Raw genomic sequence first — 56,651 nt, 5'->3', positions numbered from 1 at the left:
GGCACAGACGCAGCACGTCGCGTTTTTGTGCATCGCTCATTTGCATCCAGCCAAAGCGTTCCTCGCGGCTGCGCAGGCAACCACGGCAAAAGCCGCGATCGTCGGCCTGACAAATGCCGCGACACGGGCTGGGGATATCAAAAAACTCGAGCTGCTGCGCCACACGTCCTCCTGCGTTCTCTTGCTAATTGAAGACGCCATCGGCGCCGCTGGCAAGTGACTTTTCGGCATGTCGGTGAAAATAGTCGCGTAAATAACGCAGCGCCTGACGATTTTTCTCCGGCATTGCCCGTTCTAGCGTCAGCGCGTGCAGCCTCAGTGGGGCCGGTCGCCATTCAGGCATCAGTTGGATCAGTTCACCGCGCTGCAATTCATCCTCTATTTCATACAGCGGTTGAATCGAGATCCCCAGACCGCTGCGGGTGAAGCCGCGCATCACGGTCATGCTGTCGCTGACGATCTGCCCTTCCCCCAGACGTAATTTTAGCTGCTGACCGCCCTGATGATGCAAATCCAGATGCGCCCCGCTGAAAGCGCCCGAGATCCAGCGATGCTGCACCAGGTCCTGCGGCGCTTCCGGCACCCCGTACTGGCTAAGGTAGCGCGGAGCGGCACACAGCACCATTGGCCATTCGGCCAGCGGATGAGCAATCATATTGGCATCGGCCAGTTGACGATTGACCCGCAGTGCAATGTCGATCCGTTGTTCGATCATGTCGACGATTCGATCGTCCGCCAACACCCGCAGAGTCAGTTTGGGATGCGCCTGCAGCAGCGGTGCCAGCGCCTCTGCGAGCGGACGGCCACCGATGCCAATGGTCGTAGCGATACGCAGCTCCCCCACCAGAGTGTCACGCAACTCGGCCAGCCGCTGTTCAGCCTGCTGCGCCTGAAACAGCATTGCCTCGCAGCCGGGGTGAAATGCCGCCCCTGCCTCGGTCAGCGCCAGCCGTCGCGTAGAACGATGTAACAACGGCACACCGAGCGCTTTTTCCAACGAACGCATATGCTGGCTGACCGCCGATGGCGTCATGCCCAGCCGCCGGGCCGCGCCGGCAAAGGATCCTTCCGCCACCACGGTAGCGAAAACCGCCATTCGATTCAGTTTATCCACGATTATGAAGTTTTACTTACTCAAGAAAGCATGAATATGGCACTAATCAACCCTATTGTTAAGTACTACATTGTAGATACGCGCTCAGGTGAATCTGAGCTGATACACGACAGGAGCAAACAGATGAAAGTAGCCATTATTGGAGCAACAGGTTTTGTTGGCCGCCGCGTGGTGGATGAAGCGCTGAACCGCGGTTTGCAGGTCACGGCGATTGCACGTCAGCAAAAAGATTTGCCTGACAACGCAAACCTGACCATCGCTTTAGGCGACGTCGCCGACACCGAATGGCTGGCAAAACAGCTAACCGGTCAGGACGCGGTAATCAGCGCCTTTAATCCGGGTTGGGCGGAAGAAAACCTGTACGAGAAAACCACCAGGGGCTCCCAACAGATCCTGGACGCGGTGAAAAAATCCGGCGTCAAACGCCTGTTGGTGGTTGGCGGTGCCGGCAGCCTGGAAGTGGCTCCGGGCGTTGAACTGGTCGATACCCCGCAGTTCCCGGAAAATATCCGTCCGGGCGCTCAGGCCGTGCGTGATTTACGCAATAAATTGCGCAATGACTCTCAACTGGACTGGACCTATTTGTCTCCGGCGGCACTGCTGGAGCCCGGCAAGCGTACCGGTCAGTTCCGTCTGGGCACCACCAAACTGCTGATGAACGGCCAGGCCCCGGCGGGTATCTCCGTGGAAGACCTGTCGGTAGCAATTATCGATGAGATCGAAAAACCGCAGTTTATTAAAGCGCAATTTACCGCCGCCTATTAATCATTCTCGCCTTAATCCCCCGCGCCAGACCGCCCGGTCTGGCGTCTCTCAAGCTAAACCGAAATTAAACAACTCTGCCACCAAACTGAATCTCTAAGGTTTTCTTAAGTTTCATCCTGTAAGTTTCAGCGCATTACACAATATCAGGATTCAGATTTGGCAATGTCGTTACGTCAACGCTTACAGTGCAACAGCCTGGGTTTTATCCTCGCCAGTGCCTTATTCTTCACTCTGTTCCAGAATGCGTTATTCTTTCATAAGGCCTGGTCGTATATCACCTTCGATAACCTCCACAGCGTGATTTTCGCCGCCACCATGCCGGTGGTGATTTTCTGTGCGCTGAATATTATCTTCAGCGTGCTGACCGTGCCGTTCTTACGCAAGCCACTGATGATTTTCTTCCTGCTCGGCAGCGCGGCCGCCAACTACTTTATGTTCAGTTACGGCGTGGTGATCGACGGCAATATGATGCAGAACGCCTTCGAAACCAATCCCCAGGAAGCAACGGCGCTGTTGACGCCACGCATGGGTCTGTGGCTGTTCCTGCTGGGTATTCTGCCTGCGGTATTGGTTTGCTTTATCGAAATCCGTAAAACTCGCCCATGGTGGTACATGGTCGGGTTGCGTGCCGCTAACGTGATGCTCTCGGTAGTGGTGATCCTGATTATCGCCGCCCTGTTTTATAAGGATTACGCCTCGCTGATCCGCAATAACAAAAGCGTGGTGAAAATGCTGACGCCGTCGAACTTCGTTTCCGGCACCATCAAATTTACCCAGCAACGTTACTTCACCCGCAATTTGCCGCTGGTGAAAATCGGTGAAGATGCACGTAAAGGGCCAGTAATCACCGCACAGCAAAAGAAAACCCTGGTGATCCTGGTGGTCGGGGAAACGGCGCGTGCCGAGAACTTCTCATTGGGCGGCTATGAGCGTGAAACCAATCCGCGTCTGAAGCAGGACAACGTGGTGTATTTTAAAAACGCCAGTTCCTGCGGCACCGAAACGGCGATCTCCGTGCCTTGCATGTTCTCCAATATGCCACGCAAGGATTATGACGCCACCCAGGCTACCCATCAGGAGGGCATGCTTGACGTACTGGCGCATGCCGGTGTCAATGTGTTGTGGCGTGAAAACGACGGCGGATGCAAAGGTGCCTGCGATCGCGTGCCCCACGTTGACATGACCAAGCTAAAACTGCCGCAGGATTGCGACGGTGAAGTCTGCATGGATAACGTGCTGCTGTATAAACTTAACGACTACATCAACAGCCTGAAAGACGACGGCGTGATAGTGCTGCACCAGATGGGCAGCCACGGGCCGGCCTATTTCCGTCGCAGTACGCCAGAGTTCCAGAAGTTCTCACCCACCTGCAACAGTAATCAGATCCAGGATTGCAGCCACGAGCAGTTGGTGAATACCTATGACAACTCACTGCTGTATACCGACGCCATGCTGGACGACACCATCAAGCTATTGCAACAGCACAGCGACAAATTCAACACCGCGCTGGTGTATCTCTCTGACCACGGTGAATCGCTGGGTGAAAACGGCATGTATCTGCACGGTACCCCTTACGTGTTTGCGCCAAGCCAGCAGACCCATGTCCCCTTCCTGATGTGGATGTCTGCAGACTATGAGCGCAACTTCAAGGTTGATCGCCAGTGCCTGAGTAACATGGCAGAAAAGGATGATATCTCGCAGGACAACCTGTTCCACACCATGCTCGGCATGCTGAACGTGCAAACCCGTGAATATCAACCGCAGCTCGATATTCTGCAACGCTGCCGGGGAGCCGCCTAAGGGCTTAACTTCCGCATTTTATTCAGGCAAAGTATCACTCATCGTAACCGGCATTTTTATGCCGGTTTTTTTATTGTTATTGACCTAGACCAATCGGTCTATTATGCTGACACCCATTATGACTAAACATGCGCACTGCCCTACAGATACCCGTGAACATTTGCTCGCTACCGGCGAGACCCTCAGCCTGCGCCTCGGTTTTACCGGCATGGGACTGAGCGAACTGCTGAGCACGGCGGGCGTGCCAAAAGGCTCGTTCTACCACTACTTCCGGTCGAAGGAAGTGTTTGGCGAAGCGATGCTGCAGCGCTATTTCGAACACTATGATGCGGCAATGCAGCAGCTGTTTGCCGACGATAAAGGCGATGCGCGCCACCAATTGTTAAGCTATTACGCTCAGGCGATCAGCTACCACTGCCGCAGCGAATGCCATAACGCCTGCCTGGCGGTGAAATTGTCTGCCGAGGTGAGCGACCTGTCGGAACCCATGCGTCATGCGCTGGAAACCGGCAGTGCCCGGGTGATTGGTCACCTGCAGGATACGATCGAACGCGGGATCCGCGAAGGTTCATTGTCGCTGGCCATGAGCCCGGCGGCCACGGCGGAAACGCTGTACTCCCTGTGGCTTGGCGCCTCTTTACGCGCCAAAATCCGCCACTCGGTCGCCCCGCTGACCAGCGCGTTGGAAAGTATTGAACTGTTGTTGCGTCCGGCGCAGCGCTAAAAAAAACCTGATTTATCATGAACTACCGCATTGGGCGGTTTTACATTCGTTACTAGTCGACCAGTCTATTAATATAGGATGCACTATGAAGATTGAAAAATTGTTCTCCCCGCTGAAGGTTGGCGCTGTAACCCTGCCGAACCGCGTGTTTATGGCCCCGCTGACGCGCCTGCGCAGCATTGAGCCTGGTGATATCCCGACGCCGCTGATGGGAGAATATTATGCCCAACGCACCAGCGCGGGTCTGATTGTCACCGAAGCCACCCAGATTTCTTTCCAGGGGAAAGGCTATGCCGGCGCACCGGGGCTGCATACCCCAGAGCAGATCGCCGCGTGGAAAAAGATCACTCAGGCGGTGCATGACAAAAACGGCCATATCGCCGTTCAGCTGTGGCACGTAGGCCGTATTTCCCATAACAGCCTGCAGCCAGGCCAACAGGCTCCGGTTGCCCCTTCTGCGATCAATGCCGACACCCGTACTACCGTACGTGACGAAACCGGGGCCTGGGTACGAGTACCAACCTCTACCCCACGCGCCCTGGAAACTGAAGAGATCCCAGGCATCATTAACGATTTCCGCCAGGCGACTGCCAACGCCCGTGAGGCCGGTTTCGACTTTATCGAACTGCATGCGGCGCACGGCTATCTGCTGCACCAGTTTATGGCTCCGGCATCTAACCAACGTACCGATCAGTACGGCGGCAGCATCGAAAACCGCACTCGCCTGACACTGGAAGTGGTTGACGCCAGCATCGCTGAATGGGGTTCAGAACACGTCGGTATCCGTATTTCACCGCTGGGCCCGTTCAACGGCCTGGATAATGGTGAAGATCAGGAAGACGCGGCGCTGTATCTGATTGAAGAGCTGAACAAGCGTAACATCGCTTTCCTGCACATTTCCGAACCCGACTGGGCCGGTGGCAAGCCTTACTCCGATGCCTTCCGTGACTCGGTACGCGCCCACTTTAAAGGGGTGATTGTCGGTGCCGGTGCCTATACCGCCGAGAAAGCAGAAGAGCTGATCAATAAAGGCTTTATCGACGCCGTGGCCTTTGGCCGTAGTTATATCGCCAACCCGGACCTGGTTGAGCGCTTCAAGCAGAGCGCGGAGCTGAACGAACCTAAACCGGAAACTTTCTACGGTGGTGGTGCTGAAGGCTACACCGACTACCCAACGCTGTAAGTAAAACAGCAAAGCCCGCCGGTATGCCAATGCCGGCGGGCTTTTTGCCATTTAGCGGGAAACCTGTCAGTTAACTCGCAGCCAACCTTGCCCAACGTTCCATTTCATTGGCGCCAAGATCCTTCATTATTGTCAGAAACCAAACGGTAAACTTTTCAGGATTGCGCGTTGTTTCATCCGTTAATTGCTGAATATCAGTCCACGACCAACTATGGGCCTCTTCAGGCGCCCCCTGCGGCTTGCCGTCAAATAACCCGACGTAGATATGATCGAATTCGTGCTCAATTAAATCGCCGGGTACCGCAGCCTGATAGGTAAAGCTGGAAACTTGTTGTAACTCAGTGCTGAACCCCATCTCTTCCTGCAGGCGGCGCTGAGCCGCGGCCAGCGTTGACTCACCCCAGCGCGGGTGGCCACAGCAACTGTTGGTCCATAGCCCGGCCGAGTGATACTTACTGAATGCCCGCTGTTGCAACAGCAGGCGGCCCTGGCTATCAAAGATAAAAATTGAAAATGCCCGGTGCAGTAACCCCTGTTGGTGTACCTGCGTTTTGCTTTGGGAGCCAATGGCATTATCATCAGCATCCACCAGAATTAGCATTTCATCCATTGATCGGCTCCTTCGGCAAACGCGATGTTCTCGTACTGAAAAAAGTCATATTAACCAGATCCAAATTTATAAATTAATCCCGCCCAATCCGGACGCAACAACGTTATCGTGACGCGCCATCCCTTGCAGTGGTTATAGTACCTATTTCCACCCGCCACACGGCGACAAAGTGTGCGGTTGTGTTACCCTGCCGAACCAATGAGTGACAACGTCACTGATGTAGTAATGCTCCCTGCCGTGGCATACATTGAAATCCCTTATGCGGCAACGCTATACTGGATTTGCTTCAATCCATCCGCCATTGGCAACGGCACATCCAATCAGAGGAATTATGCGCTTACTCCATACCATGATCCGCGTCGGTGACCTGCAACGCTCCATCGACTTCTATACCAAGGTATTAGGCATGCGCTTGCTGCGTACCAGCGAGAACCCGGAATACAAGTACTCACTGGCGTTTGTAGGCTATACCGATGAAAGCGAAGGTGCGGTGATTGAACTGACCTATAACTGGGGCACCGACAGCTACGAAATGGGCACCGCATTCGGCCACCTGGCACTGGGTGTGGATGATGTCGCCGCAACCTGTGACAGCATTCGTAATGCCGGCGGCAAGGTCACTCGCGAAGCCGGCCCGGTCAAGGGCGGCACCACGGTTATCGCCTTTGTTGAAGATCCGGACGGTTATAAAATCGAACTGATCGAAAACAAACACGCCGGCCACGGCCTCGGCCACTAAGGTCAACCAGGGGCGCTTACTGCGCCCTTGTTTTTTCCCGCGTGATTACCGCCTGCAACCGGGCGCAAAATTTGCCATAATGCGCGCTGCATTCGATGAAGATAAGAAACTGATGGCCGAAAAAAGTGATCTTAACGCCCTGAGTGGCCGTTTTCGTGGGTTTTACCCCGTAGTGATAGATATAGAAACTGCCGGATTTAATGCCAAAACTGACGCGCTGCTGGAGATTGCCGCCGTTACGTTAAAAATGGATGAAGACGGCTGGTTGCAGCAGGACGAAACCCTGCATTTTCACGTGGAGCCTTTTGAAGGTGCCAACCTGCAACCCGAAGCGCTGGCTTTTAACGGCATAGATCCGAGTAATCCCCTGCGCGGTGCGGTCAGTGAATACGATGCACTGCACGCTATTTTTAAAGCGGTGCGCAAGGGCATTAAGGATCGCGGCTGTAACCGGGCGATAATTGTGGCGCATAACGCCAATTTTGATCACAGTTTCCTGATGGCTGCCGCCGAGCGTGCCAGCCTGAAACGCAATCCTTTCCATCCTTTCGCCACCTTTGACACCGCGGCGTTAAGCGGACTGGTGTTGGGACAAACGGTACTGGCCAAAGCCTGCATTGCCGCCGATATTCCCTTCGATAGTGCCCAGGCCCATTCAGCGCTGTATGACACCGAGCAAACCGCTCAGCTGTTCTGCGAGCTGGTTAACCGCTGGAAACGCCTTGGCGGTTGGCCGCTGGCGGTCACGAATACCGACTAAGAAAAAAATCGGGCGGCCCAGTATTAGCTGGCACCGCCCGATGACTTCCAACAATAAAACCGAGCCGATTATGGCTGCTGGTCTTCCTGCTGTTTGTACTTCTCTGCCGTTTCTTTGATCAGCTGCTGCAATTCGCCGCGCTGATACATTTCCATGATGATATCACAGCCGCCGACCAGCTCACCGTCTACCCACAGCTGCGGGAAGGTCGGCCAGTTGGCGTATTTCGGCAACTCGGAACGGATGTCCGGGTTCTGCAGAATATCAACGTAAGCAAAGCGTTCGCCACAGGCAGACAGTGCCTGCACGGCTTGCGCCGAGAAACCGCAGTTTGGCAATTTCGGTGAACCTTTCATGTACAGCAGAATTGGGTTCTCAGTGATCTGGTGCTGAATTTTTTCAATCGTCGTCGTCATTATATTGCTTCCTCAAGCCAAATCTCATGGCTACAACATGCATCACACTGGCTATTGTAGCGGCTGGAACAGTTGCAAGAAAACGCCATCTTTTGCAAGGGCATTCCCCCGTTGTCAGTCGCGTCTCACCGGCAGGGCCTTTCCGGTCAAAACATATGCTCAGAATAACATTTTTAATCCGGCCATTTCACTAATATATTTCCTGTCAAAAAGTGCACCTTAATAAATTCCCTGGCGGTCATTGTTGGTTTTTTATACATCAACAGTTTGATTTTTCGGCAAAAAAAATGCTATTAACGTTTTCTCACAATATGGATTATCATTTATGAGTTCTTCGCTGTTTTATATGGCGAAATTCGGGAATACTGTCACTCATTCGATATCTGTTCCGGGGCCAAGGTTGGTAACGTCGACATGCGTTTAATTCTTACGCTTTTTGTGCTGTTGTTTACACAGCTATTCTTTAATCTGGCGCATGCAGCGCCACAGGCACGTGTTGCCGCTGAGCAGCGCAAGAGCCACGTAAACGAAGCCCGGCCGGATGACCGCAAGAAAAAGAAAGCGGTTAAGGCCAGCAGCAAAAAAGTAAAAGTCACTACTCCGCAGAAAACCGCCAAGGTCTCCAAAGCCAAAACAGAAAAAACCGCTAAAAAGATCGTTAGCACAAAATCGAAAAACAAAACTCATAAAATAGCCAAAATTAAAGTGACCCCGCCGAAGAAGGGCTATAAAAAAGGCTATGGGCGCCATCGTGAAACCGGTATGGCAACCGCCAAATTGGTGGCTGACGAAAAACCACTGAAGCTCAGCCCTGCGCACAAAAAACGCTACCAGCATGCCAAGCAAACCGCGATGGCCAAGCTGATGGATCAAATGGGTAAACCTTATCGCTGGGGTGGCTCCTCGCCAAGAACCGGCTTTGACTGTAGCGGTCTGATTTATTACGCCTATAAAGACATCGTTAAAATTAAAATGCCGCGTACCGCCAACGAGATGTATCACCTGCGTGACGCAGCGCCGATCAAGAAGAGTGAGCTGGAAAGCGGCGATCTGGTGTTCTTCCGCATTAACAACCGCGGCGTGGCCGACCATGTTGGGGTTTATTTGGGTAACGGCAAATTCATTCAGTCCCCGCGTACCGGTGAAGAAATCCGCATCAGCCAGCTCGATAACGACTACTGGCAAAACCACTACATCGGCGCACGCCGGGTAGTCACGCCAAAAACCATTCGATAAACTCCCTTGCGGCTGGCACTGTCAGCCGCTCTCCCCTGATCGTTTCCCCAAACCTCGTAGTCATAGCCAATCCCTTGCCCGTTCCCCCTGTAATTCATCGCGAAAATTGCTAAGCTAAATACCCACAATAAAAACAGGTCAATCTAATACCCGTTGTTACGACGGTGGACTGGCACTGTACAAGGAGAAAGCAATGTCGTTCGAACTTCCTGCATTACCTTATGAAAAAAACGCCCTCGAACCGCACATTTCCGCAGAAACTCTGGAATACCATTATGGCAAGCATCACAACGCCTACGTGGTGAACCTGAACAATCTGCTGAAAGGCAGCAAGTTTGAAGGGTTGTCCCTCGAAGAGATCGTTAAGGCCTCTGACGGCGGCATCTTCAATAATGCCGCTCAGGTATGGAACCACACTTTCTATTGGCACTGTCTGTCGCCACAGGGCGGCGGTGAGCCTGAAGGTAAACTGGCCGTGGCGATTAATCAGGCATTTGGTTCTTTCGCCGAATTTAAACAGCAATTCAGCGACGCCGCAGTGAAAAACTTTGGCGCAGGCTGGACCTGGCTGGTGAAAAAACCGGAGGGTTCGCTGGCGATTGTTAACACCTCGAACGCAGCGACACCGCTAACCGGTGATGATAAACCGCTGCTGACCGTCGACGTTTGGGAACACGCCTATTACATCGATTACCGCAACGCACGACCTGCCTACCTGGAAAACTTCTGGGCACTGGTTAACTGGGCATTTGTGGAAAAGAACCTGGCGTAACGCGGGGAAAAACAATCAGGCGCAGCGGGCTGCGCCTGTTTTACTTGAGGGGATCAGTTCAAAGCAGCGGTGAAGCTGAAAGCAATAATCACGGCCAGCGCACAAACGGTGGTGAACAGTGACATTTTCAGATCGGTATCCATTACAACTCCTTTTCAGATTGGGTTTCCCAAGGGTAAAAGGCACACAATTAATGCGTCAAACCATTTTCACACAGTTGAACAATAAAATCTTGTTATCATTTCCCGGTTTATTATACCGATTACCTCTTCCACTTTGGCTCAATATGGGACAAAATTCGCAGTTCACAACTGTGTACCGGCAAAATGCCCCTCCTGACCAAGCGCTGACGACTTCAACACACTAAAAACTCAGTTTTCGCTTCTTTGGAGAAGGATCTACGCAGGCAAACGATTAACATCACACTTACATACTGCAACATGTGAGTTCAGGAGTCATTCTTTACATGGCAACGATTAAAGATGTGGCCAAACGCGCTGGCGTTTCCACCACCACCGTTTCGCACGTCATCAATAAGACTCGTTTCGTCGCCGAAGAGACAAAAGCGGCCGTTGGCGCTGCGATTAAAGAGCTGCATTACTCACCCAGCGCCGTAGCGCGCAGCCTGAAGGTCAATCACACCAAATCGATTGGCCTGCTGGCCACCTCCAGCGAAGCCCCCTACTTTGCCGAAGTGATCGAGGCGGTAGAAAACAGCTGCTACAGCAAAGGCTATACGCTGATTTTATGTAACTCGCACAACAATCTGGACAAACAGCGGGCCTATCTGGCGATGCTGGCGCAAAAGCGTGTTGATGGTCTGCTGGTGATGTGTTCGGAATATCCAGACCAATTGCTCGGCATGCTGGAAGACTACCGCAACATCCCAATGGTTGTGATGGACTGGGGCGCGGCCCGCGGTGATTTTACCGATAGCATCATTGATAACGCCTTCGCCGGCGGCTATCTGGCCGGGCGTTATCTGATTGAACGCGGTCACCGCGATATTGGAGCCATTCCAGGCCAACTGTCGCGCAATACCGGTGGCGGCCGCCATCAGGGCTTTTTAAAAGCCATGGAAGAAGCCAATATTGAAGTACGTGACGAGTGGATTGTTCAGGGTGACTTTGAGCCGGAATCCGGCTACAAGGCCATGCACCAGATCCTGTCGCAAAAACATCGCCCGACCGCGGTATTCTGCGGCGGCGACATCATGGCGATGGGCGCGATCTGCGCCGCCGACGAACTTGGGCTGCGGGTGCCACAAGACATTTCGGTGATTGGCTACGATAACGTGCGTAACGCCCGCTATTTCACCCCGGCACTGACCACCATTCATCAACCCAAAGAGCGTTTGGGTGAAATGGCGTTCACCATGTTGCTGGACCGTATTATCAGCAAGCGTGAAGAGTCGCAGGTGATTGAAGTGCATCCGAAACTGATTGAGCGTCGTTCGGTCGCTGACGGCCCATTCATCGATTACCGCCGCTAATTGCTAATGCCGGAAGCCGCTGTGGTTTCCGGCACCACTTCGCTTAGCCATTCCTGATTCAGCGTTTCACTGTCCCCCAGGTAATCCAACAGCCAGGCCATCGCCGGTGATGGCGTATTCTGCTGCCAGGTCAGACAACAGGGGCTGGCCGGAAACGGCTGCTGCAGCTGCAACGCTACCAGTTCCCCACGCTGCACCAATGGCAAGGCCTGATGCGCCGGCATCATGCCAACGCACAGGCCGGCACACAGACAATCCAGCGCCGAGGCCCAGTCCGGCACCACCAGCCGCCGTTGGTTGTCCAGTGTCCAGGTGACCCGCTTGGGCAGGTTGCGCGAGGTATCTTCCAGACACAGCGACGGGAAAGGCCGCAGTTGCTCATCATTCAACAGGCCATCCATCATCGCCAGCGGATGCTGCGGACTGACCACGCACAGCCAGCGCATGTCGCCCATATCGCGAAAGGCAAACCCGCCCCCGACCGGCACCGCACGCGTCGCCCCAATAGCCATATCAGCACGCCCGTCCACCAGCGCATCCCAGACGCCGTTAAACACCTCAGGTTGGACCATCAGTTCTACGTCGGGGAAATGGCGATAGAAGTCCAGAACCAGTTGGCGGCAGCGCTGGGGTTTAACAATGATGTCTACCGCAATTTTCAGTTGGCCACGCCAACCGTTAGCCACCTGTTGACACTGGCGGCGGGTGTCGAGCATTTTTTTGATGACACTGCGTGCCTCCTGCACAAACACCACGCCGGCCGGGGTCAGTTCCACGTCACGATGACGCCGTTCAAACAGCGGAACCGCCAGCCATTGTTCCAATTGCCGCACGGTATAACTGACCGCCGAGGGCACTCGGTGCAGCTCATGCGCCGCTGCGCTGAAGCTGCCGGTGCGGGCGACCGCATCTACCACATCGAGAGAATATTCAGACCACATAACCCTGCCTTCAATTTTTTTAACAGCACCTCGCAAATATTACCGTTTCACAAGCAGAGATCCAGCCGGATACACTTGCCGGCGCTAAAAACCTGCGACAATAAAATATTAATGAGAAATACCATGCGAAATTCCTTTGGTTTTATGTTCTATCTTGCCGGCCTGAGTATGCTGGGTTACCTGGCCACCGACATGTACCTGCCCGCCTTTGGCATAATGCAGCAAGACCTGCAAATTTCCGCCGGGGCGATCAGCGCCAGCCTGAGTATCTTCCTGGCCGGCTTCGCCTTTGCTCAATTGCTCTGGGGGCCACTTTCCGACCGCCTCGGCCGTAAACCGGTGTTGCTGATTGGCCTGGCGCTGTTTGCCCTGGGTTGCCTGGGCATGCTGTGGGTACAAAATGCCGTTCAACTGTGGTCACTGCGTTTCATCCAGGCCATTGGCGTCTGTTCCGCCGCCGTTACCTGGCAGGCACTGGTGATTGACCGCTACCGTGAAGGCAAGGCCAACCGGGTCTTCGCTACCATTATGCCGTTGGTGGCACTTTCACCAGCGCTGGCGCCGTTGGTCGGAGCCTGGCTGTTGAACCACATGGGTTGGCGTGCCATTTTTGCCGTGCTGCTGGGCATTACCATCATTCTCCTGCTGCCGACTCTGCTGTTGAAAGAAAACGCCAAACCCTTGCCTTCCGCAGAAAAGAAAAACAGCCTGACCTTCTGGCAACTGCTTAAATCCCCGGTGTTCAGCGGCAGCGTTACCATCTTTGCCGCCTGCTCAGCCGGCTTCTTCGCCTGGCTGACCGGTTCACCCTTTATTCTTGGCGATATGGGGTACAGCCCAAATGATATCGGCCTGAGCTATGTGCCGCAGACCCTGGCCTTCCTGTTAGGGGGTTATGGCTGCCGCACCGCGTTAAATCGCATTAATGGCAACACCTTACTGCCGTGGCTGCTGGTAGCTTATGGCATCAGCATGGTGGCGTTATATCTGGTTGCCACGCTGACCGAGCCAACGCTCACCACGCTGCTGATCCCGTTCTGCGTGATGGCGCTGGTCAACGGTGCCAGCTACCCAATCGTAGTGGCGAATGCGTTAACCCCGTTCCCGGAAGGCACAGGCAAAGCCGCAGCGCTGCAAAACACCCTGCAGTTGGGGCTGTGTTTTGTCGCCAGCATGCTGGTATCGGCCTTTATCGAACAGCCGCTGTTGGCAACGGTGACGGTGATGGTTTCTACGGTAGTATTAGCCGCATTGGGCTATATGCTGCAACGGGGAAAAGTGATGGATGAACAGCAGGCGACGCGACAGGAACATGCTAACTCTGCGTCATAATTATATGTATTAATAATCACTTAAAGAATATTTTTGCCGAGTGCGATTTACAGTTGAGTAAGCGCCTCGGCAAGCCTATACTCAAAACGACCTTTTAAAATAACACTTTTATAATTTCTTTATCACAAATTGCTGTTGTGTACGCGTATGGCGTCACACTTTTTTAAGGATTGTCTTTCCAGCGTTTCTTGCGCAGGAACCTTCTTAAAATTTTCCTCTGTTCATAGTCGGATATCAGACGCCACGGGACTTTTTACCGTAGGTAAACGTATGCACCCGCAGAATTTGTCTAAGCTATTTTTTGGCGGGTCATAAGTCAGAAGAAGGTGATGGAGAAGCTATGAGTTCATCGTGTATAGAAGATGTGAGCATCCAGGACAACCCATGGTACCGTATCGCTCATGAAATGCTCAGCATGGCCGGTATTGAAATAAACGGCTCGCGCCCATTCGATATTCAGGTTAAAAACCCCAATTTTTTTAAACGCGTGCTGCAAGAAGGCTCTCTGGGCCTGGGTGAAAGTTATATGGACGGCTGGTGGGAATGTGAACGGCTGGATATATTCTTTCAACACGTGGTCCGTGCCGGTCTGGAAAAGAAACTCCCCCACCATCTTAAAGATACTTTGCGTATTGCCGCCGCGCGACTCACCAATTTGCAATCGAAGAAACGCGCCTGGATAGTCGGGAAAGAACATTACGATCTGGGGAACGATCTGTTTACGCAGATGCTCGATCCGCATATGCAATATTCCTGCGCCTACTGGAAAGAAGCCACTACGCTGGAAGAAGCGCAAGAAGCCAAGCTGCGGATGATTTGCGAAAAGCTGCAGCTGCAGCCGGGTATGAATCTGCTGGATATTGGCTGCGGCTGGGGCGGACTTTCCGCCTATGCGGCGAAAAATTATGGTGTTTCGGTGGTGGGCGTGACCATTTCCGCCGAACAGCAAAAACTGGCGCAGGAGCACTGTGCCGGGCTGGATGTCGAAATCCGCTTGCAAGACTACCGCGATTTACACCTGCAGTTTGACCGTATTGTTTCAGTCGGCATGTTCGAGCACGTCGGTCCGAAAAATTACCACACCTACTTTAAAGTGGTGGAACGTAATTTAAAACCGGACGGTCTGTTCCTGCTGCACACCATTGGCTCGAATCGGACAGATATGAATGTTGACCCGTGGATCAACAAATATATCTTCCCGAATGGCTGCCTGCCGTCGGTCTCGCATATTGCCCAGGCCAGTGAGGGGCATTTCGTGATGGAAGATTGGCATAATATTGGCGCCGATTACGATCGCACCCTAATGGCCTGGTATGAACGCTTCAAACAGGCGTGGCCACAGCTTGCCCAGCGTTATTCCGATCGTTTCGAACGCATGTTCAGTTATTATCTGAACGCCTGTGCCGGCGCCTTTCGCGCACGTGATATTCAACTATGGCAAGTGGTATTCAGCCCGAAAGGGGTTGAAGGTGGTATTCGCGTAACGCGATAATCGCGACGCCACGCAATAAAAGAACCCCGGCTAGCTTGCACTGACCGGGGTTCTTTTTATGTATTGACCAACGCGGGTATATCAGCCGCAATACACGCGGATGATCTTATCATCGCTGTCACCGAGGAAGTTCAGGCGACGCAGGTTAAAGTCCATCGTGACCGCAGAGTTATACGGAATAGCGCGCACTTGCGACTCAATCTGCACGCCTTCCAGCGCTGACATCGGTTTACCGACATAGCTCTGATATTGCGCCGCGCCACAGGTATCATTCTCTGCATCCACTGCGGTATTGGCCGCGCCCTGCTCAGGCGAGCTGCTACAAGCACTCAGCGCCAGCAGCGCCGTTAACATCAACGTTTTCCCATAAAACTTCACGCGATTGCTCCTCTCTGGTTTGTCGTTCGTCAGATCTTCTGCGCCAGCGCACTCGCCGCCGCCATTGCCGCTTCACGGCTCGCCAACACCCGCTCGACAGTGTCAACCACCGCCTGCGTTTGTGGATCGATCTCAATATTCACCTTATCACCCAGACGTTTTTTACCCAGCGTGGTGCGCTCCAGGGTTTCCGGGATCAGATGTACGCAAAAACGGTTATTGACTACCTCACCGATAGTCAGACTAATACCATCGATGCCAATGAAACCTTTGTGCAGAACGTATTTCATCAGTTCCGCATCCGGCATGCGCAACCACACCTGACGATTATTCTCAGAGGTATAAATCTTGGCCACCTCTGCCGTGCAGATAATATGGCCGGACATCAGGTGACCGCCAATTTCATCATTAAATTTGGCCGCTCTTTCGATGTTGACCACGTCACCCAATGCCAGCTCACCGAGGTTGGTCAGGCGCAGCGTTTCTTTGATCAAATCAAAACTGACGCGGTTGCCCTCTACCGCCGTGACGGTCAGACAGCAACCGTTATGAGATACCGACGCGCCAAGCTCCAGCCCGGGCAGCAGTTCAGTGGGCATCTCGATGACATGAGTACGGAAGTTGGATTTTTCATCAATGGCGACCAGCGGCGCGGTGCCTTGTACGATACCGGTGAACATGTGGGCCTCTTCTTTCTAAAAATGTTTAAAGCGCTTGGGGCAGTTTGCCCCAGTTGACGAGGAAAACCAAACCCGAGGCGACAAAAAATCTGCGGCTGCGCATTTAATAACTATTTCATCACAGCATTTGCTTAACCACGCCGAGCGGGTACAATCTTTTTGAGAAAATTCCGCTATTTTTAATTGTTGTCCTTTCACGACGACCCTTCCCTCCATCATAAATAAATAGAAAAGGTGTATGCGTGCAGAAGTACTTAATTGAAGCGCGTAGCTTATTGGCCCTCGCAATCCCGGTGATCATCGCGCAAATATCACAAACCGCAATGGGTGTGGTTGATACCATTATGGCCGGTGCCTACAGTGCCACAGATATGGCGGCGGTTGCCGTTGGTACCTCAATCTGGCTACCGGCTATCCTGTTCGGCCACGGCCTGCTGCTGGCGTTAACGCCGGTGATTGCACAGCTGAACGGCGCCGGCCGACGCGATCGCATCGCTCATCAGGTGCGTCAGGGCTTTTGGCTGGCGGCCGCCGTCTCACTGCTGGTGATTATCGTGCTGTATAACAGCAAGTTTGTCATCGACATGATGCACAACATCGACCCGCAGTTGGCGGATAAAGCGGTAGGCTATCTGCATGCCATTATGTGGGGCGCGCCGGGTTATCTGTTCTTCCAGGTGCTGCGTGGCCAATGCGAAGGTCTGTCGAAAACCAAACCGGGCATGGTGATTGGTTTTCTCGGCCTGCTGGTAAATATCCCGATTAACTATATTTTCATCTACGGTAAATTCGGCATGCCGGAACTGGGCGGCGTCGGTTGCGGCGTGGCAACCGGCAGCGTCTACTGGTTTATGTTCCTGGCGATGCGCTGGTACGTGAAACATGCCCCATCACAGCGTGACATTCTGCCACAGGAAGGCAGCAGCATGCGGCCGGACTGGGCGGCGATGAAACGCCTGTTCGGCATTGGCCTGCCGGTGGCACTGGCGCTGTTCTTTGAAGTCACGCTGTTCGCCGTCGTCGCCCTGCTGGTTTCGCCACTGGGCATTGTTTCCGTGGCCGGGCACCAGATTGCACTTAACTTCAGCGCACTGATGTTTGTGTTGCCATTGTCACTGGGCGTCAGCGCCACTATCCGCGTCGGCTATAGGTTGGGCGAAGGCTCGGTCGAAGGCGCGCGGGTTGCCGCTTATTCGGCTATCGGCGTCGGTATTCTGATGGCCTGCTGCACCGCGTTGTTCACCGCCACCTTCCGCGAGCCAATCGCCCTGCTGTACAACGACAGCCCGGCGGTAGTTGCCATGGCCTCGCAGCTGATGCTGTTGGCGGCGATTTACCAGATCTCCGATTCCATTCAGGTGATTGGCAGCGGCGTTCTGCGTGGTTATAAAGATACCCGTTCAATCTTCTTCATCACCTTTATCGCCTATTGGATCCTCGGGCTGCCGAGCGGTTATGTGCTGGCGCTGACCGATATTCTGGTACCGGCAATGGGGCCAAGCGGATTCTGGATTGGCTTTATCATTGGCCTGACCTTTGCCGCCATCATGATGGCCATGCGCATGCGCTGGCTGCAAAAACAACCGGCGGCGCTGATCCTGCAGCGTTCCACCCGCTAAGCGTCGCTGTCGACCGGTAAGTTAAACCGGTCGACAGCTTACGCACCATTGTTTGCAGAAAAAACCACCGCACTGCACACAAGCGCAGCAATCGCGTGAAATACCGGATAAAATTACGTTTTTCTCCTTGCCAGCACGCAGGTTGCTCGTTAATATTCGTCCCCGCTGTCAGCCATGACAGACAGGAAAAGATGCGTCCGTAGCTCAGTTGGTTAGAGCACCACCTTGACATGGTGGGGGTCGGTGGTTCGAGTCCACTCGGACGCACCAAATTCCTAAAAGCAGTACAGTGCGTCCGTAGCTCAGTTGGTTAGAGCACCACCTTGACATGGTGGGGGTCGGTGGTTCGAGTCCACTCGGACGCACCAAATATCTAAAAGCAGTGCAGTGCGTCCGTAGCTCAGTTGGTTAGAGCACCACCTTGACATGGTGGGGGTCGGTGGTTCGAGTCCACTCGGACGCACCAAATCATTGTTTCCTCAGTTTCACCCTATCGACTCGCGCTCCCTCTACCGTTAACTCGCCAGTACGATCCCGTAGCTTTGCTCCTGTCACCGCAAGCCGTATCAGGTATCATCAAGGCGAATACCTTATCAGGACCGAATCCATGCTGACATTTACTGCCCAGACCCCGTTCGAGAAACTCGACAACGGCCTCATCCGCCGACAAGGCATCATGAGCAACGGCGCCCGTGCCACCGAAGTGAAATTCGACGCCGGTACCTTTGGCCAGTTGCAAAAGCGCGATTTCTCTTTGCAAACGCAGGTGGTTTCCGGTGAGTTTGAATTCACTCTGGGCAATGACATTCAGGTGGTGGTAGCCGGGGAAAGCATCGTTATTCCTGCCAACACCGCCAGCGGCTGTTTCTGTCTGACTGCAGGTACCCTGTGGGAAATCATTACCACAGGCTGATCGACAATAGTCTCACCAATGAAGTGGTTATTTGCGCAACAAACACCGGCTAAGGGTTTGCATTTGCGCCATATTTACTGCTGATTTGACGGAACCGAGGTTTTGCATCGGTTTTTTATTTTGTTTCCCGCCGCTTAGCCTTTATAATGCGCAACGTCTTTCAGTTGAATGGTTTCAGCCCTTGATCTGCGAAAACGCAATAACAACACATTTTCATCTCATCACGTTGCGCAGCATCCCCGCATCCCGGCGCGGGCTGAATTTTTCCGCCCCATTTCGACTCTGGTCACCTATCCTTAACTGTGTTTTGCACCATCAGGCACGACTCAAATCCCTTATCAGTGGCCTGACCGCTGGTTTTATTCGTTTTATTATCCATCACAACTTGTAGAAAACTCCGTCATGAAAAAGACCAAAATTGTTTGTACCATCGGTCCAAAAACCGAATCGGAAGAAATGCTGACCAACCTGCTGAATGCGGGCATGAACGTAATGCGCCTTAACTTCTCCCACGGCGATTATGAAGAGCACGGCAACCGCATCAAGAACATGCGCGCCGTGATGGCGAAAACCGGTCAGAACGCCGGCATCCTGTTGGATACCAAAGGCCCGGAAATTCGCACCATGAAACTGGAAGGCGGTAAAGACGCGGCGCTGGTTGCCGGTCAGACCTTCACTTTCACCACCGATCAGAGCGTTATCGGCAACAACGAACGCGTTGCGGTAACCTACGCCGGCTTTAGCGCTGACCTGAAAATCGGCAACACCGTATTGGTGGATGACGGCTTGATCGGCATGGAAGTCACCAACGTGACCGAAAGCGAAGTGATCTGTAAGGTGCTGAACAGCGGCGACCTGGGCGAAAACAAAGGCGTTAACCTGCCGGGCGTTTCCATCCAACTGCCTGCACTGGCCGAAAAAGACAAACGTGACCTGATTTTCGGCTGCGAACAGGGCGTGGACTTCGTTGCCGCTTCCTTCATCCGCAAGCGTTCTGACGTGCTGGAAATTCGTGAGCACCTGAAAGCGCACGGCGGCTCGCAGATCCAAATCATCTCCAAAATCGAAAACCAGGAAGGCCTGAACAACTTCGACGAAATCCTCGAAGCTTCTGACGGCATCATGGTTGCTCGTGGCGATCTGGGCGTTGAAATCCCGGTAGAAGAAGTTATCTTCGCTCAGAAGATGATGATCGAAAAATGTAACCGTGCACGCAAAGTGGTGATCACCGCCACCCAAATGCTCGATTCCATGATCAAGAACCCACGCCCTACCCGTGCAGAAGCCGGCGACGTAGCTAACGCCATTTTGGACGGTACCGACGCCGTGATGCTGTCTGGTGAGAGCGCCAAGGGCAAGTACCCACTGGAAGCCGTTACCATCATGGCGACCATCTGTGAGCGCACCGATCGCGTGATGCCAAGCCGTATCGACAGCCTGCATGACAACCGCAAGCTGCGCATCACCGAAGCCGTATGCCGTGGTGCCGTTGAAACCGCAGAGAAACTGGATGCACCACTGATCGTGGTTGCCACCAGCGGCGGCAAGTCAGCCAAATCCGTGCGTAAATACTTCCCTAACGCCGTGATCCTGGCGCTGACTACCAACGAAACCACCGCTCATCAGCTTATTCTGACCAAGGGCGTGATCCCACAGATGGTCAAGGAAATTGCCTCTACCGACGACTTCTATCGCATCGGAAAAGAAGCGGCATTGGCCAGCGGTTTGGCTCAAAAAGGCGACGTTGTAGTGATGGTTTCTGGTGCACTGGTACCAAGCGGCACTACCAATACTGCCTCGGTGCACGTGCTCTAATATAAAACGTGACATAATTATTTTGACAAAAACGCCGCTTTGCGGCGTTTTTTTTAACACTGGTAAACCGTTTTCTCAAAAACGCAACCGCGGATTGCTCATTATTTAGCTAATTATAAATCGGAGTTGTCCCATGGAATCCAGCTGTTTTCCCTACATTTTTTAACTTTTTTTCAAAAGAAGATGCAAGTTTGAGCGAACGATCAAAATAAAGCACTCCAATCCAAAAAAATTATTCTCTTTCGAAAAAAGTTTGTGTAATACTTGTAACGCTACATGGAGATTAACTCAATCTAGAGGGTGTTATAATGAATCGTACTAAACTGGTACTGGGCGCGGTAATCCTGGCTTCCACTATGCTGGCTGGCTGTTCAAGCAATGCTAAAATCGATCAACTGTCTTCTGACGTTCAGACTCTGAACGCTAAAGTTGACCAGCTGAGCAACGACGTGAACGCAATCCGTTCTGACGTTCAAGCAGCTAAAGACGACGCAGCACGTGCTAACCAGCGTCTGGACAACCAAGCACACGCTTACAAAAAGTAAGATAGCTTCGGTTATTGAAAACGGCGCACAATGTGCGCCGTTTTTTTTATCTGTAGCTCCCCCCTGCTTCCCCCTGCCGCCAGGCGAAAAAAAGGGCTCAGCACGCTGAACCCCTCAGGATTATCCATTAAGACCGCGTTTTAATTCACCGAACTGATGGGTGCGCTCTTAAATAGGCCTTTATTCGCTTCCTGTGAGGCTACAGGCGCTAAACTGACTTCAGATGGGTTCTGGCCCAGGTTAACCAGTACCGGCATGCCAGAGCGGCGTACAACCGCGCTGTCGAACACGGCCTTATCGGTCTGCGCATCCCCGACAAAAGCTTTCTCGGTTTTCGACAACGTGATCGGCATGGTCTGCGGATCGTCACTCTCAACTCTCGACAGTGGCTGATGCACTTCTACGTAGCGCTTACCGTCCGGTTCAACGGAGATTTTCACCGGATCGTTGATGACCTGCACGCGTGTGCCGCGCGGAACCATATTAAACAACGCTTCAATATCCGTTGGGCGCAGGCGGATACAGCCGGAGCTGACGCGCATGCCGATACCAAAGTTGGCGTTGGTGCCGTGGATCAGGTATTCACCGTGTCCCATGGCCAGACGCATAGCGAACAGGCCCATTGGGTTTTCAGGCCCGGCCGGTACCACCCCCGGCAGCTTCACGCCTTTTTCCAGGTAGCGTTTACGGATATTGGCCGTCGGCGTCCAGGTCGGGTTCGGGATTTTTTGGCTGACAGAGGTCACCTGCAGCGGCGTGTGCATCCCCGTTTGGCCGATACCGATCGGATAAACAATCACTTTGTTTTCGCCTTTCGGGTAGTAATACAGACGCAGTTCGGCCAGGTTGACCACGATCCCCTCACGCTTGGTATCCGGCAACAGCATCTGGGTCGGGATAGTTAATACCGAGCCAGGCTTGGGCAGGAAGGGGTCGGTGCCCGGATTGGCCTCCAGCATGCCCAGCAAACCAATTTTATAATCGGCGGCAATCGCCTCCAGCGGGCGGCCATCGTTCGGTACGGTATAGGTGGTGTTCTCGCCAATCAGACGGCTGTCCGGCGGCGGCAGCGGGTATTCGCTCGCACTGGCGGCCTGGGTGCCAGTCAGTACGGTGGCAAATAGCATGCCCATTAAACTCAACGCACGTTTCATTATCATCCCTATTATGCTTATTACGGTTCGGCCACAAGGCTAACGGGCACTTGGCGGCGGGTAAATCAGACAAGACCTGATTAATACTAGCAATGCTGCAGTTAAAGGCAATAAGTCCTCTAAAAATCAACATGTTATAACGTAATCGCTTTATGGATTTGTCAATGCAACGTCAAGGGGTAAGCTGCTGATATGTCACTGATTTGCGAGGTGAACGAACAGAGTGTTGAGGGTTTGTAAAGACTCATTGACATAGGAAAAACCAGTAACGCATCAATGAGTCTCACCGCTATGTCAGAATTTGGCAGCCTGACTGCGGATAGCGCGGATCATCGCCTCTAACCCTTGCGAGCGTGAAGGCGTCAGGTGCTGACTCAACGCCAATTCGGCGAAGAAGGGACGAACATCCAGCTCGACGATCTGCTGCGGCGTCATTTGGTGATAGAGGATAAACACCACGGCCAGCAGCCCTTTGACGATGGCCGCATCACTGTCACCATGGAATTCAACACGCCCTTGATCATCAAGCTGCATCACAATCCATACCTGGCTCTGACAGCCGGAAATCAGATTGCCCGCCTGACGTTCAGTATCGTCAAGCGCCGGCAGCTTGGCGCCCAGCTCAATGACATACAGGTACTTATCTTCCCAATTCAGGCAGCGGGAGAAATTACGCACTAACTTATCTTTGTCCGGCAAATTCGCCATGAGGATCCTTTCAATCATTCAGGGGCCGGCATGCCGACCCCATGTCACTGACTACCGATATTTATTCACCCGGAGGGATAAAGCCCCGGTTTGTCCTATCCCAGCAGTTTCTGGATACGCTGCAATCCGCCCACCAGCCGGTCTACTTCATCGCGCGTATTATATAACGCCAACGAAGCGCGGCACATGCTCGGCACATTATAGAACGCCATCAGCGGCATCGCGCAATGGTGGCCGGTACGAATGGCAATGCCGTATTGATCCAGGAAGCTGCCGACGTCATAGGCGTGGTGCTCACCCAGGTTAAAGGCGATCACTCCGGCACGCTCCGCCGGGCCGTAGATTTTAAGCTGGGGTACCTGTTGCAGAGCCTCCAGCGCGTAATGCATCAGCGACTGCTCGTAGTCACCAATCGCCTCCAGCCCCAGCGTATTCACATAGTCAATTGCCGCACCTAATCCCATCATGCCGGCGGTGTTGGGTGACCCGGCCTCAAAGCGCCACGGTGGCTCGGCGTAGGTGGTTCCTGCCGTCAGGCTGACCTGTTGGATCATCGACCCGCCCCCTTCCCAGGGTGGCATTTGCTGCAACAGTGCCTGACGACCGTAAAGAATACCGATGCCGGAAGGCCCATACAGCTTATGCCCGGAGAACACGTAGAAATCGCAATCCAGCGCCTGAACATCCACCCGCTGGTGCATAACCGCCTGCGCACCGTCAATCAGTACCTTCAGGCCCGCCGCTTTTGCCTGGGCCGTAATTTCCTGCACTGGGTTCACCGTGCCCAACACGTTGGACACCTGGGTTAGCGCCAATAGTTTGGTTGACGCGTCGATCAAACCCGGCAACCGGGCCAAATCCAGGGTGCCATCTGGCTGTAGCGGCCAGACACGCAGATTTAATCCGCGTTCCTGTGCCAGCATCTGCCAGGGTACGATGTTGGCGTGGTGCTCCATCTCGGTGATGATAATGCTGTCACCGGGCTGCAAAAAGTGGCGGCCAAAACTGTTGGCTACCAGATTGATGCCTTCGGTAGTGCCCTTGACGAATATTATCTCTTCCGCCGAACCGGCATTGATAAACGCCGCCACCTTTTCACGCACCGCTTCCATTTCCTGCGTCGCTTCGGCGCTTAACGTGTGGATGCCCCGGTGTACCGCCGCGTAGCCATGACGGTAAAAATCCAGCTCGCGATCGATAACTGCCTGCGGTTTCTGCGCGCTGGCGGCGCTGTCGAGGTAAGCCAGCGGCTGGCCATTGACTTCTCGTGCCAACAGCGGAAATTCACTGCGTACCCGTTCAATAGGAAAACTCATGCTGCCTCCCCCGGCCCCGGCAGGCGCTGTGCAATGCGCGCCAACACCGATTCACGGATGGTGTCGTTGCCAATCCCCTCGGTCAGCTCCGCGGCAAAGGCAAAGATGATCATCTGCTGCGCCGCATGCTTGTCGATACCGCGCGATTGCAGATAAAACAGTTGCTCTTCATCGATACGCCCAACGGTAGCACCGTGACTGCACTTCACATCGTCAGCGTAGATTTCCAGTTGCGGCTTGGTATCTACCTCCGCCACCTTACCCAGCAGCAGATTGTGGTTGGTCATCTGGCCATCGGTTTTAATCGCATGTTTGGCCACTTTGATCATGCCGTTAAACACCGCTTTGGCGCGATCGCTGACCACCACTTTGTGCAGTTGGCGGCTCTCGCAGTAACCCTTGTTGTGCTCCAGGTAAGTACGGGTATCGCAAACCTCTTTACCGACCGGCAGCACCAGGCTGTTGATCGTCAGGTTGGAACCTTCACCATTCAGCTGTGCGCTGGTGTTATGCCGCGTCAGCCCCGCCCCGAGCAGGAAACTGTCACTCTTCACCCGCGCATCGCGGCCAATCACCAGATCGTTATGGGCGAAGTGGTAGCTCGGCCGGCTTTCAAATGCCAGTTTGCAGTGCTGCAGTTGAGCATTGTCACCCACGTTAGCGGTCAGGCGTGCGCCGGTGAAATGCGCGGCGTCGTTAAGGCTGACGTAATGTTCGATCACCTCAGCCTGCGCATTACGCGCAATCTCAAGATGATGGCGGTGATGGACGGTATTCACTTCGCCTTCAGCGCCGCGTCCACTGCTGATATGCAGCAGATACAACGGCCGCTCTGCAATTTTGCCGGCCGCCACGCGGATAATGCTGGTTTCCTGCGCCAGACTTTCGGTCAGGTGCAGGAATATTTCGGCCTGGATCGGCTCCGGCAAGGCCTGTAGCGTCCCGTAGGGGGCCACGTCAAACTGGTAATCGCCCAGCTCGCTGTCACTCAATGCCGCGCTGAAACGCCCGTCGATAAACACCAGGCGGTAAGCGTCGATATCCAGCGCCAATGCATCGCGCTGGGCGGCAGTGACCGGCTCCAGCGGCGGCTCCAGAAACTGTTGCTCCAGCAAACCTTCAAGCGGGGTGTATTTCCAGTTTTCATGCTTGCGGGTCGGCCAGCCCAGGCGCAAGGCCTGTTGCCAGTGTGCCAGCGCATGGGCGGAATGCTCGCCGCCGCGGGCTTCAAACAGACTGTAGAGTTGCTGCAGCGCGCGCGAATTATTGCTCGTCGGTAAGCCAGCCATAGCCCTGCTCCTCCAACTGTTTCACCAGGGTGAAATCGCCGGATTTGACGATGCGCCCCTGAGAAAGAACATGAACGTAATCCGGTTTGATGTAGTCCAGAATGCGCTGGTAGTGCGTGACGATAATGAACGAGCGCTTGCCGTCCCGCAGCGAGTTAACGCCGTTGGCAACAATTTTCAACGCATCAATATCCAAACCGGAGTCGGTTTCATCCAGAATGCACAGGTCCGGTTCCAGCGCGGCCATCTGCAGGATGTCATTACGCTTTTTCTCGCCGCCGGAGAAGCCAACGTTAACCGAACGGGTCAGCAGATCGGGCGGCATATTCAACAGCTCAATTTTTTCTTCGATAAAGTCAGCGAAATCGAAGCGATCGAGCGGCTCCTGATCGCGATATTTACGCACCGCATTAACCGAGGTCTGCAGGAAGAAATGGTTGCTGACGCCGGGGATCTCCACCGGATACTGGAACGCCAGAAACACTCCTTCACCCGCACGGTCTTCCGGCGCCAGTTCAAGCAGATCCTTGCCTTTGAAGGTCACTTCGCCCGCGGTCACTTCGTACTCTTCGCGCCCGGCCAGGGTCGCAGAAAGCGTGCTTTTGCCCGAGCCGTTCGGCCCCATGATGGCATGCACTTCGCCCGGTTTGATTTCCAGATCCAGGCCCTTGAGGATCTCGTTGCCTTCCGCGCTGACTTTTAAATTCTTGATACTTAACATGCAGTGTCCTTAGGTCGCGCTTTCGCGCTGTAAATCCGGCGATTAGCCCACGCTGTGTTCCAGGCTGATGGCCAATAGCTTCTGTGCCTCAACGGCGAACTCCAGCGGCAGCTCAGAGAACACGTCCTTACAGAACCCGTTGACGATCATCGAAATGGCATTATCTTCGCTGATGCCACGCTGCAGACAATAGAACAGCTGGTCATCACCAATTTTTGAGGTCGTCGCCTCGTGTTCCAGCTGCGCACTGTTGTTGCGGGCTTCAACATACGGGAAGGTATGAGCGCCGCTATCCGGCCCGATCAGCATCGAGTCACACTGGGTAAAGTTACGCGCGTTTTCCGCACCCGGCAGGATCTTCACCAGCCCGCGGTAGGTATTCTCGCTGTGCCCGGCGGAGATGCCTTTGGCGATAATGGTCGAACGGGTGTTTTTGCCGATGTGGATCATCTTGGTACCGGTGTCCGCCTGCTGATGGCCGCTGGTCAGCGCCACCGAGAAGAATTCACCGATAGAATTGTCGCCCTGCAGGATCACGCTCGGGTATTTCCAGGTGATTGCCGAGCCGGTTTCCGACTGGGTCCACGACATTTTCGAACCCGCGCCTTCGCACAGCGCTCGCTTGGTGACGAAGTTGAGGATACCGCCCTTGCTGTCACCGCCGGAGAACCAGTTCTGCACCGTCGAATATTTCACTTCGGCGTCTTTGTGCAAGATCACTTCCACCACCGCCGCGTGCAGCTGATAGCTGTCGCGCACCGGGGCCGAACAGCCTTCGATATAGCTGACATAGCTGCCTTCATCGGCAATCAGGATGGTGCGCTCGAACTGGCCGGTTTTGGCGGCGTTGATGCGGAAATAGGTCGACAGTTCCATCGGACAGCGCACGCCCTTCGGCACGTAAACGAAGGTGCCGTCTGAGGCCACCGCCGCATTCAAGGCGGCGAAGAAGTTATCGTTGGAAGGCACTACGCGACCCAGGTATTTGCGCACCAGATCCGGATATTCATGGATGGCTTCGCCGAACGAGCAAAAAATCACCCCGCTCTCCGCCAACTTTTCACGGTAGGTGGTCGAAACCGAGACCGAGTCGAAGATAGCGTCCACTGCCACTTCGCTGCCTTCACGCACCGGAACACCGAGCTGGTTAAACGCCAGTTCAACCTCGCTGGTCAGATAATTGTTGTCCGTCGGTGCGCCGGGTTGCTGTTCTGCGCCAGGCTGCGAGCCGCAGGCGTCATCACAGCTGCCGCAGGACGGCGCCGAGTAATAGCTGTAATCCTGATAGTTCAGGCGCTCGTAGTTCGCCTTCAGCCAGTGTGGCTCTTCCATTTGCAGCCAGGCACGGTAGGCTTCCAGGCGGAACTCCAGCATCCACTCAGGTTCGTTACGTTTGGCCGAGATAGCGCGCACCACATCTTCGTTGATGCCCATCGCCAATTCATCGGTGGCCAACTGGGTAAAAAAACCTTCTTTGTAGCGACCTTCGCTGACCCAAGCCTGCACTTCATTAGGCATTTCTACATTGCTTCGTGTCATGTTGATTGCATCGCTCAAACGCCAAAACTCTCGCCGCAACCGCAGGCATGCTGAGCTTTAGGGTTATTAAATTTGAATATCTGATTCAGCCCTTCACGGACAAAATCCACCGTGGTGCCATCGATAAACGGCATGGCTTTCAACGGCACATACAGCCTGGCGCCATCGCGCTCAAACAGCAGGTCGTCGTCAGCAGGAGCACGGGTGAGATCCAGCACATAGGCAAACCCGGCGCAGCCTGACTGCTTCACCCCGAGTTGCAGCCCCTTCACCTGCGAGTCCTGCTGCATTAGTTTTGTAATTTGTTGTACGGCATTGTCACTGAGCAAAATGCCTTGCCAGACATTTTCGTCCAGAGAAAAGGTGCCGACATTTTCCGTTTGCATATGGCCTACCTCACACTCGTGTTTTACCACAGCCAATCTGGGTTGCTACTATGTTAGTGATAACGATTATCACTTCAACCGTTTGTTTTACAGGGGTATCCGCTAAAAGCCCGGATTTTCGCTTCGGCATGCGGCAAGTGCGCGGGACAGTCAGCGCGCCAGGCGCTGCCGGTCAGAAATGGAATCATTTTATCCTTATGAATTTACTGCACATCCTGTATCACCATTGCACTTGCCCATTGGCTCGAACGCTTTACAGGGCCGGGCTTTTTATGTCGATTTAAACATTCATAGAAAATACCTATTTCTGAATTTTGTCTGTCTTAAAAATGCGTTTATCGACAATAAGGCGCATTTTACGCCATTCCCACTCACCCGGCCGAGCCGACGAGGCGGCCACCTCTGATTAAAGTTTAGTCGTTACTGGCTATATTGGGTCGCCACTGCCTCTATGCATCCCCTGTCGATGATAAATATTTCAACAGAATGATTGATCGGCAACGCGCCAATAAATATGATAATGATTATCATTCAATTCACATTGGGCGTGAGCAAATGAATATCTCGATGAATGCGTGGCTGTTGGGCAAAATTGATGACTACAAATTCAGCGTGCGCGACGCCACGGTTGATTTCTATATGGCGGAGGCGTCACTTCGGCGGCCTGAGTGCAACATCAACCACCTGAAACGCTACAACAACGTCAGTCTGAACATGGCGAATCTGTGTCTGGAAAATGGCGATGACGAAAGCTACCTGCATGCGTTGAGCAAACTGCATAATCGGCTGATCGTGGAAATCAATAATCCGCAGCGCTGTCAGCTATTCCGGGTGCAGAGCTATCATTTTGCCCGTCATACCCTGACCCTGATCTGCCAGAAATATGCGATGGAAGGTACCTGGGAGAAGGCCAACGCCTTCCAGAAGGATTTCGTCAAGCGGGTTCCCTTTCAGTTGTAAACCGGCCGAACGAAGAAACACCCGCAGACAGGGCTGCCTGCGGGGTAAGACGCTTAATCGATGACGGCGGTGGTCAGACGTGAAGTGCAGCACAGGCGATCGCGCGAGTCGAAGATTTCTATCTGCCACACCTGATGACGTCGGCCAACGTGCAGCGCACGGCACACGCCGCGGACTTCGCCTTCAAATGCGGCCCGCAAATGGTTGGCGTTGATTTCCAACCCCACCACCTTCTGCTCACCTTCGCAGCACAGGTAACCGGCCATCGACCCCATCGACTCTGCCAGCACCACCGATGCCCCGCCGTGCAGCAGGCCAAACGGCTGCCGGGTGCGCTGATCTACCGGCATGGTGGCCTCGAGGTAGTCGTCCTCCAGCCGGGTAAACCGGATGCCGACATGGCTGACCATGCAGCCTTCACCGGCATGGTTTAATTGTTCCAGCGTCGTTTCTCTTTTCCACAGTTTCACTCAATCATCTCCAGAAGTGCCTGTAATGGGTGTCGTACTGCGTTACCCTCAATGCGTTTGACCTGGCTGCGGCAGGAATAGCCGGTCGCCAGGCAACGCTGCCGTGGCAAACGTTGCAGCGCCTGGTGCCATGATAGCTCATAAATGCCGAGTGAATTCTGCAGGTTCTTCACTTCATGCCCGTAGGTACCCGCCATGCCACAACAGCCGACGCTGACATTTTCCAGCCTGGCGCCAAAGCGTGCAAAAATTGACGCCCAGTGTTGGCTACTGGTCGGCAATGCCGTGGTCTCGGTGCAGTGGCCGAACAGATACCAGGCTTCACCGGTCGCCGGCTGTTCCGCTCGCTCGGCCAGCAACTGTTGCAGCCATTCATGCACCAATTGCACCTGGAAGTCACCCCGAGTTTCCCCGAGGATCTCGTTATATTCGTCGCGATAACACAGCACCAGCGCCGGATCGACCCCCACCAGCGGCATGCCTAGCTTCGCCACCCGGTTGAGAAAATCGGCGGTCTTGCGCGCGGTGCGGGCAAAGCGCGTCAGGAAGCCTTTGATATGCTGCGCCTTGCCGTTAGGTGAGAACGGCAACAGCACCGGCCGATAGCCCAACTTCTCCACCAGCCGCACAAAATCGGCGACCACCTTGGCATCGTAATAACTGGTAAACGGATCCTGCACGATCAATACGTGCTGTTCGCGTTGTTGCGGGTTCAGCGCTTCAAGCTGTTCCAGCGTCATGGTGAGTGCGCCGTGGCCGGAGAGCTGCTGGCGCAGCGTCGGGCTGGAAAGCAGCGGCAAATCAACCATGCCAATACTGTTGCGGCTCAACTCACGCACCCACGGCTGCCTGAAGAAGAAGTTGAACACTTTTGGCGCTTTCGCCATCAGCGGGGTGTAACTCTCGACCCCGGCGACCATATAGTCACGCGCCGGTCGCAGATAACGGGTGTGATAAAGCTGCAGGAAACGTGAACGGAAGCCGGGCACGTCAATTTTAATCGGGCACTGAGTTGAGCAGGCCTTACAAGCCAGACAGCCGGACATCGCCTCTTTCACCTCGTGCGAGAAATCGTACTCTCCTTTGCTGGCGTACCAACTGTTGCGGGTTTTCTCGATCAGGGCTCTGAAGCTAACACGCTGCTTCGGCAGTTGCTTTTCCAGTTCCAGCGGATCGACACCCTGTTCGGACAGCAAACGCAGCCATTCACGCACCAGCGCCGCCCGCCCTTTTGGCGAGTGAATGCGGTTGCCGGTAATTTTCATCGACGGGCACATTGGGCTGCGAACGTCAAAATTGAAACACAAACCGTTGCCGTTACACTCCATGGCGCCACGGAACGAGGTGCGAACCTCGACCGGAATGCGACGATCGAGGGTACCGCGTTTGGCGGCGTCCACTTTCATCATCGGCGCATCGACGCCCGACGGCGAACAGATTTTGCCGGGGTTGAGCCGGTTGTCCGGGTCGAAAGCGGCCTTGATGCGGCGCAGTTCCAGATACAGCTCGTCGCCAAAGAACGCCGGGCTGTATTCGGCGCGGAAGCCTTTGCCATGCTCCCCCCACAGCAAGCCGCCGTACTTGGCGGTCAACGCCACCACCTGGTCGGAAAGCTGCTTCATCAGCACTTCCTGCTGCGGGTCGCACATGTCGAGAGCCGGGCGCACGTGCAACACACCGGCATCCACATGGCCAAACATGCCGTAGCTGAGGTTATGACTATCGAGCAACTGACGGAATTCAACGATGTAGTCGGCCAGATGCTGCGGTGGCACACAGGTGTCCTCGGCAAACGGGATCGGCTTGGCACGCCCTTTGGCATTGCCCAATAGCCCGACCGCCTTTTTACGCATGTTGTAAATGCGCTCGATGCCGTCCAGATCGCCACAGATTTGATAGCCAATCACTCCACCCTGTCGCTCGGTGATTAGCTCGTCCAGCCGCAGGCACAAAGCCTCCATTTGCTGGTCGATCAGTGCCTTGTCATCGCCGGCAAACTCCACGATGTTCAGACCCAGCATCTCTTTATCCGGCACGTTGGTGATCAGTTCATTGACCGAATGCCAGACAATATCTTCGCGCGCCAGGTTCAACACCTTGGAGTCGATAGTCTCGACCGACAGCGCTTTGGCTTCCACCATAAAAGGCGCGTTGCGCAGTGCGGAATCAAAGGAGTCGTATTTAACATTCACCAACCGGCGCACTTTCGGCAGCGGCGTAATATCCAGCCGCGCCTCGGTGATAAACGCCAGCGTCCCTTCGGCACCGGTCAGAATGCGTGTCAGATCGAAGGTTTGCAGGTCATCGCTGAACACATGGCGCAAATCGTAGCCGGTCAGGAAGCGGTTAAGCTTGGGGAATTTTTCCAGGATCAACCCGCGTTGGTCGCGGCAACTGTTGAGCACCTGGTTATAAATGCGGCCTTCAACCGTATCTTCGTTGGCAATCGTTTCCGCCAACGGCGTCGGCATGGCTCGGGTGTCAATCATATCGCCACCCAGCAGCACCGCCCGCAAGCCCAATACGTGGTCGGAAGTTTTTCCGTAGACCAGCGATCCCTGACCGGAGGCGTCGGTGTTAATCATGCCGCCGAGCGTAGCGCGGTTACTGGTGGAAAGCTCCGGTGAGAAGAAATAACCGAACGGCCGCAGGTACTGGTTGAGCTGATCCTTGATAACCCCGGCCTCAACCTTGACCCAGCCCTGCTCGACGTTGATTTCAAGAATGCGGTTCATATGGCGCGACATATCCACCACAATACCGCTGTTGAGCGACTGCCCGTTGGTCCCTGTCCCACCACCGCGTGGGCTGAAGGTCAGCGCAGTAAAGCGCTCTTCGGTGGCCAGACGGGCAATAAGTGCCACATCCGCAGTAGAACGGGGAAACACTACCGCGTCAGGCAGCAACTGATAGATACTGTTATCGGTCGCCATCGTTAGCCGATCGGCATAACTGGTAGCGATATCGCCGTTAAACCCGTTTTGCTTCAACGCTTCCAAAAAATCGAGCACCCGTTGAACGAGGCCGGGCGCCTGAGAAATCTGTGGGATCATTCGGTTTTTGACCCTGTCTGTCTAATTTTTATGCGTGATTATGCACGCTGAATCAGGCCTTTATTCAGACCCACCCTGTTTTTTATTAGAGATAAAAACTAACATACTCGTTTAGTGAAGGCATGCAGATTATTGCAATTGTCCTGCCGAAGAATCGCTCGCAACAAAAGGTGCGCCGTGCTGTCGTTTTTCATCAACGTGCACCATGATTAAACGATCCCAAGGAGTTAACTGACCAGAATGAGAACCCATTCATGACAATCCCGAAATCCCGCTATGATTTGCCACGGATTATTTTTGGCGTGCTGTTTATCGCCATAATGATCGTCGCCTGTTTTTGGGTCATTCAACCTTTTATTCTCGGTTTTGCCTGGGCCGGCATGGTGGTCATAGCCACCTGGCCACTGCTGATTAAGCTGCAAAAAATACTTTGGGGACGGCGTTCACTAGCGGTGCTGGTGATGACGATACTGCTGATCCTGCTGTTTATCCTGCCAATCTCTCTGCTGGTCAGTAGCGTGGTGGACAACAGCGCGCCAATCGTGGCCTGGGCCAGCACGCCGGGCAAACTGCATATTCCCGATCTGGCCTGGCTGCAATCGATCCCGATGATCGGCGATAAGGTCTATCACAGTTACCACACCCTGGTGAACGCCGGTGGCAGTGCGTTGGTGGCGAAGGTGCAACCTTACTTCGGCCAGACCGCCACCTGGTTCGTGGCACAGGCCGCGCATATTGGCCGCCTGCTGCTGCATTGCACATTGATGCTGCTGTTTAGCGTGTTGCTGTATGCACGCGGCGAGCAAGTGGCTCTGGGCATTCGCCACTTCGCAACACGTTTGGGTGCAGAAAGAGGCGACGCCGCCGTGGTACTGGGTGGTCAGGCGATCCGCGCGGTAGCGCTGGGCGTGGTGGTAACGGCGCTGGTGCAGTCGGTACTGGGCGGTATTGGCCTGGCGGTGACCGGCATACCTGCCGCTACCCTGCTGACGGTGTTGATCTTTATCTGCTGCGTGGCACAGTTGGGGCCATTACTGGTGCTGGTACCGGCAATCATCTGGTTGTACTGGAGTGGAGATACCACCTGGGGCACCGTGCTGTTGGTATGGAGTTGCGTGGTCGCCACGCTCGATAACGTGCTGCGGCCAGTGCTAATCCGCATGGGCGCCGATCTGCCGATGATCCTGATCCTGTCCGGTGTTATCGGCGGCTTACTGGCTTTCGGCATGATTGGCCTGTTTATCGGCCCGGTGGTGTTGGCGGTGTCTTACCGTTTACTCACTGCCTGGATGAATGAAGCGCCAGAACCGACTGCCGACCTGGAAGAAGTTGCCAAAGATCTGGAACAGATGTAACCCCGTTTCTGCCCGGGTCACCGGGCAGAACTCCCCTTTCCCCTCGCTTGCTTCCAGAATTAGAACATCCGCAATAATAAAATTCACCGCCGCTTTTCACCTGATGAACATTATTTAAACATACCGAATAAATACATCTTTTTATCACTGCGGTAAAAATAGCCGCTAGCAAAAAATAAATTCCAATACGCTGGTTGATTAAGACGATTCTTAATGACTAGTGACGCTTAAATACCTAGTATTATTGCCATATATTGCTTCAAATACCTGATTTAAAGCAATATTTCCAAACAATGTAATGCCATACATGTGAATTGCTGTGTGTAGTCTTTGCCCGTCTCCTATGATGGGCTTTTTTTTATTCTTTTTTTGACCGTTTTTGTTCACTGCGCCTTTTTATTTACATTCAGAAATAAAAAAGCCGTAACCTGAGTTACGGCTTTCGCCTTAATAATTATTCCGTATCGCGAAAATTATGTTCTCTTCGACAGATTAACCCAGGTTTGCACCACGGTATCCGGATTGAGCGACAGACTGTCAATACCCTGATCCATCAACCATTCGGCAAAGTCTTCATGGTCAGACGGACCCTGGCCGCAAATACCGACGTATTTACCCTGACGCTTGGCCGCCTGAATCGCCATCGACAGCAGAATTTTCACCGCTTCGTTACGCTCGTCAAACAGCTCAGAGACCACGCCCGAGTCACGATCCAGCCCCAGGGTTAACTGAGTCATGTCGTTGGAGCCAATGGAGAAGCCATCAAAGTGCTGCAGGAACTGATCTGCCAACAGCGCATTGGATGGGATCTCGCACATCATGATCACTTTCAGGCCGTTCTCACCGCGCTTCAGGCCCTGACGTGCCAATTCGGCCACCACCGCTTCCGCCTGCTCCACCGTGCGAACAAACGGCACCATGATCTCAACGTTGGTCAGGCCCATTTCGTTACGCACGCGTTTTACCGCGTCACATTCCATCGCGAAACAGTCACGGAAATTGTCGGACACGTAACGACCGGCACCGCGGAAGCCCAACATTGGGTTTTCTTCATGCGGTTCATACTTCTCGCCGCCGACCAGGTTGGCATACTCATTGGATTTGAAATCGGACAGGCGCACGATCACTCGCTTCGGCCAGAACGCGGCGCCCAGCGTGGCGATCCCTTCCGTCAAACGACCGACATAGAACTCGGCCGGATGGTCGTAGCCCTGCATTAGCGTCCTGATTTCCGCCTGCAGCTCCGGAGTCTGCTGGTCAAACTCCAGCAACGCCTTCGGATGCACGCCAATCATACGGTTGATGATAAATTCCAGACGGGCCAGACCCACACCTTCATTCGGCAAACGCGCGAAGTCAAAGGCGCGGTCAGGGTTGCCGACATTCATCATGATTTTTAACGGCAGATCCGGCAGTTCGGTCACTTCGGAACTCTGCACGTTAAAATCGAGGATATCGCTGTAGACGAAACCGGTATCGCCTTCTGCACAAGAAACGGTGACCTGTTGACCTTCTTTGAGCAGATCGGTCGCGTTGCCGCAGCCAACCACCGCCGGAATGCCCAGTTCACGCGCAATGATCGCCGCGTGGCAGGTACGGCCGCCACGGTTGGTGACGATGGCAGCGGCTTTCTTCATGATCGGTTCCCAATCCGGGTCGGTCATGTCAGTCACCAGCACGTCGCCTGGCTCAATGCGGTCCATCTCGCTGATGTTATGGATGACCTTCACCGGACCTGCGCCAATGCGGTGGCCGATAGCGCGCCCTTCCACCAGCACCGGGCTGGTCGCGTTAAGCTGGTAACGCTCCATCGTTTGCTCGTTCGAACGCACGGTTTCCGGACGGGCCTGCACGATCAGCAATTTGCCGGTATGGCCGTCTTTGGCCCACTCGATGTCCATCGGGCGGCCGTAGTGTTTTTCGATCAGCAGTGCCTGATGTGCCAGCCCCTGAACTTCTTCGTCGGTCAGAGAGAAACGATTGCGTTGCTGCTCTGGCACGTCTTCAATTTGTACCTGCTTGCCGTGATCCTGCGATGGCGCATACACCATGCGGATTTTCTTCGAGCCGAGGTTGCGGCGCACGATAGCCGGGTTGCCTCTCAGCAACGTTGGTTTGTGCACATAGAACTCGTCCGGGTTGACTGCGCCCTGCACCACCATTTCGCCCAGGCCGAAGGCGGAGGTGATAAACACCACCTGATCAAAACCGGATTCGGTATCGATGGTGAACATGACGCCGGAAGATGCCAGGTCAGAACGCACCATGCGCTGTACGCCGGCCGACAAGGCCACGCCGCGGTGGTCATAACCCTGATGCACCCGGTAGGAAATGGCGCGGTCGTTAAACAGGGAGGCGAAAACGTGCTTAATCGCCACCATGACGGCGTCAATACCCTGCACGTTAAGGAAGGTTTCCTGCTGGCCGGCGAAAGAGGCATCCGGCATGTCCTCTGCAGTAGCGGAAGAACGCACGGCAAATGACGCTTCCGGCTCGCCGTCGGCCAGTTGCTGGTAAGCCAGGTTAATCTCACGCTCGAATTCCGCATGGAACGGCGTGTCGATAATCCATTGACGGATTTGCGCGCCCGCCTTGGTCAATTGAGCAATATCGTCAACGTCAGTTTGATCCAGTAACTGATAGATGCGCTGGTTAACACCGCTTTGCTCGAGGAAATCGTTAAACGCCTGCGCGGTGGTGGCAAAACCGTTTGGCACGGCAACGCCCAAATCGGAAAGATTGGTGATCATTTCACCGAGGGAGGCATTTTTGCCGCCGACACGGTCAACGTCGTGCATGCCGAGCTGGTTGTACCAAAGCACATTACGCAAGTCTGGGCCATTGTTGGACATCGAGACAATCCTTATTGCTATCAGTAGGGTATAGACGGATTTAATTCGCTTGCTTTCTCAGCGCCGCTAAAACGGTGCCGAGTCAGACTAGCACAATGATCCATAGGAAATGGAAAGGTGAATCGATCAACCCGGTGAAGAAAGTGGATTTTAGGAAAACTTCCTGAAACGCAAAACCGGCCTGGAACCGTTCCCTGTCGCACTAATAGCTTAAATCTCAACAAATTAAGTATTTTTTAAACTTCAGTTTTAAAAACCATGTTATTTACGCAGTCTTTGGTGAAAATTGCGTCATCATGGCTAATAATTCCTCACGGGAAATAAACGCCCGCTTTTCATAAAATTTAAAATAGTGTTTTATCCCAGTGTTTCTATCGCCAGCGTTTATTCCCTGACCGACCTGTTTATTCATCGACTCTGCCCGCATTATCACAATTTTTTTGCCCGCCCCTTTACCGTTGAATCATCTGCAGCCCATGATAAGGGCCAGCAGACGTGATAATGACGTCACTATTTCAGCTAAGGAGCCCCGGGTGGAAAGAAGCGTTTTTTATATTTCGGACGGTACGGCGATCACCGCAGAGGTTTTGGGCCACGCGGTGTTGTCGCAATTTCCGGTCAAGGCCACCACCTTTACGCTGCCCTTTGTGGAAACCGAAGCGCGGGCCCGTGGGGTTTGCCAGCAGATTAACGATATCTATCGTGATACCGGCGTGCGCCCGTTAGTGTTTTACTCAATCATTTCGCCAGAAGTTCGCAAAGTCATTACCCAGAGCGAAGGTTTCTGCCAGGACATCGTGCAGGCGCTGGTTGGCCCGTTGCAGGGGGAACTGGAGGTAGAACCTACCCCGGTGCCTAACCGCACCCACGGGTTGACCGCCAGCAACCTCGGCAAATATGACGCCCGTATCGCGGCTATTGACTACACGTTAGCCCATGATGACGGCATTTCGCTGCGTAATCTCGATCAGGCGCAGGTGATCTTGCTCGGCGTTTCGCGCTGCGGTAAGACTCCCACCAGCCTGTATCTGGCCATGCAGTTCGGTATCCGCGCGGCCAACTATCCGTTTACCGCCGACGATATGGACAACTTGCACCTCCCCGCCGCGCTGAAGCCGTTTCAGCACAAGCTTTTCGGCCTGACGATCGACCCGGAGCGGTTAGCCGCCATCCGTGAAGAACGGCGTGAAAACAGCCGTTATGCTTCCATTCGCCAGTGCCGGATGGAGCTGGCGGAAGTGGAAGCACTGTTCCGTAAAAACCAGATCCGTTATCTGAACACCACCAATTATTCGGTGGAAGAGATCTCGACCAAAATCCTGGATATTCTGGGCATGAGCCGCCGCATGTTCTAGCCTTAACGCGGCGGGCCTGTCTCCTGCCGCGTGTTGTTTATTTCCCCACCGGCCACGTTTTTTGTGCTTTTTTTAGCGATTTTGATCAACAGAACACAGTTTCTCCGGTTGAATTCATCGGTTTTTACGTTATTGTGATCGCCATCACTTCCCGGCACTCCTGCCGCAGCGAAGAACAGTCTTTAGAGAAAATCATGCACAAAACAGATGAACTGCGGACCGCGCGCATCGACAGCCTCGTCACGCCGCAAGAGCTGGCGGAGAAGTTGCCAATCTCGGCGGAAATCGCGGACAACGTAACGGCCTCACGGCAGCGAATTGAAAAAATCCTGACCGGCGAAGATCGTCGCCTGCTGGTGGTGATCGGCCCCTGCTCTATCCATGATCTTGACGCCGCCATCGATTATGCCGGCCGGTTGAATGCGCTGCGCATCCGTTATCAGGATCGCCTCGAAATCGTGATGCGCACCTATTTTGAAAAACCGCGCACCGTGGTGGGCTGGAAAGGCCTGATCTCCGATCCGGCGCTGGATGGCACCTTCCAGGTCAATCGCGGGATCGAAATGGCGCGTAGGCTGCTGCTGGAAGTGAACCAGCTCGGCCTGCCAACCGCCACCGAGTTCCTGGACATGGTGGTCGGCCAATACATTGCTGATTTGATCAGTTGGGGCGCGATTGGCGCACGGACCACCGAAAGCCAGATCCACCGTGAAATGGCTTCGGCACTGTCCTGCCCGGTGGGCTTTAAAAACGGCACCGACGGCAACACCCGTATCGCGATTGACGCCATTCGTGCGGCCCGCGCCGGCCATATGTTCCTGTCACCGGACAAGCACGGCCAGATGACTATCTATCAGACCAGCGGCAATCCTTATGGCCATATCATCATGCGTGGCGGCAAGACGCCGAACTACCACGCAACCGATGTGGTCGCCGCCTGCGACAGCCTGCGCGAATTCGATTTGCCGGAGCAACTGGTGATCGACTTCAGCCACGGCAACTGCCAGAAATTGCATCGTCGCCAACTGGAAGTGGCCGAAAACGTCTGCCAGCAGATCCGCGCCGGTTCCGTCGCCGTTGCCGGTGTAATGGCAGAAAGCTTCCTGGTGGAAGGCACCCAGAAAATCGTTGCCGGTCAGCCACTGACCTATGGGCAATCGATCACCGACCCTTGCCTGAGCTGGTCCGACAGCGAACAGCTGCTGGCCATGCTGGCCGATGCGGTAGACACCCGCTTCTGATCCCAGCGCCGGGGCGCCCGCCCCGGTTTTTCCGTCTGTGCCCTGCTCATCTATACTGGTAGCAATTCTTGTATCCCCCCTGAAAAGGATTTGGAGTCCGGCATGATCCACTCACTGTTATCCATCCCCTGCGTCACACTGCAAGGGGAACACAAAACCCTGGGCGATTTCCCCGCCCGGGCTTATCTGGTGGTCAACACCGCCAGCAAATGCGGATTTACTCCTCAATATCACGGGCTGGAAAACCTGTGGCAGTACTATCGCGAACGCGGCCTGATGGTGCTGGGCTTTCCCTGCAATCAGTTCGGCGCGCAGGAACCCGGCGATCCGCTGGAGATTGCCAACTTTTGCACGCTGAACTATGGCGTCAGCTTCCCGCTATTCAGCAAGGTTGAAGTTAATGGCCCAGGCGCGCATCCGTTGTTCAACGAGTTAAAGCGCCTGGCACCGGGCGTGCTGGGCACTCAACGCATTAAATGGAACTTCACCAAGTTCCTGCTGACCGCTGACGGCCAACGGGTGAAACGCTACGCGCCGATCACCAAACCCGAACGCCTGTTTGACCGCATTGAAACCCTGCTGAAATAACCCTGAATTTTACGGGCTGAGCCATCTCGGCCCGTGCCACATCCCCTTCCTGCAAAAAGCTTCCATTGGTAAGAAAATTTTCCTTGATGTAACCTTTCGTTCACATGATAATGATTCTCACTTTGATATTAATTACTATTTAACGGTCTGTTTTATAAACACATGACGATGGATAATCACCACCACAACACGCCTGCCCAGGCTGCTCACACCGCTGAAAGTGGCCTGGCCACGCCGCCTTGCTACGACAGTGCGCAACTGCTCGATGCCGATGGCGTGGCGATCATCATCCATCAGGGCCAGCGCTATCAGTTACGACAGACCAAAGCCGGGAAATTGATCCTGACCAAATAATTCCCATCCCTTAACGCCAGCCACCCAGATCCTTTTTGATCCAGGCAGCCAGCAAATCTATTGATATGTTTAAAACATACGGAGAGTTGCGACATGCCTCTGATCTATTCCACCCGGCTGCGTTTATCCGCATTGAGTCTGGCGATTGCCTGTACTCTGCCGACGGTGACTTTTGCACAAACCAGCGAAACCCCTTCTTCTTCCTCGGCGACGGCACCGGTTAAAAAGGACAAAGCCAGCGACGAAACCATGACGGTAGCCGCCACCGGCAATGCGCGCAGCAGTTTTGAAGCACCGATGATGGTCACGGTGATCGAGGCCGATACGCCGCAAAGCCAAACCGCTACCAGCGCCGGCGATATGCTGCGCCGCGTACCGGGCATTACCGTCAATGGCACCGGTCGCAGTAATGGTCAGGATGTTTTCATGCGTGGCTACGGTAAAAATGGCGTGCTGACGCTGGTGGATGGCATCCGTCAGGGCACCGATACCGGCCACCTTGGCGCCACCTTCCTCGATCCGGCACTGGTGAAACGCATCGAAGTCGTACGCGGCCCTTCCGCCCTGCTGTATGGCAGCGGCGCACTGGGCGGCGTAATTGCTTATGAAACCGTAGATGCCGCCGATCTGCTGTTACCCGGCCATAATAGTGGCTACCGGGTGTATGGCACCGCCGGCAGCGGCGACCACAGCCTCGGCATGGGGGCCAGCACCTACGGCAGAACCGACAATCTCGACGGCCTGCTGTCATTTGGCACCCGCGACGTCGGCAATCTGCGTCAGGGCAACGGCTTCGATGCACCCAATGATGAAACCATCAGCAATCTGCTGGCCAAGGGGACCTGGACGCTCGATGAGAATCAGTCATTGAGCGGCGACCTGCGCTACTACAATAACCGGGCGCAAGAGCCGAAAAACCCGCAGGAATCGGCCAGCAGCAGCGGTAACCTGATGACCGACCGCTCGACTATTCAACGCGACGGCCAGCTTGGCTACAAACTGAAGCCTGTGGGTCAGGATTGGCTCGACGCCGAAGCCAAAATCTATTACTCCGAAGTGGAGATCAACGCCCACACCAACGGCAGTGAAGATGAAGCGCGCAAGCAAACCACTCGCGGTGCCAAACTCGAAAACCGCAGCCGTTTGTTTGCCGATACCTTCGCCTCTCACTTATTGACCTACGGCAGCGAAGCTTACAAGCAGGAGCAGACACCGGGGGGCGCGACAGAAAGCTTCCCACAGGCGAAGATCAACTTTGCTTCCGGCTGGTTGCAGGACGAAATTACCCTGCGCGACCTGCCGGTCACCCTGCTTGCCGGGACGCGTTACGATAACTACAAGGGTTCCAGCGACGGTTACGCCGATGTTGACGCCGACAAGTGGTCATCGCGCGGCGCCGTTACAGTGACGCCAACCGACTGGTTAATGCTGTTCGGTTCTTATTCGCAGGCTTTCCGCGCCCCGACAATGGGAGAGATGTACAACGATTCCAAGCACTTCTCTATCCCCATGGGGCCGACCACCATTACCAACAACTGGGTGCCTAACCCGAACCTGAAGCCGGAAACCAATGCCACCCAGGAATACGGTTTCGGGCTACGCTTTGACGATTTGCTACTGGCTGATGACAGCCTGCAATTCAAAGCCAGCTACTTTGATACCAAAGCCCGCGACTACATCACCACGGATGTCACCATGGAGCTGGGTCGTGGCCCTCGTGGCCCTTATTGCATCAGCTGCACCACTTTCTCGACCAATATCGACCGTGCAAAAATTTGGGGCTGGGACGCAACGCTGAGCTATAAAACCGCCATTTTTGGCTGGGACCTGGCGTACAACCGCACTCGTGGCAAGAACGAAAGCAGCGGCGAATGGCTAAACAGCATCAATCCGGACACGGTAACCAGCACGCTGGATATTCCACTGGGTGAAACCGGCCTGTCCACCGGCTGGGTGGCCACTGTGGCCCAACGAGCCACCCGCGTAGAAACCGGCACCGCAGAACAAGGCGGCTACGGCGTCAACGATTTTTACCTGAGCTATAAAGGCCGCGAACGCCTGCAGGGCGTGACCACCACGGTGGTGCTGGGCAACGCCTTTGATAAAGAATATTACTCGCCACAGGGCATACCGCAGGACGGGCGTAATGCCAAACTGCTGGTCAGCTATCAGTGGTAACGTTTTAAATCCGGCGGGCATGAAGATTGCCCGCCGCTTGATTCACACACAGGAGAACCCGCAATGAGCAATACCCTATATGAACGCTACCAGCAGGCAAAAATTGATAACCCAGGCAAATATGCGCGTGACCTGGCTGAAATTCTTGGCGTCAGCGAAGCGGAGCTGACCCACGCCCGCGTCGGTCAGGACACCCGTCGTCTGCAGGCCGATGCCCGTACCCTGCTGACCGAACTCGAACAGGTAGGCGTCACCAAATCCATTACCCGTAATAGCTACGCGGTGCATGAGCAAATGGGTCGTTATCGCAACCAGCACCTGAACGGTCATGCCGGGTTGATCCTCAATCCGCGTGAGCTGGATCTGCGCCTGTTCCTCAACCAGTGGGCCAGCGCTTTCGCCATGAGCGAAACCAACAAGCGCGGCGTACGCCACAGCATTCAGTTCTTCGATCATCAGGGCGACGCACTGCATAAGGTTTACACCACCGATGAAACCGATCTCCCAGCCTGGATGGCGCTGGTTGAACGCCACCTGAATGCGGAAAACCCGACGCTGGAACTGCAACCGGCAGACGCCACGGTCAGTAACGCCTCGCCAGATGCCGACAAAATTGACCAGGAATGGCGTGCAATGACCGACGTTCACCAGTTCTTCCAGTTGTTGAGCCGCAACAAACTGACCCGCCAGCAAGCCTTCAGCGCCGTCGGTAACGATTTGGCCTATCGGGTCGATAACAGCGCCCTGAGCCAATTGCTTAACGCCGCGATGGGCCTGCAGAACGAAATCATGATTTTTGTCGGCAACCTTGGCTGCGTGCAGATCTTTACCGGTCAGATTGAACGCCTGATGCCGCAGGAAGGCTGGATTAACGTGTTCAATCGCCGCTTCACCCTGCACCTGATCGAAGATGCGATCGCCGAAAGCTGGATCACCCGCAAGCCCACCAAAGACGGCTTCGTCACCAGTCTGGAACTGTTTGCCGCCGACGGCACGCAGATAGCTCAACTTTACGGCCAGCGTACCGAAGGCCAGCCGGAGCAAACTCAGTGGCGTGAGCAGGTTGCCGCGCTTGAACCCAAGGACGTTGCCGCATGAAACCTTCATTGACCCGTCGTCTGGCGCTGTGCATTGCGCTGGCGTTGCCGTTCACCGCTGCGGCGGCGGAACGTATTGTCTCGATAGGCGGTGACGTCACCGAAATTGCCTTCGCCCTGGGCGCGGGCGATGAAGTGATAGCGCGAGACAGCACCAGCCTGCAGCCGGAAACCGTTAAAAAACTGCCGGACGTCGGTTACATGCGCCAGCTTAATGCCGAAGGTATTTTGGCGCTGAAACCCACGCTGGTGCTGACCACCGAATTGGCCGAGCCGGCGCTGGTGCTCAAACAGCTGGAAGAGAGTGGCGTTAAAGTGGTGCGCATTCCCGGCGATACCACCTTGCAAAGCGTGCCGGAAAAAATCGCTGTGATCGCCAGTGCGCTTCAGCGCACCGAGCAGGGCAAGCAGTTGAGCACCCGTTACCAGCAGCAATTGGCGGCGGTGAAAACCGATGCGTTGCCGGTCAGGGTGTTGTTCGTCATGAGCCACGGTGGTATTACGCCCATGGCCGCCGGGCAACACACGGCCGCCGACGCGGTCATCACCGCTGCGGGTCTGAAAAACGCCATGCAAGGATTCAGCCGCTATCGCCCGCTTTCGCAGGAAGGCGTGATAGCCAGCGCGCCGGATTTGCTGCTGGTCACCACCGACGGCGTAAAAACGCTCGGCGGCGAACAGGAGCTGTGGAAATTGCCTGGCATGGCACTCACCCCGGCGGGCAAACAGCATCGCGTACTGGTGGTTGACGATATGGCGCTGCTGGGCTTCGGGCTGGAAACTCCCGCCGCGCTGGCCAAGCTGCGTCATGCGGCGGAGCAAAAGTAATGCGCTGCCGTACCTCTCCCCGCCTGGCGATGACCAGCCTGCTGGTACTGTTGGCACTATTGGCTTTGGGCGCGGCCAATATGGGGGCGCTGACGCTGTCATTCCGCACCCTGTGGCAACAGCCGTTCAGCGACACCTCCTGGCATATCTGGCTGAATATCCGTTTGCCGCGCGTGCTGCTGGCGGTGGTGATAGGTTGCGCGTTGGCGGTGTCCGGCGCCGTGATGCAGGGGTTGTTCCGTAATCCCTTGGCCGATCCCAGCCTGTTGGGGATCAGTAGCGGCGGCGCGCTGTTTGTTGCGCTGATTATCGTTATGCCGCTGGCCCTGCCGCCGGTGATTGCCCTGTATGGCCACATGCTGGCGGCATTTCTCGGCAGCATGCTGGTATCGCTGTTGATTTACGGCATCAGCCGCAGCGGCCACGGCAGCCTGTCGCGCCTGTTGCTGGCGGGTATCGCCATCAACGCCCTGTGCATGGCAGCGATTGGCGTGCTGTCTTACCTCAGTAATGACCAGCAACTGCGTCAGTTTTCACTGTGGATGATGGGCAGCCTGAGCCAGTCACAATGGCCCACCCTGGGCGTTTCCGCCTCGCTGATCCTGCCGGCCACCCTGCTGACACTATTACAGGCGCGCCGCCTGAATCTGCTGCAACTGGGAGATGAGGAGGCGCATTACCTCGGTGTGAATGTTCAGCGTGCCAAGTTACAGCTGCTGTTGTTGAGCGCATTACTGATAGGCGCAGCGGTAGCGATGAGTGGCGTGATTGGTTTTATCGGTCTGGTGGTGCCGCATCTGGTGCGCATGCGCCTCGGCGGCGACCACCGCTGGCTGCTGCCCTGTTCTGCACTGGGGGGAGCCTGCCTGCTGTTGGTCAGCGATACGCTGGCACGCACGCTGGTGGCTCCGGCAGAAATGCCGGTCGGTTTGATGACCAGCCTGATCGGCGGGCCTTATTTCTTATGGCTGGTGATGCGCCAGCGGGAGCGCGTAGGTGGATAACACAGCAAGCCTGACGGCGCAGCAGTTACGTTACAGCCTGGGTTCGCGGCGGCTGATCAACGATGTCTCACTGAGTATCAATAGCGGTGAAATGGTGGCAATTATCGGGCCGAACGGCGCGGGTAAGTCGACGTTACTGCGCCTGTTAACCGGTTATCTGGCCCCAGGCTGTGGCGAATGTCAGTTGCTCGGGCGACCGCTGGAACAGTGGCAACCACAGCAGTTGGCGAAAGTGCGCGCGGTAATGCGTCAACATAGCGATCTGGCCTTCCCCTTTACCGTAGAGGAAGTGGTCAGTATGGGCCGTGCACCCCACGGCAAACGCGACGCACAACGGGCGGTACAACAGGTAATGGCGCAAACCGACTGTCTCGAATTGGCCCAGCGCGATTATCGCCAGCTCTCCGGCGGTGAACAGCAACGAGTGCAACTCGCCCGCGTGCTGGCGCAGCTTTGGCAACCGCAGCCAACGCCGGCCTGGCTGTTTCTGGACGAACCGACCTCGGCGCTGGATCTCTACCACCAGCAACATACGCTCAGGCTGCTGCGTACGCTGACGCGGCAACAGCCGATTGCAGTGTGCTGCGTATTGCACGATCTCAATCTCGCGGCATTGTATGCGGATCGTATTTTATTGATGCATCAGGGGCAATTGGTCGCGACGGGCACGCCGCAGGAAGTATTGCAGGCAGAGATCCTCACCCGTTGGTATCAGGCAGATCTGGGCGTGGTTCATCACCCGGAAGTGGCGTTGCCACAGGTCTATTTGCGTCAGTAGTTTCTTTACCGGGCGCGCTGTACCGCGCCCGTCATCTTTCTTCGTCAATCAGCTAGAACAAGAAATTTCCAGATGTTTGCCCCAGTCCGGCGGCAACGCGGCGAGATCGTCATACTCCGGGTTATCCGCGAATGGCGCCAGTAACGCCTGATGCAGCCGCGCCAGCTTACTGACATCATCTTGTTCGGCGCTTTCTATCGCCTGTTGCGCCAGATAGTTGCGCAGGATTAGCTTCGGATTCACTGCCTTCATCGCCTGCTGGCGCTGCGCGTCACTTATCTGTTCTTGCTGCAGGCGCTGGCGGTACTGCTGATACCAGCCATCGAATGCGGCGCGATCGATAAATTCATCTCGCAGCGGCGACTGCGCCTGCTGCTGCTCCGTCTGGCTTAGCAAGCGGAATGTCCGGCTATAGTCCCGGCCCTCTTGCGCCATCAGACTCAGCAATCCGGTCAGCAAATCATTATCCTGCTGCGACTGGGTGAAAAAGCCGAGCTTGGCTCTCATCTGTTCCCCATAGGCACGCATCAGGGCCGGTTCATAGGCCGCCAGCGCATTTTGCAACTGCTCGGTGCTCATCAGCCCGGACAAGGTTTGTGCCAGGCGGTGAAGATTCCACAGCGCCACCGCCGGTTGGTTATCATAGGCATAACGCCCCTGATGATCGGAATGGTTACAGATATAGTCGGGCTTATAATCGTCAAGGAAGCCGTAGGGACCATAGTCGATGGTGATACCCAAAATCGACATGTTATCGGTGTTCATCACGCCGTGAGCAAAGCCGACGGTCTGCCAATGGGCGATGAGCCGGGCGGTGCGTTCGACCACATCGGTAAACCACAGCAGATAGCCATCACTCTGACCTTTAAACTGCGGCCAGTGGCGGGCAATCACAAAATCAGCCAACTGCTGCACCTGCTCCGGCTGCTTACGGTAATAAAAATGTTCGAAATGGCCGAAACGCACGTGGCTTTCCGCTACGCGTAGCAGCATCGCCCCACGTTCAGCCTGTTCGCGATAGACGGGCTGATCGCTGGTCACAATGGTCAACGCACGCGTGGTTGGAATGCCCAGATGATGCAACGCCTCGGAAGCCAGGAACTCACGGATCACCGAGCGCAGCACCGCACGGCCGTCGCCCATACGTGAATACGGCGTCAGCCCGGCCCCTTTCAGATGCCAGTCCATGCTGCGACCATCCGCCAGCCGCTGTTCACCCAGCAAAATGCCGCGACCATCACCCAATTGCCCGGCCCAGACGCCGAACTGATGTCCGCTGTACACCTGTGCCAGCGGCCGCATACCCGGCAGCAGCGTTTCTCCCGCCCAAATAGGGGTTTTATCCTGGGTAAACCAGCTTTCGTCCAGCCCCAGCTCACGCGCCAGTGGCTCGCTGTGATACAGCAGGCGAGTCCCCGTTAACGGCGTGGGGTTCAATTCGGTATAAAAACCGGCTAATTGTTGTTGGTAAGCATTTTCAAACTGCGGCATAGGCCCTCCGTTCCACCTAGTGTAGAGCCTGGGCGTGGGGATTAACACGGAAGAAATGCAGGGAGAACGCATCTGCCTGATACCAGGACAGATGCGAGGGGATTGGCTTTTATGTATACCGATACGGCTTAAAAGCCTTTTTGCGCTGATGAATAAAATACTTTATCAGCGAGAGAATGATAATGAATAACAGTACCGGGATAGCAGCCAACTTCATCCCGACCATTATTGGAACCATTGTGTGTGTAGTACTCTCAATTATTGTTTTTGAACTCATCGGGCGTTACCCGTAACGCCGCCAAATTATCCACACCAACGCTGGGCCATAAAAAACCTTGCAGGCCAAAAACACCGGCGTGTCTGAGCTTATTAAAATACTCCTCCCTCTCTATTCCTTCGACGATGACTCCCTTGCACAGCAGATTGATATTCTTTAATAGCGAATCAATGACCACGTCATAACCCTGGTGGGTAAACAGCTGCCAGTAAAATCGCTTATCGATTTTCACGTAGTCGAATAGACCATCATACAATGCGGTCAGAGTTGCCTGACCAGAACCAAAGTCGTCCAACCACAGTGAGAATTTCTCACTAAGCCGACGAATTTTTTCATTGTTTTTCCCCGCCGAAAGATTCGGAAAACCCTCGCTGATTTCAAAGGCGATAAATGACCATTGTCTGATCCGTTCGCACAATTGATCGTCAGCAAGAATCAAATCGACCAGGATTTCTTCGACGTCAAGCGTCAACAATACATCGTTTTCGACAAACCAGGCGGCATTTTGCTCCGCCAAACTCAATTGTTCATTAAATAACTCAATCCTTTGCTCGGTGGACAATAAATTAATCCCAATGTCAGCCGGCATCGCCAAATCACCGTCCAGGCTATTAAAACGGTTCAAGATTTCTACCGCCAACAGCCTGCCCTCCATTGAGTAAACAGGTTGAAAAACATAGCTACTAATAAAGTCAGCTTCGAGTTGGATTTTCATTTCAATGCCATAGGCTGAATGGCGAACATCTCATCGTATATCAATATATTTTATCGATCAATCCCTGTGAGATTAATCGGAAATATCAATACAGCCAGTCATAATTTATCATTTAATTGATAGATTAAAGCTATATTAGACGGACATAACACGGAGATGAAAACAATTTGGCTTAAGGCAACAACCGTGACCCACGGCATGAATTTGAGAAGTATTTGGCTTATGTGATAAGATAATTCTGAAAATTTGACTTATCGACATTGTTTTAATTAAAGAAATTCCTATTCCGCGTTAAATATCAGATCCGTATCTCTGGCCTATGTACAACGCAGTGAGCTTAACTGATTAAATTTAATAACGCATCAATTCCTGGCGTTATTCCTTGCATTGAATCGGCAAAAAAATGCCCACCTTGATTTTCGGGTAAAATATGCTACCTGAGTGTTTTTACTGCATTTTTTTGCAAAAAAAGATTACGGCATGAAAGAGAGGCAAACTCGCGGCGTAAAAAAGGGATGAGTTGCCTCATCCCGGAGCATTCAGGATCCGAACGTTATTTGATCGTTTCAAGCAACCATTGTCGCAGCTCGGTTAATTCTGCGGCCTGCTCTGGGTACTGCACAATCAAAGCATCGCAGCAATTCGCCAACGCCTCGCTGCGATAGGTACAGCCCACCAGCATCTCGGCCAGCCGTTGCAACGGTGCCGGGCTGAGACTGTCGGTAAAAATCTGCGCCCGGCAAATGGCGCCTTTTTCCACGTCAAAGAAGATATCTACCCCACCCCAGACAAACCGTTCATTCAGCAGGTGACTGAATGCCGGCGCCTTGCCGAAATTCCATTGCCAACTGCTTTGTTTGGCAAACTGCGCGGCAAAATCCGGCAAATCGGGATAAACGTCAGGCGAAATGATTTCTGCTTTCGCAGTCTCACCATAATGCTCAAAGAACGCCTGAGTGATTGCGTCGCACACCTGCTGGTGGCTGATATCGGCTTTAAACTCCGCCAGATTGGCAACGCGAGAACGTACCGAGGTGATGCCCTTGGCCTGCAATTTTTTAGGGTCCGGATTAAGGTAGTCGGCCAGGCGATTGAGATCCGCGTTCAGCAACAAGGTGCCATGGTGGAACCCGCGATCCTGAGTTTCCCGATAGGCCGAGCCGGAGATTTTACGCACGCCCTCTGCGGTATCAATCACCAGGTCATTGCGTCCCGATGCGGTGGCCTTAATGCCCAACTGAGCCAGAGCTTGCAGAATAATGCCGGTAGAGACGGTTTTATCGTAACCGGGTTTGCCCGCCATAAAGGTAAAACAGCTATTGCCCAAATCGTGGAATACCGCACCACCGCCGCTGCTGCGGCGTGCCAGACGAATACCGTCCTGCTCCATGCGGCGGGTGTTGCACTCTTTCCAGGGGTTTTGTGACTGACCAATGACCACGGTTTCGGCATTGCGCCACAGGAACAGAATTTTCTGCGTAGTCATTTCGCGGAAGATGCACTCTTCCACTGCCAGATTGAACCAGGGATCGTAGGAATCGGAAATCAACAGGCGTAAGTTACTCATGGCGGCCACCGTTAACAATGTGATACCGCCATGATACACCAAATCAAGAGGTTAGAGCTAAATGCGACGCGCCTGCCAGTAGACCTTCTTCCAGTAGACGTTGTTCAGCGAGGAACGTATCACGCCGCGGCTGGTTGAGGCATGGATAAACTGATCGTTAGTGTCATAAATGCCAACGTGCAAACCATTCTCACCGCCACCGGTTTTGAAAAACACCAGATCGCCGGGCATCAGCTCATCGCGAGAGACTTTGGTTCCCAGCGAGGTTTGCTCTTCAGTAGAGCGTGGTAATTGCATATCGAAACGATCGCTGAAGGTGCGATAAACAAACCCGGAGCAGTCGACGCCACCGCGGTCTAACCCGCCATAGCGATAAGGGGCACCGTACCATTGACGCAACTGTTCGTTTAACTGAGCGACAACCACAATCGAATCGGCCAATTTGCCGCTCGGCGGCGGCGCATGGCTGCTACAACCGGCAAGAATTAAACTGGCTAATAAAAACCAAATACGCATCCGCATAATATCCCTTCATTGAACAGATTGCCGCTTTATGCCTCCCGCTAAAGCATACCGCCTGCGAGGCAAAGCCGACACCAGCTAAGGAAAGCGCTATTTTGGGCTAATTTATCCCCCTGTAGGGGAAAAAGGCAAGCATGGTGAAGGAGATAATCGAATTGACGCCGGTTTTCGCGCTATTGGAGCGTTTTTACCTTGGCCTGACTGTTAATCAGCCACACGCCAAACAGGATAAACAGCGTGCCCAAGGTTTTCAGCAGCGTGGCGGATTCATTAAACCAGGGCAGGATCACCGCCGCCAGATAGACCAGCGCATAACTTACACTCAACAGCGGGTAAGCACGATTGAGTGGTAAATGGTGCAGCGCGAAGAACCAACACAGCATTGACAGCGCATAGCCAAAAATACCGCCGCTGACCACCACTAACGGCAACCAATACTGCATAAACAGGTTCAGGGTGACGTCGGCAAATGACATCAGGGGGATCTGCGCCATGCCCCACTTCATCAGCAACTGTGCCAGCGTGACTAACAGCACGCTGGCCGCGCCCCAGGCATAACCTCTCATGGATTGATACTCATCAGCAGGATCCCCAGCATGATTGAAGCCACTCCGTACCAATGGCGTGCGGTAGTCGGCTCATTAAACAGCCAGCGGGCGGCCAGCGTCACCAGAACAAAATTCAGGCTGAGCGTCGGATATGCCAGGCTGAGCGGCAAACGTTGCAACACATTAAGCCACACCGCCATGCCCAGCCCCAACAGCAAAACGGCCAGCGCCAACCAGCGCAGCGTTACCCCCCGCCTGACTTCGGGAGGTAACTGCCAGCTCAGAGCGGCCTGTTTCTGGCACAGCTGCCCACCACAGGTGAGCAGACTGACCAGTACCACCAACAAATAGCCGACTATCATGGCTGCTGTTGGTACCAGAACAACGCCAGACGATTCATCACCTCAACCTTATCTGCTTTCGGCAGTTTTTGCTGATCAATGCTTTCTCCACGCGACAACTGCAACACCAGTGAGACATCGCCCTGTTTACGCGCCTGTGCCAGCCACTGCGGGAAATCGCTGTCGCTGATGAGATGGCTGCGGGCATCCGGATACTCCAAACCGTAGGACACCTCCCCCTTCTGGTTAAACATCAATACGTCGCTGCGCTTCAACTCCCAGGCCAACCCAGCCGCTACGCCAACGCTGTCGGTCAGCACGTAGCGGCTATGGCCTAATTCAGCCATATTCACCCGGATAAAGTTTTGCGGCAGCTTGGAGTCGGTCACCTGCTGCGGAATGGCGTAACCAATCAACAAACACAGCAACAATGGGCAAGCCGCTGCCCAGCTCCAGCGTTGCGCATTATTACGCACCGACACTACGGCAAACAACAACCAACCGGCAAAGGCGATAATACCGATAGCAATCTTCGGCCACTCTTGCGCGGTAAACAAATGCACTTTGGGTAACAGTCCGGAGCCCAGAACCACCAGCGCCAGGATGCAGATTAAGCCAAACAATCCGTTTAATACGGCGTTAACCTTGAATACCTTGCTGCGCAATGCCGCCACGCAGTCTTCGGCATAGGCTGCCATCAGCAATGCCAGGGGTGCCATGCACGGTAAAATATAGGTCGGCAGCTTGCCCTTGGCGATACTGAAGAAGATCAACGGCATCATTACCCAGCTAAGCAGGAAGAACAGTTCCGGACGCTGAACGCGTTCCCGCCAGCCCTTGAGCAAGGATCCCGGCAGCAGTGCCAACCAGGGCAACACCGCCGCCATCAAAACCGGGACGTAATACCAGAACGGGGCTTTATGTTGCGCATTGTCCTCGGCGAAACGTTGAATATGCTCCACCCAGAAGAAGTAGTTCCAGAAATCCGGCTCACGTTGTGCGATGGCCAGCGCCCAAGGCAAGCTCAGCAGCACCGCCACCACAATAGCCACTGGGCCGTAGATCAACAGGTCTTTAATTCGCCGCTGTTGAATGACAATCGGGATCACCGCGATCACCGGCACCGCCAGTGCCAGAAAACCCTTGGTCATAAAGCCCATGCCGCAGGCCAGCCCCAACAGCACGTAGCCGCCCAGCTTGCCTTTGGCCGTGGTCGCTTTCAGCGTCAGATAATAACTGACCATCGCGGCGGCCAGCCACAAGGAGATCATCGGGTCCAACACGCTGTAGGTACCGATACTGAATACCAGAACCATCGACAGGAAAATCAACGTCGCCAGGCTGGCACGGCGCGCATTGCGCCACATCAGCATTGCCAGTGCGAATACCAGCAGCGCCGTCATGCCGGTACTGAATACCGAACCGAAGCGCACCGCAAAGTTGGTATCGCCAAACAACCATTGGCTGATGTTATTGAACCAGTAGCCGGCCACCGGTTTTTCAAAATAACGCAGGCCAAGCAAATGTGGCACTACCCAGTCGCCGCGTTGCAGCATTTCGCGGCTAATCTCGGCGTAGCGGGTTTCATCCGGTTGCCATAGCAGGCGGCCGTTGAGCGGAATCAGGTAAACCAGAGCAAAAAAAATGGCCAACAAAATAGCCCATGATCCTTTTAGCGCCTTCATGAATCGTCCTTCACATCGGTTTGACAACCCAGCCAACCTTCGCGACCAGGGAAAGGAGCACGCTCAACGCGGCCCAATGGCAATGACGCCAAATCTTGAGGCAACAGTGCGCTTAACGGACAGAATTCTATGCCCTGCCGTTGCGCCCGCTGCAGTAACTGCTCAAACATTGCGGCCTGTGACATGCCCTCCACTTCGGTATGAATGGTATACACCGGCACACCGCGATCGTTTTCAATCGCCCGCAGAATGTAATCGTTGAAATCATTCATACTCACTTCACTGCCAATCACCTCATCAAAGGTGGGCAACGTGACCGGGATCTGTACGGTTCCCAGGCGGCCATCGCTTAACACCGGACGGAAGGGATGGGTGCCACGACAGTCGCTGTTGTAGTGAAAACCAAAACGCTGCTTCACTTCCAGCACCCGCGTATCGGCACGCCAACCGGCAACCGCCGAACATTTGACAGGCTGACCGGTACTGTTGGCCAGCGCATCCACACCGAGCTGAACCTGCTGCATCAGTTGCGCTTCTGACCAACGGCCAACTTTGGCCTGCCAACCCTGGTGATCCCAGGCGTGCAGCCCCACTTCATGCCCAGCCTGTGCAGTCAGTTTCATCAACGGCCCCAGGGCACGGGCAATATTACGCCCCGGCCAGGCCGTACCTGCCAGCAAAATATCCCAGCCGTACAGTGACGCGGCATTGGAGCGCAGCATTTTCCACAGGAATTTCGGACGCAAAAGGCGCCACAAATGGCGCCCCATATTGTCCGGTCCAACGCTGAAGAAGAAACTGGCCTGAATATTGTACTTGTCGAACAGCTCCAGCAACTGCGGCACCCCTTCCCGGGTGCCGCTGAAGGTATCTACGTCAACTCGCAGACCGACTTTCTTCATGCACCGTCACCTTCCTGAACGGTCGTACGCAGGAAGTAATCCAACGTATCAGCGACGGTTTGCTGCATGGCGATGGTTGGCTGCCAATCCAGCAAGCGGCGGGCATTCTTGATGCTCGGCGTGCGGTGCTCAACGTCCTGATAGCCTTTACCGTAATAGCTGCTGCTTTCAACGTCCTTGAAGCCGGCAAACGGTGGGAAACGGTCACGCAGCGGATGATTGTTGAAGCTTTCGAGCAGCATTTCTGCCAACTCGCGGATACTGGCTTCGTTGGTCGGGTTACCGATGTTGACGATCTGACCATCGCACAGGCCATCACGGTTTTCGATAATGCGGAACAGCGCTTCGATACCGTCATTGATGTCGGTGAAGCAACGTTTTTGCGCCCCGCCGTCCATCAATTTAATTGGCGAGCCTTCCACCAGGTTGAGGATCAGCTGGGTAATGGCGCGAGAAGAGCCGATACGTGCGGCATCCAGGTTATCCAGACGCGGGCCCATCCAGTTAAACGGACGGAACAGTGTGAACTTCAAGCCTTCTTTGGCACCGTAGGCCCAGATCACTCGATCCAGCAACTGCTTGGATACCGAGTAAATCCAGCGCTGTTTGTTGATCGGGCCGACAATCAGGCGTGAGTGGTCTTCGTCGAATTCCTTGTCGTCACACATGCCGTACACCTCGGAGGTGGACGGGAAGATAATGCGCTTGTTGTATTTCACGCAGTCGCGGACGATTTTCAGGTTTTCTTCGAAATCCAGCTCGAATACGCGCAGTGGGTTGCGGGTGTATTCAATCGGTGTGGCAATCGCCACCAGCGGCAGGATCACGTCACATTTCTTGATGTGATACTCGATCCACTCGGAGTGGATGCTGATATCCCCTTCCACAAAGTGGAAACGCGGGTTACCCAGGAAACGGCTGATGGCGTCAGAACCGATATCCAGACCGTAGATATCATAGCGGTCATCACGCAGCAGGCGTTCGGTCAGGTGGTTACCGATAAAGCCGTTAACGCCGAGGATCAGCACGCGGGTTCTGCGTTTCATCACTGCGTTTGGCTTGGCGGCCAGGCGCACGTCGGTGACGATACCCATTTCCTGCGCCAGACGGCTGCCTTGCACGTACAAACCGACATCGTTTTGGCCGGCCACAATTTCCAGCGCGCCTTCACCGCAGGCAATGATCAGCGGAGAGGTACTGAGCACGGTACCCGGTTGCTTGTCGTGCCGGGTATCCAGCACGCGGGCACGCCAGACAATCAGTTTACGCTGGCCAAGGTAGCTGAAAGCACCAGGGTAAGGTTCGGTCACGGCACGGACCAGGTTGTTGATTTCCTGCGCTGATTTATGCCACAGAATTTCACCATCTGCCGCGGTGCGACGACCAAAATAGCTGGCTTCAGCTTCATTTTGCCTGGTGAATGAGGCCGTCTCGTTTTTCAGCTTCGGCAGTTGCTCTTTCAGCAGCGCCTGTGCCGCTTCCAACACTTTTTTGTGCAGGGTCAGCGCGGTATCGTTAGCGGCAATCGCCACTTTGTGCTGGCCAACAATATCACCGGCATCCGGACGCTTAACCATTTTGTGCAGCGTGGCACCGGTTTCGGTTTCCCCATTTACCAGCGCCCAGTTTACCGGTGCGCGACCACGGTAATGCGGCAGCAGTGAGCCATGCAGATTGAAGCCGCCTTTTGGCGCCAGTGACAGCAGCTCTTCGCTCAGCATATTGCGGTAATAGAATGAGAAAATAATGTCAGGCTGCATCTCGCGGATACGTTCGATCCACAGCGGGTGGTTAACGTCTTCTGGCGCATAAACCGGCAGCTCCAATTCGGCACCCACACGGGCAACGGAGGAGAAAAAGTTGTTCTCACCAGGATCGTCGGTATGGGTGAATACCGCCTGAATATCATAGCCCGCGTCAGTCAGCGCTTTCAGACCAGCGCAGCCAATATCATGGTAAGCAAATACGATAGCTTTCATTATTCTTCTTCCTGAGTATTGTGGTTCGGCTGTTCACCGACCACTTTCTGAACAAAATAACGGGGACGAGCA

54 protein-coding genes, 3 tRNA genes and 1 other RNA gene (2 of these 58 cut by a window edge) are annotated in these 56,651 nt (G+C 54.4%); 30 read left to right on the top strand and 28 right to left on the bottom strand.

Translation table 11 applies throughout. From position 1 onward, the window contains the following. On the bottom strand, positions 1-163 hold the 5' portion of the coding sequence (locus tag ACNT1W_RS13320; protein WP_012144938.1) for a DUF1289 domain-containing protein. The gene continues 77 nt to the left of window position 1, outside the view; 163 of the gene's 240 nt are visible here — the first part of the coding sequence; the start codon lies at positions 161-163; the stop codon falls past the left edge of the window. A gap of 21 nt (positions 164-184) precedes the next feature. Beyond that, positions 185-1,114 carry a LysR substrate-binding domain-containing protein gene (locus ACNT1W_RS13315; RefSeq protein WP_419245685.1) on the bottom strand — a complete coding sequence of 310 codons (930 nt, stop codon included), beginning with the start codon at positions 1,112-1,114 and terminating at the stop codon, positions 185-187. Positions 1,115-1,237: 123 nt separating this feature from the next. Between ACNT1W_RS13315 and ACNT1W_RS13310 the strand changes: the two genes are divergently transcribed. From ACNT1W_RS13310 to ACNT1W_RS13295, 4 genes are all read left to right on the top strand, one after another. Then, positions 1,238-1,879: an NAD(P)-dependent oxidoreductase gene (locus tag ACNT1W_RS13310; RefSeq protein ID WP_012144936.1), complete on the top strand. Its 642-nt coding sequence runs from the start codon at positions 1,238-1,240 to the stop codon at positions 1,877-1,879. A 162-nt stretch (positions 1,880-2,041) separates the two neighbouring features. Then, positions 2,042-3,679, top strand: coding sequence for a phosphoethanolamine transferase EptA (eptA, locus tag ACNT1W_RS13305; RefSeq protein ID WP_419245684.1), 1,638 nt, complete (start codon positions 2,042-2,044; stop codon positions 3,677-3,679). 103 nt (positions 3,680-3,782) lie between these two features. Next, positions 3,783-4,403 carry a TetR/AcrR family transcriptional regulator gene (locus ACNT1W_RS13300; protein WP_012144934.1) on the top strand — a complete coding sequence of 207 codons (621 nt, stop codon included), beginning with the start codon at positions 3,783-3,785 and terminating at the stop codon, positions 4,401-4,403. Positions 4,404-4,488: 85 nt separating this feature from the next. After that, positions 4,489-5,586, top strand: a complete 1,098-nt coding sequence (locus ACNT1W_RS13295) for an alkene reductase (RefSeq protein WP_012144933.1) — start codon at positions 4,489-4,491, stop codon at positions 5,584-5,586. Positions 5,587-5,656: 70 nt separating this feature from the next. Here ACNT1W_RS13295 and idi read toward each other — a convergent pair whose 3' ends face one another. After that, the gene (idi, locus tag ACNT1W_RS13290; protein WP_017892663.1) at positions 5,657-6,196 is read right to left on the bottom strand and encodes an isopentenyl-diphosphate Delta-isomerase; all 540 of its coding nucleotides are present in this window, start codon (positions 6,194-6,196) and stop codon (positions 5,657-5,659) included. Positions 6,197-6,527: 331 nt separating this feature from the next. Between idi and gloA the strand changes: the two genes are divergently transcribed. After that, complete coding sequence (gene gloA / locus ACNT1W_RS13285) at positions 6,528-6,935, top strand: lactoylglutathione lyase (RefSeq protein WP_012144931.1); 408 nt, start codon at positions 6,528-6,530, stop codon at positions 6,933-6,935. A gap of 79 nt (positions 6,936-7,014) precedes the next feature. After that, a complete protein-coding gene (gene rnt, locus ACNT1W_RS13280) occupies positions 7,015-7,695 on the top strand; it encodes a ribonuclease T (RefSeq protein WP_012144930.1) in 681 nt (226 codons plus the stop codon). A 68-nt stretch (positions 7,696-7,763) separates the two neighbouring features. On the opposite strand, the gene ACNT1W_RS13275 is transcribed toward rnt, so the two are convergent. Beyond that, a complete protein-coding gene (locus ACNT1W_RS13275; protein ID WP_012144929.1) occupies positions 7,764-8,111 on the bottom strand; it encodes a Grx4 family monothiol glutaredoxin in 348 nt (115 codons plus the stop codon). A 414-nt stretch (positions 8,112-8,525) separates the two neighbouring features. Here ACNT1W_RS13275 and ACNT1W_RS13270 point away from each other — a divergent pair, with 414 nt between their 5' ends. Then, positions 8,526-9,347, top strand: a complete 822-nt coding sequence (locus ACNT1W_RS13270; protein WP_112363795.1) for a C40 family peptidase — start codon at positions 8,526-8,528, stop codon at positions 9,345-9,347. Positions 9,348-9,540: 193 nt separating this feature from the next. Beyond that, on the top strand, positions 9,541-10,119 hold the full coding sequence (gene sodB, locus ACNT1W_RS13265; RefSeq protein WP_012144927.1) for a superoxide dismutase [Fe]: 579 nt from the start codon (positions 9,541-9,543) through the stop codon (positions 10,117-10,119). Between the two features lie 53 nt (positions 10,120-10,172). On the opposite strand, the gene ACNT1W_RS13260 is transcribed toward sodB, so the two are convergent. Next, positions 10,173-10,262: a YnhF family membrane protein gene (locus ACNT1W_RS13260; protein WP_004943739.1), complete on the bottom strand. Its 90-nt coding sequence runs from the start codon at positions 10,260-10,262 to the stop codon at positions 10,173-10,175. Between the two features lie 323 nt (positions 10,263-10,585). Between ACNT1W_RS13260 and purR the strand changes: the two genes are divergently transcribed. After that, a complete protein-coding gene (gene purR / locus ACNT1W_RS13255) occupies positions 10,586-11,611 on the top strand; it encodes an HTH-type transcriptional repressor PurR (protein WP_012144926.1) in 1,026 nt (341 codons plus the stop codon). On the opposite strand, the gene punR is transcribed toward purR, so the two are convergent. Further along, complete coding sequence (punR, locus tag ACNT1W_RS13250) at positions 11,608-12,552, bottom strand: DNA-binding transcriptional activator PunR (RefSeq protein ID WP_012144925.1); 945 nt, start codon at positions 12,550-12,552, stop codon at positions 11,608-11,610. The two genes, purR and punR, sit on opposite strands and share 4 nt — an antisense overlap. Positions 12,553-12,675: 123 nt before the next feature. Here punR and punC point away from each other — a divergent pair, with 123 nt between their 5' ends. Together punC and cfa are read left to right on the top strand one after the other, a co-directional pair. Then, positions 12,676-13,884: a purine nucleoside transporter PunC gene (punC, locus tag ACNT1W_RS13245; RefSeq protein WP_017892658.1), complete on the top strand. Its 1,209-nt coding sequence runs from the start codon at positions 12,676-12,678 to the stop codon at positions 13,882-13,884. Positions 13,885-14,224: 340 nt separating this feature from the next. Further along, on the top strand, positions 14,225-15,376 hold the full coding sequence (gene cfa / locus ACNT1W_RS13240; protein ID WP_012144923.1) for a cyclopropane fatty acyl phospholipid synthase: 1,152 nt from the start codon (positions 14,225-14,227) through the stop codon (positions 15,374-15,376). An 81-nt stretch (positions 15,377-15,457) separates the two neighbouring features. On the opposite strand, the gene ACNT1W_RS13235 is transcribed toward cfa, so the two are convergent. Beyond that, the gene (locus tag ACNT1W_RS13235) at positions 15,458-15,754 is read right to left on the bottom strand and encodes an I78 family peptidase inhibitor (RefSeq protein ID WP_172491162.1); all 297 of its coding nucleotides are present in this window, start codon (positions 15,752-15,754) and stop codon (positions 15,458-15,460) included. 29 nt (positions 15,755-15,783) lie between these two features. Further along, positions 15,784-16,434, bottom strand: a complete 651-nt coding sequence (locus tag ACNT1W_RS13230) for a riboflavin synthase (protein ID WP_012144921.1) — start codon at positions 16,432-16,434, stop codon at positions 15,784-15,786. Positions 16,435-16,676: 242 nt separating this feature from the next. On the opposite strand from ACNT1W_RS13230, the gene ACNT1W_RS13225 reads away from it, so the two are divergent. The 7 genes from ACNT1W_RS13225 (at position 16,677) to ACNT1W_RS13195 (ending at position 21,326) form a co-directional block, all read left to right on the top strand. Continuing rightward, the gene (locus tag ACNT1W_RS13225; RefSeq protein ID WP_012144920.1) at positions 16,677-18,053 is read left to right on the top strand and encodes an MATE family efflux transporter; all 1,377 of its coding nucleotides are present in this window, start codon (positions 16,677-16,679) and stop codon (positions 18,051-18,053) included. Positions 18,054-18,246: 193 nt separating this feature from the next. Then, a tRNA-Val gene (locus tag ACNT1W_RS13220) sits at positions 18,247-18,323 on the top strand. A 21-nt stretch (positions 18,324-18,344) separates the two neighbouring features. Beyond that, positions 18,345-18,421: transfer RNA gene (locus ACNT1W_RS13215), tRNA-Val, on the top strand. Positions 18,422-18,442: 21 nt separating this feature from the next. Next, positions 18,443-18,519, top strand: a tRNA-Val gene (locus ACNT1W_RS13210). A 141-nt stretch (positions 18,520-18,660) separates the two neighbouring features. Beyond that, positions 18,661-18,966 (top strand): cupin, encoded by a 306-nt coding sequence (locus ACNT1W_RS13205; RefSeq protein WP_012144919.1) that lies wholly within the window; start codon positions 18,661-18,663, stop codon positions 18,964-18,966. Between the two features lie 402 nt (positions 18,967-19,368). Next, positions 19,369-20,781: a pyruvate kinase PykF gene (gene pykF, locus ACNT1W_RS13200; protein ID WP_012144918.1), complete on the top strand. Its 1,413-nt coding sequence runs from the start codon at positions 19,369-19,371 to the stop codon at positions 20,779-20,781. 308 nt (positions 20,782-21,089) lie between these two features. After that, entirely contained in the window at positions 21,090-21,326 is a 237-nt protein-coding gene (locus tag ACNT1W_RS13195; protein ID WP_005165631.1) for a major outer membrane lipoprotein, read from the top strand. A 140-nt stretch (positions 21,327-21,466) separates the two neighbouring features. Here ACNT1W_RS13195 and ACNT1W_RS13190 read toward each other — a convergent pair whose 3' ends face one another. The 7 genes from ACNT1W_RS13190 to sufA form a co-directional block, all read right to left on the bottom strand. Then, on the bottom strand, positions 21,467-22,480 hold the full coding sequence (locus tag ACNT1W_RS13190) for a L,D-transpeptidase family protein (RefSeq protein WP_112363790.1): 1,014 nt from the start codon (positions 22,478-22,480) through the stop codon (positions 21,467-21,469). Positions 22,481-22,774: 294 nt separating this feature from the next. Beyond that, complete coding sequence (gene sufE, locus ACNT1W_RS13185) at positions 22,775-23,188, bottom strand: cysteine desulfuration protein SufE (protein WP_012144916.1); 414 nt, start codon at positions 23,186-23,188, stop codon at positions 22,775-22,777. 95 nt (positions 23,189-23,283) lie between these two features. Then, positions 23,284-24,504 (bottom strand): cysteine desulfurase SufS, encoded by a 1,221-nt coding sequence (gene sufS / locus ACNT1W_RS13180; protein ID WP_419245683.1) that lies wholly within the window; start codon positions 24,502-24,504, stop codon positions 23,284-23,286. Then, complete coding sequence (gene sufD / locus ACNT1W_RS13175; protein WP_135344360.1) at positions 24,501-25,793, bottom strand: Fe-S cluster assembly protein SufD; 1,293 nt, start codon at positions 25,791-25,793, stop codon at positions 24,501-24,503. Before sufD ends, sufS begins: the two co-directional genes overlap by 4 nt. Beyond that, on the bottom strand, positions 25,768-26,514 hold the full coding sequence (gene sufC / locus ACNT1W_RS13170) for a Fe-S cluster assembly ATPase SufC (RefSeq protein ID WP_012144913.1): 747 nt from the start codon (positions 26,512-26,514) through the stop codon (positions 25,768-25,770). Before sufC ends, sufD begins: the two co-directional genes overlap by 26 nt. Before the next feature lie 42 nt (positions 26,515-26,556). Beyond that, the gene (gene sufB, locus ACNT1W_RS13165) at positions 26,557-28,053 is read right to left on the bottom strand and encodes a Fe-S cluster assembly protein SufB (protein ID WP_026142350.1); all 1,497 of its coding nucleotides are present in this window, start codon (positions 28,051-28,053) and stop codon (positions 26,557-26,559) included. A 14-nt stretch (positions 28,054-28,067) separates the two neighbouring features. Next, complete coding sequence (sufA, locus tag ACNT1W_RS13160) at positions 28,068-28,439, bottom strand: Fe-S cluster assembly scaffold SufA (protein WP_012144911.1); 372 nt, start codon at positions 28,437-28,439, stop codon at positions 28,068-28,070. 555 nt (positions 28,440-28,994) lie between these two features. Here sufA and ACNT1W_RS13155 point away from each other — a divergent pair. Next, entirely contained in the window at positions 28,995-29,399 is a 405-nt protein-coding gene (locus ACNT1W_RS13155) for a hypothetical protein (protein WP_004943694.1), read from the top strand. Between the two features lie 53 nt (positions 29,400-29,452). Here the strand turns inward: ACNT1W_RS13155 and menI are convergent, their stop codons facing one another. Both menI and ACNT1W_RS13145 read right to left on the bottom strand, forming a co-directional pair. After that, the gene (menI, locus tag ACNT1W_RS13150; RefSeq protein WP_012144909.1) at positions 29,453-29,869 is read right to left on the bottom strand and encodes a 1,4-dihydroxy-2-naphthoyl-CoA hydrolase; all 417 of its coding nucleotides are present in this window, start codon (positions 29,867-29,869) and stop codon (positions 29,453-29,455) included. Then, positions 29,866-32,922 (bottom strand): FAD-binding and (Fe-S)-binding domain-containing protein, encoded by a 3,057-nt coding sequence (locus tag ACNT1W_RS13145; RefSeq protein ID WP_012144908.1) that lies wholly within the window; start codon positions 32,920-32,922, stop codon positions 29,866-29,868. The genes menI and ACNT1W_RS13145 overlap by 4 nt, the downstream gene beginning before the upstream one ends. 254 nt (positions 32,923-33,176) lie before the next feature. Here ACNT1W_RS13145 and ydiK point away from each other — a divergent pair, with 254 nt between their 5' ends. Both ydiK and rprA read left to right on the top strand, forming a co-directional pair. Beyond that, positions 33,177-34,277: an AI-2E family transporter YdiK gene (gene ydiK / locus ACNT1W_RS13140; RefSeq protein ID WP_012144907.1), complete on the top strand. Its 1,101-nt coding sequence runs from the start codon at positions 33,177-33,179 to the stop codon at positions 34,275-34,277. Between the two features lie 251 nt (positions 34,278-34,528). Next, positions 34,529-34,639: antisense sRNA RprA (gene rprA / locus ACNT1W_RS13135), an RNA gene on the top strand. 111 nt (positions 34,640-34,750) lie between these two features. Here rprA and ppsA read toward each other — a convergent pair. Further along, positions 34,751-37,129: a phosphoenolpyruvate synthase gene (gene ppsA / locus ACNT1W_RS13130; RefSeq protein WP_017892648.1), complete on the bottom strand. Its 2,379-nt coding sequence runs from the start codon at positions 37,127-37,129 to the stop codon at positions 34,751-34,753. Positions 37,130-37,662: 533 nt separating this feature from the next. Between ppsA and ACNT1W_RS13125 the strand changes: the two genes are divergently transcribed. From ACNT1W_RS13125 to ACNT1W_RS13085, 9 genes are all read left to right on the top strand, one after another. Then, on the top strand, positions 37,663-38,484 hold the full coding sequence (locus ACNT1W_RS13125; protein WP_017892646.1) for a pyruvate, water dikinase regulatory protein: 822 nt from the start codon (positions 37,663-37,665) through the stop codon (positions 38,482-38,484). 194 nt (positions 38,485-38,678) lie between these two features. Beyond that, positions 38,679-39,725: a 3-deoxy-7-phosphoheptulonate synthase gene (locus ACNT1W_RS13120; protein ID WP_012144904.1), complete on the top strand. Its 1,047-nt coding sequence runs from the start codon at positions 38,679-38,681 to the stop codon at positions 39,723-39,725. Between the two features lie 102 nt (positions 39,726-39,827). After that, positions 39,828-40,313, top strand: a complete 486-nt coding sequence (locus ACNT1W_RS13115) for a glutathione peroxidase (RefSeq protein WP_012144903.1) — start codon at positions 39,828-39,830, stop codon at positions 40,311-40,313. A gap of 168 nt (positions 40,314-40,481) precedes the next feature. After that, positions 40,482-40,667: a hemin uptake protein HemP gene (hemP, locus tag ACNT1W_RS13110; protein WP_012144902.1), complete on the top strand. Its 186-nt coding sequence runs from the start codon at positions 40,482-40,484 to the stop codon at positions 40,665-40,667. A gap of 93 nt (positions 40,668-40,760) precedes the next feature. After that, a complete protein-coding gene (locus tag ACNT1W_RS13105) occupies positions 40,761-42,845 on the top strand; it encodes a TonB-dependent hemoglobin/transferrin/lactoferrin family receptor (RefSeq protein WP_112363788.1) in 2,085 nt (694 codons plus the stop codon). Between the two features lie 63 nt (positions 42,846-42,908). After that, entirely contained in the window at positions 42,909-43,943 is a 1,035-nt protein-coding gene (locus ACNT1W_RS13100) for a hemin-degrading factor (RefSeq protein ID WP_419245682.1), read from the top strand. Next, a complete protein-coding gene (locus tag ACNT1W_RS13095) occupies positions 43,940-44,770 on the top strand; it encodes a heme/hemin ABC transporter substrate-binding protein (protein ID WP_259189011.1) in 831 nt (276 codons plus the stop codon). The genes ACNT1W_RS13100 and ACNT1W_RS13095 overlap by 4 nt, the downstream gene beginning before the upstream one ends. Further along, a complete protein-coding gene (locus tag ACNT1W_RS13090; protein ID WP_261129167.1) occupies positions 44,770-45,774 on the top strand; it encodes a FecCD family ABC transporter permease in 1,005 nt (334 codons plus the stop codon). The genes ACNT1W_RS13095 and ACNT1W_RS13090 overlap by 1 nt, the downstream gene beginning before the upstream one ends. Further along, on the top strand, positions 45,767-46,552 hold the full coding sequence (locus ACNT1W_RS13085; protein WP_012144897.1) for a heme ABC transporter ATP-binding protein: 786 nt from the start codon (positions 45,767-45,769) through the stop codon (positions 46,550-46,552). The genes ACNT1W_RS13090 and ACNT1W_RS13085 overlap by 8 nt, the downstream gene beginning before the upstream one ends. A 48-nt stretch (positions 46,553-46,600) precedes the next feature. Here the strand turns inward: ACNT1W_RS13085 and ACNT1W_RS13080 are convergent, their stop codons facing one another. The 10 genes from ACNT1W_RS13080 to arnC all read right to left on the bottom strand — a co-directional run. After that, entirely contained in the window at positions 46,601-48,043 is a 1,443-nt protein-coding gene (locus tag ACNT1W_RS13080; protein ID WP_419245681.1) for a protein adenylyltransferase SelO, read from the bottom strand. A gap of 254 nt (positions 48,044-48,297) precedes the next feature. Then, positions 48,298-49,035: an EAL domain-containing protein gene (locus ACNT1W_RS13075; RefSeq protein ID WP_012144895.1), complete on the bottom strand. Its 738-nt coding sequence runs from the start codon at positions 49,033-49,035 to the stop codon at positions 48,298-48,300. Between the two features lie 553 nt (positions 49,036-49,588). Continuing rightward, positions 49,589-50,602, bottom strand: coding sequence for a lipoate--protein ligase A (locus tag ACNT1W_RS13070; protein WP_135344365.1), 1,014 nt, complete (start codon positions 50,600-50,602; stop codon positions 49,589-49,591). 57 nt (positions 50,603-50,659) lie between these two features. After that, positions 50,660-51,124: an NlpC/P60 family protein gene (locus tag ACNT1W_RS13065; RefSeq protein WP_012144893.1), complete on the bottom strand. Its 465-nt coding sequence runs from the start codon at positions 51,122-51,124 to the stop codon at positions 50,660-50,662. 173 nt (positions 51,125-51,297) lie between these two features. Next, complete coding sequence (gene arnF, locus ACNT1W_RS13060) at positions 51,298-51,690, bottom strand: 4-amino-4-deoxy-L-arabinose-phosphoundecaprenol flippase subunit ArnF (protein WP_419245680.1); 393 nt, start codon at positions 51,688-51,690, stop codon at positions 51,298-51,300. Continuing rightward, the gene (gene arnE, locus ACNT1W_RS13055) at positions 51,687-52,034 is read right to left on the bottom strand and encodes a 4-amino-4-deoxy-L-arabinose-phosphoundecaprenol flippase subunit ArnE (protein ID WP_012144891.1); all 348 of its coding nucleotides are present in this window, start codon (positions 52,032-52,034) and stop codon (positions 51,687-51,689) included. Before arnE ends, arnF begins: the two co-directional genes overlap by 4 nt. Beyond that, positions 52,031-53,698 carry a lipid IV(A) 4-amino-4-deoxy-L-arabinosyltransferase gene (arnT, locus tag ACNT1W_RS13050; protein WP_419245679.1) on the bottom strand — a complete coding sequence of 556 codons (1,668 nt, stop codon included), beginning with the start codon at positions 53,696-53,698 and terminating at the stop codon, positions 52,031-52,033. The genes arnE and arnT overlap by 4 nt, the downstream gene beginning before the upstream one ends. Next, positions 53,695-54,600, bottom strand: a complete 906-nt coding sequence (gene arnD / locus ACNT1W_RS13045; RefSeq protein WP_259189001.1) for a 4-deoxy-4-formamido-L-arabinose-phosphoundecaprenol deformylase — start codon at positions 54,598-54,600, stop codon at positions 53,695-53,697. Before arnD ends, arnT begins: the two co-directional genes overlap by 4 nt. Then, entirely contained in the window at positions 54,597-56,579 is a 1,983-nt protein-coding gene (gene arnA, locus ACNT1W_RS13040; RefSeq protein ID WP_419245678.1) for a bifunctional UDP-4-amino-4-deoxy-L-arabinose formyltransferase/UDP-glucuronic acid oxidase ArnA, read from the bottom strand. The genes arnD and arnA overlap by 4 nt, the downstream gene beginning before the upstream one ends. Then, positions 56,579-56,651 carry the end of an undecaprenyl-phosphate 4-deoxy-4-formamido-L-arabinose transferase gene (arnC, locus tag ACNT1W_RS13035; RefSeq protein ID WP_012144887.1) on the bottom strand. Its footprint extends 908 nt past the window's final position, so only the last 73 of its 981 coding nucleotides appear in the window; its start codon lies off the right edge, out of view — the gene reads right to left on this strand; its stop codon occupies positions 56,579-56,581. The genes arnA and arnC overlap by 1 nt, the downstream gene beginning before the upstream one ends.

Source organism: Serratia sp. NFX21 (assembly GCF_048517035.1).
GTDB lineage: Bacteria > Pseudomonadota > Gammaproteobacteria > Enterobacterales > Enterobacteriaceae > Serratia > Serratia quinivorans.
The sequence above is the reverse complement of the archived record's forward strand: the minus strand, read 5'-3'. Positions and strand labels throughout refer to the sequence as shown.

Excerpts from the sequence above, each read along its gene's own strand:
- punR (WP_012144925.1), bottom strand. The coding sequence starts at position 12,552 with ATGTGGTCTGAATATTCTCTCGATGTGGTAGATGCGGTCGCCCGCACC.
- pykF (WP_012144918.1), top strand. The coding sequence starts at position 19,369 with ATGAAAAAGACCAAAATTGTTTGTACCATCGGTCCAAAAACCGAATCG.
- ACNT1W_RS13295 (WP_012144933.1), top strand. The coding sequence starts at position 4,489 with ATGAAGATTGAAAAATTGTTCTCCCCGCTGAAGGTTGGCGCTGTAACC.
- ACNT1W_RS13075 (WP_012144895.1), bottom strand. The coding sequence starts at position 49,035 with ATGAAAATCCAACTCGAAGCTGACTTTATTAGTAGCTATGTTTTTCAA.
- ACNT1W_RS13270 (WP_112363795.1), top strand. The coding sequence starts at position 8,526 with ATGCGTTTAATTCTTACGCTTTTTGTGCTGTTGTTTACACAGCTATTC.
- ACNT1W_RS13310 (WP_012144936.1), top strand. The coding sequence starts at position 1,238 with ATGAAAGTAGCCATTATTGGAGCAACAGGTTTTGTTGGCCGCCGCGTG.
- punC (WP_017892658.1), top strand. The coding sequence starts at position 12,676 with ATGCGAAATTCCTTTGGTTTTATGTTCTATCTTGCCGGCCTGAGTATG.
- hemP (WP_012144902.1), top strand. The coding sequence starts at position 40,482 with ATGGATAATCACCACCACAACACGCCTGCCCAGGCTGCTCACACCGCT.
- cfa (WP_012144923.1), top strand. The coding sequence starts at position 14,225 with ATGAGTTCATCGTGTATAGAAGATGTGAGCATCCAGGACAACCCATGG.
- ACNT1W_RS13115 (WP_012144903.1), top strand. The coding sequence starts at position 39,828 with ATGATCCACTCACTGTTATCCATCCCCTGCGTCACACTGCAAGGGGAA.
- ACNT1W_RS13095 (WP_259189011.1), top strand. The coding sequence starts at position 43,940 with ATGAAACCTTCATTGACCCGTCGTCTGGCGCTGTGCATTGCGCTGGCG.
- sufD (WP_135344360.1), bottom strand. The coding sequence starts at position 25,793 with ATGGCTGGCTTACCGACGAGCAATAATTCGCGCGCGCTGCAGCAACTC.
- rnt (WP_012144930.1), top strand. The coding sequence starts at position 7,015 with ATGCGCGCTGCATTCGATGAAGATAAGAAACTGATGGCCGAAAAAAGT.
- sufS (WP_419245683.1), bottom strand. The coding sequence starts at position 24,504 with ATGAGTTTTCCTATTGAACGGGTACGCAGTGAATTTCCGCTGTTGGCA.
- ACNT1W_RS13065 (WP_012144893.1), bottom strand. The coding sequence starts at position 51,124 with ATGCGGATGCGTATTTGGTTTTTATTAGCCAGTTTAATTCTTGCCGGT.
- ppsA (WP_017892648.1), bottom strand. The coding sequence starts at position 37,129 with ATGTCCAACAATGGCCCAGACTTGCGTAATGTGCTTTGGTACAACCAG.
- ACNT1W_RS13275 (WP_012144929.1), bottom strand. The coding sequence starts at position 8,111 with ATGACGACGACGATTGAAAAAATTCAGCACCAGATCACTGAGAACCCA.
- sufE (WP_012144916.1), bottom strand. The coding sequence starts at position 23,188 with ATGGCGAATTTGCCGGACAAAGATAAGTTAGTGCGTAATTTCTCCCGC.
- eptA (WP_419245684.1), top strand. The coding sequence starts at position 2,042 with ATGTCGTTACGTCAACGCTTACAGTGCAACAGCCTGGGTTTTATCCTC.
- ACNT1W_RS13205 (WP_012144919.1), top strand. The coding sequence starts at position 18,661 with ATGCTGACATTTACTGCCCAGACCCCGTTCGAGAAACTCGACAACGGC.
- ACNT1W_RS13120 (WP_012144904.1), top strand. The coding sequence starts at position 38,679 with ATGCACAAAACAGATGAACTGCGGACCGCGCGCATCGACAGCCTCGTC.
- sodB (WP_012144927.1), top strand. The coding sequence starts at position 9,541 with ATGTCGTTCGAACTTCCTGCATTACCTTATGAAAAAAACGCCCTCGAA.
- arnT (WP_419245679.1), bottom strand. The coding sequence starts at position 53,698 with ATGAAGGCGCTAAAAGGATCATGGGCTATTTTGTTGGCCATTTTTTTT.
- ACNT1W_RS13080 (WP_419245681.1), bottom strand. The coding sequence starts at position 48,043 with ATGCCGCAGTTTGAAAATGCTTACCAACAACAATTAGCCGGTTTTTAT.
- ACNT1W_RS13300 (WP_012144934.1), top strand. The coding sequence starts at position 3,783 with ATGCTGACACCCATTATGACTAAACATGCGCACTGCCCTACAGATACC.
- ACNT1W_RS13155 (WP_004943694.1), top strand. The coding sequence starts at position 28,995 with ATGAATATCTCGATGAATGCGTGGCTGTTGGGCAAAATTGATGACTAC.
- ACNT1W_RS13105 (WP_112363788.1), top strand. The coding sequence starts at position 40,761 with ATGCCTCTGATCTATTCCACCCGGCTGCGTTTATCCGCATTGAGTCTG.
- sufA (WP_012144911.1), bottom strand. The coding sequence starts at position 28,439 with ATGCAAACGGAAAATGTCGGCACCTTTTCTCTGGACGAAAATGTCTGG.
- gloA (WP_012144931.1), top strand. The coding sequence starts at position 6,528 with ATGCGCTTACTCCATACCATGATCCGCGTCGGTGACCTGCAACGCTCC.
- ACNT1W_RS13145 (WP_012144908.1), bottom strand. The coding sequence starts at position 32,922 with ATGATCCCACAGATTTCTCAGGCGCCCGGCCTCGTTCAACGGGTGCTC.
- arnF (WP_419245680.1), bottom strand. The coding sequence starts at position 51,690 with ATGAGAGGTTATGCCTGGGGCGCGGCCAGCGTGCTGTTAGTCACGCTG.
- ACNT1W_RS13195 (WP_005165631.1), top strand. The coding sequence starts at position 21,090 with ATGAATCGTACTAAACTGGTACTGGGCGCGGTAATCCTGGCTTCCACT.
- ACNT1W_RS13090 (WP_261129167.1), top strand. The coding sequence starts at position 44,770 with ATGCGCTGCCGTACCTCTCCCCGCCTGGCGATGACCAGCCTGCTGGTA.
- ydiK (WP_012144907.1), top strand. The coding sequence starts at position 33,177 with ATGACAATCCCGAAATCCCGCTATGATTTGCCACGGATTATTTTTGGC.
- ACNT1W_RS13230 (WP_012144921.1), bottom strand. The coding sequence starts at position 16,434 with ATGTTCACCGGTATCGTACAAGGCACCGCGCCGCTGGTCGCCATTGAT.
- ACNT1W_RS13100 (WP_419245682.1), top strand. The coding sequence starts at position 42,909 with ATGAGCAATACCCTATATGAACGCTACCAGCAGGCAAAAATTGATAAC.
- idi (WP_017892663.1), bottom strand. The coding sequence starts at position 6,196 with ATGGATGAAATGCTAATTCTGGTGGATGCTGATGATAATGCCATTGGC.
- ACNT1W_RS13190 (WP_112363790.1), bottom strand. The coding sequence starts at position 22,480 with ATGAAACGTGCGTTGAGTTTAATGGGCATGCTATTTGCCACCGTACTG.
- arnA (WP_419245678.1), bottom strand. The coding sequence starts at position 56,579 with ATGAAAGCTATCGTATTTGCTTACCATGATATTGGCTGCGCTGGTCTG.
- ACNT1W_RS13070 (WP_135344365.1), bottom strand. The coding sequence starts at position 50,602 with ATGAGTAACTTACGCCTGTTGATTTCCGATTCCTACGATCCCTGGTTC.
- arnE (WP_012144891.1), bottom strand. The coding sequence starts at position 52,034 with ATGATAGTCGGCTATTTGTTGGTGGTACTGGTCAGTCTGCTCACCTGT.
- purR (WP_012144926.1), top strand. The coding sequence starts at position 10,586 with ATGGCAACGATTAAAGATGTGGCCAAACGCGCTGGCGTTTCCACCACC.
- sufC (WP_012144913.1), bottom strand. The coding sequence starts at position 26,514 with ATGTTAAGTATCAAGAATTTAAAAGTCAGCGCGGAAGGCAACGAGATC.
- arnD (WP_259189001.1), bottom strand. The coding sequence starts at position 54,600 with ATGAAGAAAGTCGGTCTGCGAGTTGACGTAGATACCTTCAGCGGCACC.
- sufB (WP_026142350.1), bottom strand. The coding sequence starts at position 28,053 with ATGACACGAAGCAATGTAGAAATGCCTAATGAAGTGCAGGCTTGGGTC.
- ACNT1W_RS13260 (WP_004943739.1), bottom strand. The coding sequence starts at position 10,262 with ATGGATACCGATCTGAAAATGTCACTGTTCACCACCGTTTGTGCGCTG.